Origin of the sequence: Cupriavidus pauculus, from assembly GCF_002858765.1 — a bacterium.
In the GTDB taxonomy this organism is placed as follows: Bacteria; Pseudomonadota; Gammaproteobacteria; order Burkholderiales; family Burkholderiaceae; genus Cupriavidus; species Cupriavidus pauculus_B.
The window spans coordinates 57,672-115,342 of the sequence record NZ_PJRP01000014.1; the positions used below are offsets into that span (position 1 = coordinate 57,672).

Annotated in this window: 44 protein-coding genes and 6 pseudogenes (2 of these 50 cut by a window edge); 15 read left to right on the forward strand and 35 right to left on the reverse strand. The window is 61.8% G+C overall.

Annotated features, from left to right (window positions below; translation table 11 throughout):
• The 3 genes from CYJ10_RS24240 to CYJ10_RS24250 form a co-directional block, all read right to left on the reverse strand.
• A protein-coding gene (locus CYJ10_RS24240; protein WP_146002106.1) for a lasso peptide biosynthesis B2 protein crosses the window boundary here: on the reverse strand, positions 1-573 show its 5' portion. Its footprint begins 105 nt before the window's first position; 573 of the gene's 678 nt are visible here — the first part of the coding sequence; it begins with the start codon at positions 571-573; its stop codon lies off the left edge, out of view.
• Between the two features lie 72 nt (positions 574-645).
• Positions 646-801: an acinetodin/klebsidin/J25 family lasso peptide gene (locus CYJ10_RS24245; RefSeq protein ID WP_101684004.1), complete on the reverse strand. Its 156-nt coding sequence runs from the start codon at positions 799-801 to the stop codon at positions 646-648.
• 420 nt (positions 802-1,221) lie between these two features.
• Positions 1,222-1,572 (reverse strand): DUF2958 domain-containing protein, encoded by a 351-nt coding sequence (locus CYJ10_RS24250; RefSeq protein WP_101684005.1) that lies wholly within the window; start codon positions 1,570-1,572, stop codon positions 1,222-1,224.
• 191 nt (positions 1,573-1,763) lie between these two features.
• On the opposite strand from CYJ10_RS24250, the gene CYJ10_RS24255 reads away from it, so the two are divergent.
• Entirely contained in the window at positions 1,764-2,078 is a 315-nt protein-coding gene (locus CYJ10_RS24255) for a helix-turn-helix domain-containing protein (RefSeq protein WP_101684006.1), read from the forward strand.
• Positions 2,079-2,191: 113 nt separating this feature from the next.
• Here the strand turns inward: CYJ10_RS24255 and CYJ10_RS24260 are convergent, their stop codons facing one another.
• Positions 2,192-2,491: a DUF2958 domain-containing protein gene (locus CYJ10_RS24260; RefSeq protein WP_101684007.1), complete on the reverse strand. Its 300-nt coding sequence runs from the start codon at positions 2,489-2,491 to the stop codon at positions 2,192-2,194.
• A 90-nt stretch (positions 2,492-2,581) separates the two neighbouring features.
• Between CYJ10_RS24260 and CYJ10_RS24265 the strand changes: the two genes are divergently transcribed.
• Positions 2,582-2,896, forward strand: coding sequence for a helix-turn-helix domain-containing protein (locus tag CYJ10_RS24265; RefSeq protein WP_257993501.1), 315 nt, complete (start codon positions 2,582-2,584; stop codon positions 2,894-2,896).
• A 374-nt stretch (positions 2,897-3,270) separates the two neighbouring features.
• Complete coding sequence (locus tag CYJ10_RS35265) at positions 3,271-3,624, forward strand: MarR family winged helix-turn-helix transcriptional regulator (RefSeq protein ID WP_374703304.1); 354 nt, start codon at positions 3,271-3,273, stop codon at positions 3,622-3,624.
• 146 nt (positions 3,625-3,770) lie between these two features.
• Here the strand turns inward: CYJ10_RS35265 and CYJ10_RS24275 are convergent, their stop codons facing one another.
• Both CYJ10_RS24275 and CYJ10_RS24280 read right to left on the reverse strand, forming a co-directional pair.
• Positions 3,771-4,598, reverse strand: a complete 828-nt coding sequence (locus CYJ10_RS24275) for a DUF932 domain-containing protein (RefSeq protein ID WP_101684010.1) — start codon at positions 4,596-4,598, stop codon at positions 3,771-3,773.
• 575 nt (positions 4,599-5,173) lie between these two features.
• Positions 5,174-8,773, reverse strand: coding sequence for an autotransporter domain-containing protein (locus CYJ10_RS24280; protein WP_180863046.1), 3,600 nt, complete (start codon positions 8,771-8,773; stop codon positions 5,174-5,176).
• Positions 8,774-8,956: 183 nt separating this feature from the next.
• On the opposite strand from CYJ10_RS24280, the gene CYJ10_RS24285 reads away from it, so the two are divergent.
• The gene (locus CYJ10_RS24285; protein WP_101684012.1) at positions 8,957-9,793 is read left to right on the forward strand and encodes a helix-turn-helix transcriptional regulator; all 837 of its coding nucleotides are present in this window, start codon (positions 8,957-8,959) and stop codon (positions 9,791-9,793) included.
• An 85-nt stretch (positions 9,794-9,878) separates the two neighbouring features.
• Here CYJ10_RS24285 and trbB read toward each other — a convergent pair whose 3' ends face one another.
• Together trbB and CYJ10_RS24295 are read right to left on the reverse strand one after the other, a co-directional pair.
• Positions 9,879-11,069 (reverse strand): P-type conjugative transfer ATPase TrbB, encoded by a 1,191-nt coding sequence (gene trbB, locus CYJ10_RS24290; RefSeq protein WP_257993502.1) that lies wholly within the window; start codon positions 11,067-11,069, stop codon positions 9,879-9,881.
• A gap of 101 nt (positions 11,070-11,170) precedes the next feature.
• The gene (locus CYJ10_RS24295; protein WP_101684014.1) at positions 11,171-11,884 is read right to left on the reverse strand and encodes an autoinducer binding domain-containing protein; all 714 of its coding nucleotides are present in this window, start codon (positions 11,882-11,884) and stop codon (positions 11,171-11,173) included.
• 499 nt (positions 11,885-12,383) lie between these two features.
• Between CYJ10_RS24295 and CYJ10_RS34925 the strand changes: the two genes are divergently transcribed.
• Positions 12,384-12,887, forward strand: coding sequence for a toxin co-regulated pilus biosynthesis Q family protein (locus tag CYJ10_RS34925; protein ID WP_257993503.1), 504 nt, complete (start codon positions 12,384-12,386; stop codon positions 12,885-12,887).
• A gap of 184 nt (positions 12,888-13,071) precedes the next feature.
• On the opposite strand, the gene CYJ10_RS24305 is transcribed toward CYJ10_RS34925, so the two are convergent.
• The 8 genes from CYJ10_RS24305 to CYJ10_RS24335 form a co-directional block, all read right to left on the reverse strand.
• Positions 13,072-14,256 carry an aminodeoxychorismate synthase component I gene (locus CYJ10_RS24305; RefSeq protein WP_257993504.1) on the reverse strand — a complete coding sequence of 395 codons (1,185 nt, stop codon included), beginning with the start codon at positions 14,254-14,256 and terminating at the stop codon, positions 13,072-13,074.
• Positions 14,253-15,122: a DUF7011 domain-containing protein gene (locus CYJ10_RS24310; RefSeq protein ID WP_101684016.1), complete on the reverse strand. Its 870-nt coding sequence runs from the start codon at positions 15,120-15,122 to the stop codon at positions 14,253-14,255. The genes CYJ10_RS24305 and CYJ10_RS24310 overlap by 4 nt, the downstream gene beginning before the upstream one ends.
• A 332-nt stretch (positions 15,123-15,454) precedes the next feature.
• A complete protein-coding gene (locus CYJ10_RS24315; protein WP_101684017.1) occupies positions 15,455-15,688 on the reverse strand; it encodes a hypothetical protein in 234 nt (77 codons plus the stop codon).
• Between the two features lie 104 nt (positions 15,689-15,792).
• Complete coding sequence (locus CYJ10_RS24320; RefSeq protein ID WP_101684018.1) at positions 15,793-16,464, reverse strand: acyl-homoserine-lactone synthase; 672 nt, start codon at positions 16,462-16,464, stop codon at positions 15,793-15,795.
• A gap of 189 nt (positions 16,465-16,653) precedes the next feature.
• Entirely contained in the window at positions 16,654-17,394 is a 741-nt protein-coding gene (locus CYJ10_RS24325; RefSeq protein WP_257993505.1) for a hypothetical protein, read from the reverse strand.
• Positions 17,395-17,540: 146 nt separating this feature from the next.
• Positions 17,541-17,750: a hypothetical protein gene (locus CYJ10_RS33895; RefSeq protein WP_146002107.1), complete on the reverse strand. Its 210-nt coding sequence runs from the start codon at positions 17,748-17,750 to the stop codon at positions 17,541-17,543.
• 984 nt (positions 17,751-18,734) lie between these two features.
• Entirely contained in the window at positions 18,735-19,241 is a 507-nt protein-coding gene (radC, locus tag CYJ10_RS24330; protein ID WP_101684020.1) for a RadC family protein, read from the reverse strand.
• A 392-nt stretch (positions 19,242-19,633) separates the two neighbouring features.
• Positions 19,634-21,022 (reverse strand): replication initiation protein, encoded by a 1,389-nt coding sequence (locus tag CYJ10_RS24335; RefSeq protein WP_101684099.1) that lies wholly within the window; start codon positions 21,020-21,022, stop codon positions 19,634-19,636.
• 1,516 nt (positions 21,023-22,538) lie between these two features.
• On the opposite strand from CYJ10_RS24335, the gene CYJ10_RS24340 reads away from it, so the two are divergent.
• The 4 genes and pseudogenes from CYJ10_RS24340 to CYJ10_RS34930 all read left to right on the forward strand — a co-directional run.
• Complete coding sequence (locus tag CYJ10_RS24340) at positions 22,539-23,747, forward strand: ParA family protein (RefSeq protein WP_101684021.1); 1,209 nt, start codon at positions 22,539-22,541, stop codon at positions 23,745-23,747.
• Positions 23,744-24,718: a ParB/RepB/Spo0J family partition protein gene (locus CYJ10_RS24345; protein WP_101684022.1), complete on the forward strand. Its 975-nt coding sequence runs from the start codon at positions 23,744-23,746 to the stop codon at positions 24,716-24,718. Before CYJ10_RS24340 ends, CYJ10_RS24345 begins: the two co-directional genes overlap by 4 nt.
• Before the next feature lie 295 nt (positions 24,719-25,013).
• A complete protein-coding gene (locus tag CYJ10_RS33900; RefSeq protein ID WP_146002108.1) occupies positions 25,014-26,000 on the forward strand; it encodes a hypothetical protein in 987 nt (328 codons plus the stop codon).
• 3,353 nt (positions 26,001-29,353) lie between these two features.
• Positions 29,354-29,890 (forward strand): annotated as a pseudogene (locus CYJ10_RS34930) (2-dehydro-3-deoxygalactonokinase); the annotation flags it as partial.
• Between the two features lie 54 nt (positions 29,891-29,944).
• Here the strand turns inward: CYJ10_RS34930 and CYJ10_RS34935 are convergent.
• From CYJ10_RS34935 to CYJ10_RS34270, 11 genes and pseudogenes are all read right to left on the reverse strand, one after another.
• Positions 29,945-30,202, reverse strand: a pseudogene (locus CYJ10_RS34935) (hypothetical protein); the annotation flags it as partial.
• Between the two features lie 447 nt (positions 30,203-30,649).
• Positions 30,650-30,770, reverse strand: a pseudogene (locus CYJ10_RS33905) (catalase); the annotation flags it as partial.
• 53 nt (positions 30,771-30,823) lie between these two features.
• Positions 30,824-31,633, reverse strand: a complete 810-nt coding sequence (locus tag CYJ10_RS24370; RefSeq protein WP_101684026.1) for a hypothetical protein — start codon at positions 31,631-31,633, stop codon at positions 30,824-30,826.
• 2 nt (positions 31,634-31,635) lie between these two features.
• Entirely contained in the window at positions 31,636-32,481 is an 846-nt protein-coding gene (locus tag CYJ10_RS24375; RefSeq protein ID WP_101684027.1) for a YaiO family outer membrane beta-barrel protein, read from the reverse strand.
• Between the two features lie 152 nt (positions 32,482-32,633).
• A complete protein-coding gene (locus CYJ10_RS24380; RefSeq protein ID WP_257993506.1) occupies positions 32,634-33,629 on the reverse strand; it encodes a hypothetical protein in 996 nt (331 codons plus the stop codon).
• On the reverse strand, positions 33,626-34,723 hold the full coding sequence (locus CYJ10_RS24385) for a hypothetical protein (protein ID WP_257993507.1): 1,098 nt from the start codon (positions 34,721-34,723) through the stop codon (positions 33,626-33,628). The genes CYJ10_RS24380 and CYJ10_RS24385 overlap by 4 nt, the downstream gene beginning before the upstream one ends.
• 2 nt (positions 34,724-34,725) lie before the next feature.
• Positions 34,726-36,252, reverse strand: coding sequence for a glycosyltransferase family 2 protein (locus CYJ10_RS24390; RefSeq protein ID WP_257993508.1), 1,527 nt, complete (start codon positions 36,250-36,252; stop codon positions 34,726-34,728).
• A 121-nt stretch (positions 36,253-36,373) separates the two neighbouring features.
• Positions 36,374-38,146 carry a hypothetical protein gene (locus tag CYJ10_RS24395; protein WP_257993516.1) on the reverse strand — a complete coding sequence of 591 codons (1,773 nt, stop codon included), beginning with the start codon at positions 38,144-38,146 and terminating at the stop codon, positions 36,374-36,376.
• A gap of 158 nt (positions 38,147-38,304) precedes the next feature.
• Complete coding sequence (locus CYJ10_RS24400) at positions 38,305-38,640, reverse strand: hypothetical protein (RefSeq protein WP_101684030.1); 336 nt, start codon at positions 38,638-38,640, stop codon at positions 38,305-38,307.
• A 73-nt stretch (positions 38,641-38,713) separates the two neighbouring features.
• Positions 38,714-39,897: pseudogene (gene wecB / locus CYJ10_RS24405) on the reverse strand (non-hydrolyzing UDP-N-acetylglucosamine 2-epimerase).
• A gap of 494 nt (positions 39,898-40,391) precedes the next feature.
• Positions 40,392-40,733 (reverse strand): hypothetical protein, encoded by a 342-nt coding sequence (locus CYJ10_RS34270; protein ID WP_180863048.1) that lies wholly within the window; start codon positions 40,731-40,733, stop codon positions 40,392-40,394.
• 27 nt (positions 40,734-40,760) lie between these two features.
• On the opposite strand from CYJ10_RS34270, the gene glmS reads away from it, so the two are divergent.
• On the forward strand, positions 40,761-42,593 hold the full coding sequence (gene glmS, locus CYJ10_RS24415; protein ID WP_101684032.1) for a glutamine--fructose-6-phosphate transaminase (isomerizing): 1,833 nt from the start codon (positions 40,761-40,763) through the stop codon (positions 42,591-42,593).
• A gap of 432 nt (positions 42,594-43,025) precedes the next feature.
• On the forward strand, positions 43,026-43,499 hold the full coding sequence (locus CYJ10_RS24420) for a hypothetical protein (RefSeq protein WP_101684033.1): 474 nt from the start codon (positions 43,026-43,028) through the stop codon (positions 43,497-43,499).
• Between the two features lie 833 nt (positions 43,500-44,332).
• Here the strand turns inward: CYJ10_RS24420 and CYJ10_RS24430 are convergent.
• The 4 genes and pseudogenes from CYJ10_RS24430 to CYJ10_RS24450 form a co-directional block, all read right to left on the reverse strand.
• Positions 44,333-45,298, reverse strand: a complete 966-nt coding sequence (locus tag CYJ10_RS24430; protein ID WP_101684034.1) for a class I SAM-dependent methyltransferase — start codon at positions 45,296-45,298, stop codon at positions 44,333-44,335.
• A 1,135-nt stretch (positions 45,299-46,433) separates the two neighbouring features.
• Positions 46,434-47,674, reverse strand: a pseudogene (locus CYJ10_RS24440) (phospholipase D-like domain-containing protein).
• A gap of 78 nt (positions 47,675-47,752) precedes the next feature.
• Positions 47,753-48,868 carry an extracellular catalytic domain type 1 short-chain-length polyhydroxyalkanoate depolymerase gene (locus CYJ10_RS24445; RefSeq protein ID WP_101684036.1) on the reverse strand — a complete coding sequence of 372 codons (1,116 nt, stop codon included), beginning with the start codon at positions 48,866-48,868 and terminating at the stop codon, positions 47,753-47,755.
• A 51-nt stretch (positions 48,869-48,919) separates the two neighbouring features.
• Complete coding sequence (locus tag CYJ10_RS24450; RefSeq protein WP_101684037.1) at positions 48,920-49,351, reverse strand: CopG family transcriptional regulator; 432 nt, start codon at positions 49,349-49,351, stop codon at positions 48,920-48,922.
• A 1,108-nt stretch (positions 49,352-50,459) separates the two neighbouring features.
• Here CYJ10_RS24450 and CYJ10_RS24460 point away from each other — a divergent pair.
• From CYJ10_RS24460 to CYJ10_RS24475, 4 genes and pseudogenes are all read left to right on the forward strand, one after another.
• Positions 50,460-52,706, forward strand: coding sequence for a catalase (locus CYJ10_RS24460; RefSeq protein WP_101684038.1), 2,247 nt, complete (start codon positions 50,460-50,462; stop codon positions 52,704-52,706).
• A gap of 152 nt (positions 52,707-52,858) precedes the next feature.
• Positions 52,859-53,455, forward strand: a pseudogene (locus tag CYJ10_RS24465) (TonB-dependent receptor domain-containing protein); the annotation flags it as partial.
• A gap of 226 nt (positions 53,456-53,681) precedes the next feature.
• On the forward strand, positions 53,682-53,990 hold the full coding sequence (locus tag CYJ10_RS24470) for a DUF2199 domain-containing protein (protein WP_101684102.1): 309 nt from the start codon (positions 53,682-53,684) through the stop codon (positions 53,988-53,990).
• Positions 53,939-55,308, forward strand: a protein-coding gene (locus CYJ10_RS24475; RefSeq protein WP_374703210.1) for an IS3 family transposase whose coding sequence is annotated in 2 segments (ribosomal slippage) — positions 53,939-54,407 and positions 54,407-55,308 — 1,371 coding nt in all. Because the reading frame shifts where the segments join, the coding sequence is not laid out codon by codon here. The genes CYJ10_RS24470 and CYJ10_RS24475 overlap by 52 nt, the downstream gene beginning before the upstream one ends.
• A gap of 211 nt (positions 55,309-55,519) precedes the next feature.
• Here CYJ10_RS24475 and CYJ10_RS24480 read toward each other — a convergent pair.
• The 4 genes from CYJ10_RS24480 to CYJ10_RS24500 all read right to left on the reverse strand — a co-directional run.
• Positions 55,520-55,747 carry an ATP-dependent DNA ligase gene (locus CYJ10_RS24480; RefSeq protein ID WP_101684103.1) on the reverse strand — a complete coding sequence of 76 codons (228 nt, stop codon included), beginning with the start codon at positions 55,745-55,747 and terminating at the stop codon, positions 55,520-55,522.
• Between the two features lie 50 nt (positions 55,748-55,797).
• Positions 55,798-56,019 carry a DUF2188 domain-containing protein gene (locus tag CYJ10_RS24485; RefSeq protein WP_101684039.1) on the reverse strand — a complete coding sequence of 74 codons (222 nt, stop codon included), beginning with the start codon at positions 56,017-56,019 and terminating at the stop codon, positions 55,798-55,800.
• A gap of 1,004 nt (positions 56,020-57,023) precedes the next feature.
• The gene (locus CYJ10_RS24495) at positions 57,024-57,566 is read right to left on the reverse strand and encodes an SOS response-associated peptidase family protein (RefSeq protein WP_101684041.1); all 543 of its coding nucleotides are present in this window, start codon (positions 57,564-57,566) and stop codon (positions 57,024-57,026) included.
• A gap of 10 nt (positions 57,567-57,576) precedes the next feature.
• Positions 57,577-57,671, reverse strand: partial view of a sensor histidine kinase gene (locus CYJ10_RS24500; RefSeq protein ID WP_101684104.1) — the end only. Its footprint extends 1,021 nt past the window's final position; 95 of the gene's 1,116 nt are visible here — the last part of the coding sequence; the start codon falls outside the window, past its right edge; it ends in the stop codon at positions 57,577-57,579.

The following is a 57,671-nucleotide window of genomic DNA, read 5'->3' on the forward strand; positions in this document are numbered from 1 at the left end:
CACGCCTACGACCAGCTTCGCCGGGATGCCCAGTCGCCGGGCCAGCCTGACGAGCGCATACGAGTAGGTCAGGCACTTGTTTCCGCTGAGATCCCACACGAAGGCCCGGTTCAACGACCGCATGAGCCCGGCCATTTGTTGGAACTGGATCTGTCTTTCCACCCCCGTAACCAGTATTGCGTCGCGCGGAGACAGACACCCGGCGATCCGGCCAAGCGTCGTCCGCTTCATCGTCCATCCCGCCCGCAGCACCTCGATGAGACTCCCGAGACGGCAGATGCCTTCGACAGCCTCATCTACAGCCGGAAACATCCAGCGCTGTTCACAGAAACCACTGAGCGTGACCGGTACAACCTGGTCGTAGGTCGACACCGACTCCTGGACCGCACCGATCTCCCGCAAAACTCGCAGAATCGGCGTGTCTTCCGCGTTCCATGAAGCGCCCAGCGAGGCATTGAGCGTGTCGGGCTCGACGTCCATCACGACCTGGTAGGTATCTGTCTGAAGATTCAGGATGACAAGGTCGCGCTCGCAAGACGCAACCCGGATATGGGGTCTGAAATGAAAAGGCATGGCGCAGATCCGATGAGAGCCCCCGGAGAACCGCAAATCCGGTTCTCCGGAGGCATTACCCGAATACTCGGATCAGCTATATGAGCCGTGCCCGCCCGGCCAGTACTCGACGATCTTTCCGGAGCCGCCCTGCGTCGCTTTTGTCGCGCTCTGGCCGAGCGTGACAACCTGCGGCGGCGCCGTCGGTTTGACAGCCGGCGTCGCCAGCATGGGAAACACCTTGTTCATTTGAGGCCTCCTTGAAGGGTTGATGGCATGCAGTCACAGCGTCAGTGACAGGTGAGTCATGACGGCATAACTGTAGTGGCGGCCTCGCCAATGAACAGGGTCGTTTTGATGCACACCGAAAACGACCGGGGGTCTACGCTCGCGTGCTGAGACGCGTCCGGCCGCCTCTTCGCCACGGAAGATCGCCCGGCGTCAGGACTGACTCAACGCCGCGATGGGTCCCTTCGGAGCGCTACAGCGAAGTCAGGCGTAGCAGAAAGACAAAATGAAAGCGCGAACCTGTCGCGCATGACTGGCCCGACACCAGCACATGCTGGCGTCATCTCCCGGAGCGGACACCCGCTCCGGGTTTCACTTGACGTTACAACGCTGTTGATCCGCGAGAGCCGCTAACCCGCCCTGCGCGCTCAGTGGAACAGGTCATTCGACTATGGAACCGTTTGCCTGCGAGAGGCTCGTGTACTCCCCGAGCGTGCGCGTCGGTCGGAAGTACCGGTCGTTAAGTACCCGCCGCCCGCAGGGACCGGCCAAAGCTTCGAGTACCGAGACCTTGATGCGGTCCAACGAAGGCATACCGATACCTATGTCGCACAAACCGTAGACCAGGTCCTCGTCATTCGGGTCGATCGCGGCCAGCAGCCACGTCGCCCTCGCATCAGGGGTATACAACCGGACCACAGGGTGGAAATCGTGGACCATCCTATTCCGCGCTTCCCGGCCGTTCGCGATAAGTTGCGCACGCTGAGCTGCGGTGATCAAAGATTGCTCCATTACTGCTACTCCTATAAACCACGCGCCACCAGCGGAGCGTGGGTACTTCCCTCGCCCGAGCATGACTGTTGGTCATGCCGGACGTCGCAATGCTGCCCCGTTGGATCGCGCGGAACAATCGCGTATACACATCAATGACTGACGTGTTTATTGCGTGGTGACTCCCGCGCCAGACAGGCAGACTTTTGCCTATGAAGCAACAGGGTCGGCACAAACGGAATCCGGTCGCAACTTGCCTCGGGCAACACCTCAAACGGTGCCGGATCACGGCAGCGAAATCGAAGGAGGCCCTGGCCTTCGAAGCTCTTGTCGACCGCACGTACATCTCCGCAATGGAGCGAGGTGTAGCCAATCCTTCCGTCGAGACGCTGGCGAACGTCTGCTACTGCCTCGGCATTACCCTGGCGGAGCTGTTCGAACCGCTCACCATTTCCCTCAAACCCTCGGGGAACCGTCGCGCAAACACCGCTGAACCGGAGGAGATCAGGCGCCAGCGACTGCGATAAGCACGCGTCGCCAGACAAAGACCTCCCAGGCTCAGTACGCCCAGACGGTGGCTGTCTCACCGTCAGTCCGGAATGGAGCCGTCCAGGTACGCGTAGTACGCGTAATCCCAGAGCTACCGGGTTGGCCGGAAATACAGGTCGCGCATCACCGGCAGCCTCGCCGGCCCCGCAATTGCGGCAAGGTCCGACAGCCTGATCTGCCCGAGCCAAGGCCTGCCAAGACCCAGGTCGCACAGGCCGTAGGCCGTATCCCCATCCGTCGCATCGAGCGTGGCAAGTAACCAGGTTGCATGGGCGTTCGGTGTAAGCAGACGCACAACCGGTTCAATCTCCTCGATCTCGCCAGACCAGAACGCCCGGGCGTTCGCCTGCAGTTTTGAGCGTTGCTCCGCAGTGACCAAAGACTGAAACATGCTTCCTGCCTCCTAAAGACACCACTACACAAAGCCGTTGTAGGGTCCGGCGCCCCACTCCTCGTCTTCCCATCGTCGAATTAGTCGATTTTGGACTATTCCAAAACAGACTTCAAGGTGCTTGGCGTATCGATACCACGCCTTGAAATGGAAAAGACCATTCACTCAGAGCAATACGCGCACTTGCTCGCCCTTCTGCGATCCGCCCGAGAAGCCGCCGAACTGACTCAAATCCAGCTTGCCTCCAGACTGGGTGAAACGCAGTCGTTCGTGAGCAAGTGCGAGCGCGGAGAGCGGCGCCTCGACCTGATTGAGTTGCGACTCTGGTGCGCCGCAATTGGCGTCCCGCTGATCGAGTTTGTCACCAGGCTTGAACAGGCTGTGGGGCGATCAAGCCGAAGGTGACCATCACGTGTCCCGGTAACTGGTCAACGAGACTGGATACGGAATCCGTAGTTGCTAATCTCCAATAAGGCGTGAACACAACCCAGCGAACTCTCGCCGCCCGGCAATCTATGTCGCGTCCGGATCCACCAGGCATCAAGCGCGTTCGTACCTGACATCTATGACCAGTCGTGGCAATGCGGTCTGCTGCAAAGACGACACACTATAAGAAAGCTTATGGTCAGTATCCATCAGCCAACTTATGGTGTCAAGAAATCTGTTCGATCGCCTCTATGCCCCGAGTTCTCTCTGCCGATCGCGAAGGTGTTGACGGCTCCCTGAGCCACGCCGTCATTCGGCTAGCGCATGTCATGCAACGCCGGCATGATGAGGAAATGCGGTCGTCAGTCGGAGTCTCTACCTCGCAATTCAACGCCCTGTTCCGCATTCGTTTAGAGCCTGGCATCGGTTCGGCAGCCTTGGGTCGCGCCCTTCTAATTACGCCACAAAGTGCGGGGAAGCTTGTCGATGGGCTCCTTCGACTGGAGTATGTCCAACGGGATGACGCAAAGCCGGGCACCTTGATGGGTCTGGCTCTCACGCAACGCGGAAGGGACATACTTAGGCGAGCATCCGCAGTCGATGAAAGGCTTCGGGCGGAAGACGAAACTAGCCTGTCGGCCGACGAAGCTGAGACCGCCACTCTCATCCTGAGTAGGTGGCTGGCTCGCTTGACGCGCTCCAGCTGACGTGCTTTGGCCCATGCTCGTAGTCGTGGATGAACGCCCGACTGGCGGGTTTGTCTTGGCAACCCAGCCAGTCGCTAATCCCGAAGCCTTCCGAAAAGAAAAGGGCCAGCTAAGGCCAGCCCCGTCAAACCCCGATCAGCCCTTGATCAGCCCTTGAGCTGACGCATCCCGTCGGCCAGAAGCCACAGCGCCCGATTCAGACGCACATCCTGGCCGATACCCTGGACGGGACGGGTACGCTGTCGACGTCCGTCATCACGACGCGCCAACAAGCCGCCACGCAGCAGGTTCTCCTGCGTGCGATTGAACACGCTCCAGAGGTCCGACCGATCGTCGTCCCGTCGGCGTGGCGCCAGCACCTGGGCGGCCGTGATCGGTGCGGGCTTGTCCGAGACGTCGTATCTGATGGCCAGCGCCGCACGGGCGAGCACCTCAGCCTCCTCGCGATCAAGGTTCACGGCGCGCATGGCCTCGCGGGAGGCCTCGGCGCGATCGAAACCGCGCATCACCTCGTATGCGGCATCGATGACCTCTACGGCCACATCGCCCTTATGCGGCACGCGGACGTCGCCGACAGTATCGCCGCAGACCAGCCCGTTCTTGCACACGAAGCGGAACATCCCGGCCAGCATCTGGTAGCTTGACGTCCCGTCGTGGCTGTTGAGCAGGATGACCTCGTTGGCCTCGTCGCCATTGATCTGGCTGGCGTGACGCAGGCGAATCATGTGCTTGGTGAAGTCACGGCGGTCTTCCCGGCGCACGCGGGTCTGGCAGACCATGAACGGCTCGAAGCCTTCACGGCGCAAGGCCTGGAGTACCGTAGCCGTCGGGATGTAGCAGTATCGTTGCGAGCGGCTTTCGTGCGGCGCAGGCGCATAGATGGAGGGCGCCACACTGCGGATCTGGTCGTCGGACAGGGGTGCGTCCGAGCGAAGCATGGGGGACTGGGGTGCAAAGCGAGAGGCGAGTTGCATGGTCGTTTCCTGACAAAGGTTGGCGATCGGCGCCACCACGGGTGACATTCCGGGCGACGCTTCGAAGCGATGTCAGGTGTGGGCGCCGGCCCCGAGGGACCTCGTTTGCCGCCGTCTTTCCTGAAAGCATCGCTCGCGACGGTCAGGAGCGCGCGGCACAGGTGCGGTCAAGGACAAAAGCGCCGGAGTGGTGCGGCCCGCAGGCGCAACCGAGGACACGGCCGGCGCGCCTTGATGGCACAGGGTCGTGCGCTAGAGTCGCGCAGCAAGGTGATGCGAGAAGGAAGACGGCGCAGCGGCGGGTGCCAGTGTGCCGGTGTCAAGCTGCCACGGGAAACGAAAAGCCGAGACTGTCGTGGGGAAACCCGGGAGCACCCCACTGTCAGTACGACAGACTCCCCGCGCTGGAGATCGCCCCAGGGCCTGTTAGCGACGGAGGCTCGCTTACCGGAACAATCGAATCAAACGCGGGAGCCTGCCCGCCAGGCCCGCAGCCGCCGGTGGGCCAAGCCTTCGCATTCGCGAACCCAAAGGCGACTCCCAATGCGGCTAGCGACTAGCTGCGCCGGATGAAGCTAGAACAGATGGTTGACCCGTACATACGCCGACTGCGCCGACACGTGCCCGGTATTGAGCACGGCGTCCACGCCCAGCGCCACTGTGGTGGCCTTCGAGGCCAGCAGGCTCACGCTGGCACCGGTGGTCAGGAACGAGCGCGGCAGGTCCGTGCCCGGCGCGGCAAATACGGTGCCGTCCTGGCTTTGCACCAGCGCGACACGCCCGCCGCTCAGTACCTCGTGCGCATAGCCCACGCGCAGCTGCACGTTGACCGGGCGGACGGCATCGCCAAACGCCTTGTCGAGCGTCATGCCGACGTACGGCTGGAGGCTGCGCGCGCTGTCGGCATCCACGTGCAGGTTCTGGCCGTTGGCGCCACTCTCGCCAAAGCCGTTGGCCCGCACATAGGCATAGCGCAGGCCGGCCTGCGGCGTGAGCACGAATCCGCCCGCCTGCATCGGCAGGCTCGCCTGCGTGGCTGCGGTGAACTCGTGACCGATATGATCGCCCTCTGCCGTGCCGAAACTGCCAAATGAGCGTTTCTGCGACAGGAAGTCCAGCCCGTAACCCAGGGTGGCCGACAGGTTGACGGCACCCACTGACTGATTGCCATACAGCGCGAGGCGCAGCGTGTCGATATCGCCGGACGAGCCCGTGCCATTTTCGCCGACCGACGTGTGGGTATAGCCGCCCGCCGCGCCCACCGTCGCAGTGCCGATCTGGCCGTCCGCACCGGCGAGGAAGCCATAGGCGTGGGTCTGGAACCCCGGTGCGCTGTCCGTGCCGCCGACCCTGTTCCGGGTGCCATTGACCTTGATCCAGACGTCCTTCGACGTTTCCAGACCCTGCTGGACGTTCGCGAGCCGCTCCAGCAACGTCGCGTTCGCCCCCTGCGCCTGCAGCAGCGCTGTGGTGCCGAGCGCCGTGTAAATCGAGGTATTGACCGGCGCCACCACCACGGCCTGTGTCGGCGAGGCTGCCGACAAGGTCAGCGCCACGTCGCCAGCACCGTAGGTGACGGACGACTGCAGCGTACCGAGGTTCGCACCCGCCGCCGTTGTAGTGGTCGTGACGTTGGCAAAGCGCCCCGTGACCCCATTGGCTGCACTCAGGACCGTGTACTGCCTGGCCGAATAGGTGCCCGGTGTGAACGCCACAGCGAGCGTGCCGCCCAGCGCTGCGGCGCCGCCCGCACGCAGCTGCGACGCGTCGGTCGGGCTGACTTCGATCCAAAGCGTGCCACTGGCTGCCTGTGCATAGTTGCCACCGACCGTCAGCGTGCCGATGGAGCCGCCGGGTGCCACCATCCCGCTGTTGGTCACATTGCCGGAAACGGTGCCGTGGCCCATCAGCGTGCCCGGCGCGTTGACCAGCACGTTGCCACCCAGCACCGCACTGGCGTTGGCGGCGTCGCCCACCGCCAGCGTGCCACCCGCCACCGTGGTCGTGCCAGCAAAACCACTGCTGAGGCCATTGAGCGTGAGCGTGCCTGTCCCCTGCTTGACCAGACCGCCCGTACCGGTGAGGCTGCCGCTGAACGTCTGCGACGTGTTGTCGGTCAGCGTAAGCGTGTTGGCTCCCAGCGCAACCAGGCTTCCGGCGACACCCGACAGGTGTCCCACGGACTGGCTGGCACCGGCCGAGAGATCCAGCGTCGCACCGGTGGCCGCCAGCGTGACACCGGTGTCAGCCCCAAGGCGCCCTGCCCCGGCGAGGGCGAGCGTGCCGGCTTGGATGGTTGTGGCGCCTGTGTAAGTGTTCACCCCCGACAGCGTCAACTTGCCCCCGTTCAGCGCCAGGCCGCCGCTTCCGCCAATTACCCCGCTGAATATCCCACTGAACGCGCCCCCGGCGTTGCTGACCGTCAGGGTCTGACCGCCCAGCGCCACGGTGCCGGTCCCGGTCAGGGTCCGGACCGTTGCGCCACCCGTCGTGCCGGCAATGTCCAAGGTACCGTTGTTGATGAGTCCGCTGGAACTGGCAATACTGCCCGCACCCGTCAGCGACAGGGTACCGGCGTTGATCGTCGTCGCCCCGGCGTACGTATTGACGCCGGATAGCGTCTGCACGCCACCACCAAGTGCGATTCCCCCAACGCCACTGATCGTGCCGCTGAACGTCCCGCCCGACGCCCCCCCGCCACTGGCAATGGTCAGGGTCTGGCTGCCCAGCGTCACGACACCAGCGCCTGACAACGCCCGGATCGTTGCACCGCTGGCCATCCCTGCAATATCTAAGACACCGTTGTTGACGAGTCCACTGGAGCCGGCAATGCTGCCCGCGCCGGTCAGCGCCAGCACGCCGCCGCTGATCGTGGTGACGCCCGTATAGCTGTTCGCATTCGCAAGGCTCAGCGTGCCGGCACCAATCTTCGTGAGGCCCCCCGCCCCGGACAGGGCGCTCGCCATCGTCACGTTATTGCCATTCGTGTCGAAGGTGCCGCCGTTCGCACCCAGCGCATTCAGGCGCCCCGAGATATCTGTGGTGTCGCCTGCTGCCCATTGCAACCCGCCCCCGTTCAGGGTGATGCTGCCCGTGCCGAGGTTGCCGCCATTGCTGAAGCTGAGCAGCCCAGCGTTGATGGTGGTGCCGCCCGAATAGGTATTGGTGCCAGTCAGGTAGGTGATGCCACTGCCGTTCTGTGTCACCGTGCCGGTGCCGGCGATCCCCGTCGAGAACGTATAGGCGGCGTCTGACTGGTTGAAGTTGATCGTGCCCGCGTTGTTGATGGGGCCGGCCAGCCCGAGAATCGTGCCGGCGATGGTGCCATTGGCCGTGGCGTTCCCGATGTTGAGCGTCCCGTTGCCGTTGATGGTGAAGCCGGCGCCAACGAGGATCAGCGTGCTGAGATCTCCCAGGTTGAGCACGCCCGCGCCGCCCGCCCCGCCATTGCCGGAGCAGCCGCAATTGCCACCTATGCCACCCAGTCCACCCAGATACAGCTGCGAGCCGACCGTAATGACGGCACCTGTGGAAGCCGTGAGCGTGCCGCTCCCGCCTGCGCCACCATTGCCGCCGCGCGTATTGCCCGCCCCGCCCGAGCCACCACCGCCACCGGCACCGCCGATCAGCAGGGTGTTGCCGACGTTAAGCCCGCCCCAGGTGAGGGTCAGTGCGCCCGCGCCGCCCGTGCCGCCATGAATCCCCCCCAGGTTGCCACCATCCCCACCGCCTGCGCCGCCGCCGATCCCGACATAATCGTACGTCGGCAGGAGGCCGCTGCCATTGGATGACGTCGCGATTGTCTGCGTAGGGGCTGGCACACCGCCGGCACCGCCTACCCCCGGCAGGAAAAAGTCGGCCCCGCCGCTGCCGCCGCTGATGCTGCCATTGCCGCCATCCCCGCCCCCAGCCCCGCCGGTACCGATCAGCAGCACATCGGCCGCATGCGTCAGCGGCGATGCGATCCCCAGCGACAGGCCCAGCGTCATCGCGGCGCTCGCCACGGCATGACGCCGGTGCGAACGCCCAAGCGCTGGGACGCTCTCCGCCCCAACGTTCGCGCCACCATTGGCACTGCCAACGGCACCCCGCTTCGTATATGAAGCCGCCAGTTCCGACACGGCCTGCCAGACGCCCGACGCCCCGTTCCACACGACCCTGTAAGTGCGATTCATCCCGCCAACCCCTCGTTTTTCGTTCTTATACGTTCTCGGGCTTTTGTGCCCGTCGCCCGCGCCTGCCGCGCCTGCCTGCACCAGATGCATGCATGCTCCGCGCACCGTGGGCGCGGCCAGCACATCAGGGCGCGCTAATGTAAGATTTGCCGCAGAAAAATTCCATTACCCGAACGAGTAGTCATGCACACCGACCCCATCCTGCTGCAGGAAATCGTGCGCCTGTATGAATCCGAGCCTGACCTGCTGACACTGCCCGCCGTCTTGTTCGATGGGGTCACCCGGCTGACCGACGCCGATGTCGTTGCCTGGACGGAGATTCATCATCTGAGCGGGGAGCTGCGCGCGCTGCTGTCGGTCGAAGACGCACCGGGCCGGCGCGAACAGGCGTTCGAAGCGTATGCACGTCACGCAGGCAGCCATCCGTTCTGGCAGAAGGACCCGGCCTTCTACGGCGAGCGGGCCATCCGCGAATCGGATATCTTCAGCGACGAGGAATTCATGGCCCTGCCGATGGCGCGCGAGGTGTTTCTGCCATCGGGCGCGCACCGCATCATGGCCGTCTTGATCCGGCACGGCGAGTATTCGCTGGACTTAAGCGCACACCGGATCGTCGGCCGTCCTGCGTTCAGCGATGCCGAGCGCGACCGGATGCAGACCTACCGCACCCACGTACTACGTGTCTATCGCCAGGCGCAGCAGCGCACGGTCGAGAAGCTCTCGCCTGCCGACCGCCTGCACTACGCCTTCCCGGGCCTGACCCAACGCCAGGTTGAAGCTGCGGTATGGCTGGCACAGGGCAAATCCAACGAGGCCATCGCCGTCGCGATGAATATAGGTCTCGATACGGTCAAGGCGCACCTGAAGGCTATTTTCAGCAAGATTGGCACCGACAGCCGTCTGGCGCTGGCGAAGATTGTCCACACCGTCCCGCCGTTTTCGCAGATGCCGCCGCTGTGGAAGCTGCCGGTGCAGACATGGCAGACGCAGGCCTCTCCAGTCGCTACCGCGACGAAATGAAGAGGCGCCCCGCCAGTTGATGTAAAGCGGTGCAGGGTGCTTGCACGCGTTTCACTTCGCGGGCTGATGCCCGCTTCACCGACGCCTAGTTGCCCGATTCGGGGTCCGGATCGCCGGGGTCCGCATCTGTTTCGGCATCTGCTGCGCCGCCTTTCGCCGCGCCGTCCGCCCCGTCACCTGTCGTGCCCCCTGCCGCGTCCACCACCACTGCATCGACCAATCGAAAACCGTTGCGGTCATAGCCCGCCAGTTTCTGCAGACTTTCAACCCGTCGGGAGTTGTTTCGTCCCGCCAGATAGACCACCAGGTGAATCGTGTCCGCGATGATCATCCGCGACGTGTCGTCCGAGTCCGGCCCGAGCATCTGCTGGAGCCTTAACAACGCACCCTGTGCGGAACCGGCGTGGATCGTGGTGAAGCCACCGGGGCGGCTCCGGTTCCAGAGCTTCAGAATCTCCAGCGCCTCGTCACCGCGCACCTCCCCCAGCACAACCCGGTCTGGACGCAGCCTCACGGCCGCACACACGAGTTCGCTCATGCTGGCAAGCCCCGGGTTCGTGCGCAGCGACACGTGATGGTTCACCGTGCACTGCAGCTCCGAGCGGTCCTCCAGCACGAGCACGCCTTCCTGCAAAGGCGCCATTTCAATGAGCAGGGCGTTGGCAAGCGTCGTCTTTCCTGCACCACTGCCTCCGGCGATCAGAATGTTCTGCCGCTCCCGAAGCGCACGGCGCAGGCATTCGGCCTGTGCCGCAGTCATGATGCCGCCGTCCACATACGCGTCCAGGGGGATCACGCCTACGACACGCTTGCGCAGCGCGAAGGCAGGTCCTGAGGCCACCGGCGGCAGAGCGCCATCGAAGCGGTCGCCCGTGCCCGGCAGTACGGCCGAGAGCAGTGGCTGACCAGGATGGACTTCCACCCCCAGCTCGCTCGCCACCGCACGGATAATCCGTTCGCCCTCCTTCGCATTGAGCGTCACATCGAGTTGCGCCCGCCCGGTCCAGACGCGCTCGATCCAGAGCCTGCCGTCGACGTTCAGCATGACCTCGACCACATCGGGATCATCCAGCACTGCACATACCAGCGGCCCCAACGCCTGACGCATTGCGCTGACCGCCGGGTCCAGCGCAATGACGCCGGGAGGATTCACGCTGGATGACTGCGAACCATTGAACACCTTGCCTACCTCCATCTGCATCTCCGTGTCTGCCGCCACCCTGTTGCGGATGGCGATGCGGCTAGAACGGTTTGCGTGGCGGATGGCAACCGTCACGCAAAACCCCTTGCATTGGATGATGGCGAGGCATGCCACGACAACCGGCAGAATTGACAGGTTAGCATTCGTCAGGAACGCCGCTTCATGCCTGCGACCCGTTAGCCCAGCAAACCGTTCATCGCCGCATAAACAGCTGCAGCCGTCTTGTTCGCCACGTTGAGCTTGGTGATCACATTGCGGATGTGAAAACGCACGGTGCATTCTGAGAGGCCCAGCAGATCGCCGATCTCAAGGGTCGTCTTCCCATCGGCAGTCCACTGCAGCACCTCGACTTCCCGCGTGGTCAGCTTTGCCCCGCGCCGTGCAGGTTGAGTGGGCAACATCAGTTGCGACAACCGCTGGTGGGCAACCGTGGTGAGAACCCGCAGATGCCTTTCCTTGCTGACACGCTCGGTCGGCCATAGGGGCGTCGCAGACCGCGCGACAGTGAGCATGCCGCGCTGGGAGGCGTCTCCAAATGAAGATTGCGCCCAGCCCACACGCAGCCCTGCACTCCGCGCTTCTTCCCAGAATGCAGGCGCAGAGGCTACCAGCCTGGCCGTCCAGACAAAGGGCTTGTCCGACTGCATCCCCAGCCGCACGGTCGGATCGATCTCGACATAACGCTGCTGCACGTATCGCTCCTGCCAGTGCGCGGGGTAGTTGCTGATCATCAGGGCCTCAGGTCTGGAGACTGGCCAGGGTGTGCGTACGCCATAGGCGCAGTACTCAAATTCAAGCTTCTGGGCTGCCTTCAGAACCTCCGCATAGACGGCCCGCTCCGAGGAGGCGCACTCCACGGCGGTCAACAGATCGATCAGCCACGTGTTCATGGTCTTGCCTCAGGGACCAGGCTATTTATTCTCGTTCTCATCACTACCACTTCTCCTGCAACGTCACGTGTTTGCCCGGGATGGCCTCATTTCGCCGAAGCTTCCCCCTGGATTCGAGACATGCCGTCGGCCCAAAGTTCGCGGGATTTATTTTCATAGATGCATGAATAAGTTAAATACCGCGGTCAGTGTCGGTGAGGGCTCCAGCCAATCTGAGGCAAAGCCGGCGCGGTTCATGCCGGCTAATACCTTGCCGGTTAGTACCGGTTGATGCCATCTGAATTGACAGGTGTTCACTGGCGGGGTCGCCCGCTAACGTGTCGGTGCCGGCACGACACCCTGTCGTGACCACAGGCAGCGGTCACCAACGTCGGCTCATGCTCAGGCGCGGTGTCCGCATGCGCTGAAGCGCTTCACAGCGCGCGCCACGGTGCTTCATTTCGCGAGGCAATGCCGTGACGTGCTCCTGCTCCGCCGAACTACTCTGAGGCCACCACTGATGACAAGATCCCATTCGCCACGCGGGACCCTCCGCACCATCTGGATCCGCCGGATCCGCTGCAACCGTTCCACCTGCCCGCGCAGTCTGTCGCCCTTAACCCGCCGGGTCGCCGGCACGGTGATCGCCGCCTCCGCACTGACCGCACTGACCGCACTGAGCGCGATACCAGCTGATGCCTTCGCGTACAGCCTGGCGGCGGTGCAGCGCTCTTCGACCATCAATGTTCTGCGTCAGTGGGCCGCAACCCGCCACTACGAGGTTGTCTGGGAGCCGCATACGTCCAGCGGTGTCGTGAATTTTCCGGCGGGCCCCAAGGCAATGGGGGACGACTTTCATGCCGCCGTCGAGGCGCTCGTGAGCGGCAAAGCCTACGGGCGTCGCAATGTCTATTGCGTGCGACCCTCGGAATACGAGCCGTATCCGGTCTTCGACGACGAGAAACGCGTGATCTTTGTCATCGCCCGCCCGACAGGCAACCGCTGCCTGTTCACCTACCCATAGGAAGGGCGACCGAACCGTTATCGGGCCCGCTCCCGGTTGGGGCGGGCCCGATAACGGTCCGGTGCCTCCGGCTTGGAGCCTGGCGTCAGGCAGCCTGCATCTGACTCTACCCTTCCCCTGCCCTTCCGCTACCCTTCCTCTAACCCTCCTCTACCCGCTCCCCGCGCCTGCCGAGCCCAGCCGCTTAAGCTGCAGCCGCGCGCCAGCCGCTGTTCCACACGCCGGCGTCGCTGGTACGCAGAATCCGGGACTTCCACTGGCATTCGAGCCATTCAAGCTCGGGGTGCGAGTCCGCCACGATGCCGCCTCCCACGCCATAGACGCCCAGGCCACTGTCCTCGACGACAAGGGTGCGGATCGCGACATTCAGCGAGAAATCCCCGTTGGGCGCCATCCATCCGATGGAGCCACAGTAGAGTCCTCGGTTCCATGTCTCCAGGGCCCGGATATAGCGCATGGCCGCAATTTTTGGCGCGCCGGTCACGGACCCACACGGAAACAGGGCGCGCAGGATTTCGAGCAACGTCGCCTGTCCCACGTCGGCATGAATCGTGGAGGTCATCGTCCAGACCGACGGATAGCGCTCCAGCTCGAATAGATCGCTGACCGACACCGATCCCACACGAGCGATCCTGCCCATGTCATTGCGCATGAGGTCCACGATCATGGCGTTCTCTGCGCGGTCCTTCACACTGGTACGCAGCATTCTCCCGGCCTGCTCGTCCCGGACCGGGTCGGCGTGCCGGGGCGCCGTGCCCTTCATCGGACGACTGATCAGACGCCCCCCTTCCCGGCGCAGGAAAAGCTCCGGGGAGAACGAGAGGACATGCCGGCCCTCGTCGCAGATGTACGCCGCATGCGCCGCGGGGTGACGATCGATCAGTTCCCGATAGAGCGCAGCGGGACATCCGGTGATGGCAACATCCATCGGAAACGTAAAGTTGACCTGGTACACATCGCCCGCTTCGATCCACTCCCTGATGCGGGCAAGGCTCTGTTTATAGCGCTCCAGATGCATACGGGGGCGCGCCGACAGGATTTCGGCAAAGCCGTGAAATGCGGGCGGCCGCCATAGAGCCTCCGTTTGCGCACGATCGAAAACCAGCGCGACGAGCCGCGGCGCCCCACCATATCGGGGAAACGCCGGCCCGGCAGGCTGTAAGAACGATGGTTCCAGCCACTCGCCCAGCGAGTAGGACAGAAGGAGCGCTGTCCAGTAGCCCTGGCGACGGCTCGTCTCGATCGCATCCATCGCCCGGGGCAGATCCGCAGGCGTGCGCACAACGATGCGCTGACGCAGTCCGTACAGTGCGAGCGCTTCCCCGTCGATCGCATTCTCGAACCGGCACGTACTCATGGATGGGTTCATGCCGCTTTGCCGACGGCGGCGGGCGCGGTCGCCCCGAGGCGCACCGAGACACCGGGTTCGGCCAGCTCCAGCTGTGCAAGCTCACGGTATCCGCCGCTCATCAGCCATTCGCCGCGCCTGACCAGACGACGCATGCGCGAACGCAGCGCACAATCGGCATGCCATTGCCGTGCGACAGCGGTACTGCCCTGCATGGCTTCGGCGATATCCCGACTGGAGGCACCGGCCAGCGCTCCGTCGAGCGCCTGAAGCGTGCGCATGTGAACGAGCATGGCACGGGCGGGGCGCGCGTGTACGACTGCGGCCTGACTGAGCACGGCCCGGCCCGCGACACACCGCGCGGCCCACCCGGCAGCGCATAACGATGTCGCCATCTTCACGCCGCAACAGCACGCCCTGGCATGGCGACCCTGACGACAACCCGGGCAGGGCCGACACTTACTGGCCAGCACGTACGGCATGCCAGGTCTCAACGCGCGTCCAAGGACCACCCGCATCTGGCCAAGCGGCAAGCGCACCTGCAACAGCAGACGACGACCATCGTGAACGAGGTGCTTTTCGCCGGGCAGCCGCCAGAAGTCGAAAGCGCACGCGTCCGGCGCCGGGTCCTCGTCGGGGTAGACGTGCAGGACGCTCTCGTGGTCGGGAAACCATCCGGGGATGGCGTCCCGGGCATCCCGGTGCGGATCTTCGAGCATCCGTACGCCCCAGCGGTGTATCGCCCCGCTACCCTCGTGGCGATACCACCAGTCACAGCGGTACTCGGGATGACGCCGCATATATTCCCACGCGAGCGCAGGCGGATCGAGGTGCAGCACATAAAGATAGGCGGCCGTGGGAACCTGCAGTGACTGTCTGGTTATCATAAAACTTGAGCCTCCGTGTGAGAACTGCCGCTCGCTTGTGGACCAGCCATGCTGGCGGCGCCCACCATTCGTTGATCGCCTGTGCGCGGGGCCGTTGTGGACGGTAAGGGCGGACCGTAAGGCGGACTCAGCGCCCGCGCTTAAGGTCGGCGCTTAAGGTCGGCGCTTGAGGCCGTCACTTAGAGCCAGGGCTGCATGACCAGTCGGTCATCGTGTAAAAGCTGGAAGGCGTGTGCGGCGCAGGAGACGAGATACGCCGACAGCGTGGGCGCGGAGCGGCTGCCCCCCGCAGCGCAACGCCTGCACCCAAGCCTGGCGCCTTCCAGAGAAAACTACGGCTTGCGTCCGTCGCCGGGCGCGGACCCAAAGGTGATCACCGGGTAGCAAAGCCTTGAGCGGATCGTGCGACCTTCATCGAGGCAGGGCCGGGTGACCGGCACGATCCCCTGCGCCTCTTCAGTTTGCCAGGCGATATCCGCACCGGGATGCGTGGCAGGCGCGACGGCGTCCGAAGACCCGCAGGTCATCGCCAGGCTTGCCAGCATCGGCAGCACAATGTTCTGCATATGTCATCTCCTTCATATGATGAAAGGCGCTGTGCGCAAGCGAAGACCATTGGCAGACCCGGCCATCCCAAGTCACGCCGACCGTTCACCGCCGGGCACAGGGATCAGCAGATTGCGCCGGGGATTGCACGGGGGACTGCACCGGGATTGCACTGGGGATTCACCGGGAATGGCACGACCTCTATACGGCAGGCAAACAGATCACTGGTATCGCTAATGTCACTGATATCGCTTACGGCGCAGGTTGCGCGAGGCTTGGTGCCCGTCGCGCGGGGTGCCCGCCCGAGATGGACGACGCCCGCACGTCTGAGCAGCCGCTGCACGCTGACCGGCGACACCGCCACAAGCTCGCGCGCACCCAGTTCTGCCGCGCACATCAGAGTCGCGCGCAACAGTGCCGTGGCCGTACACGAAGAAAACTGCCCGTTTCGGATCGTCGCCGGTGCCTCAAGATCCACCACGGCAAACCGTGACAGTTCCCAGACGTCGGCAGACTCCGGCGCCGGCATGTCGTCCAGTAACGCAGGAAAGACTTCACGCAGCAGGTAGGGTCGCGTTGTCGGCAGCAGGCGTGCGGTGCCACGAATCGCACCGGTACGCTTGTTGAGTACGACGACGTAGACCGTGTCCTCGCGATCGAACTGATCGACTTCACAGCCATCCGCACAAGAAAGCTGCCAGCCCAGACGGTGCACGAACACCTCGTGCCGGTAGCGGGCAAGCCGCGCCATCATCGCCGGCTGCAGGTAAGTGGAATTTCCCGAAACAATACGCATGCTTTCTCCCAACGCCTTGCTGTGCCGGAATTAGATCCTCTATCCCGACCTGTGAGCAACCGTCAAAACTGAGAGGTACGCACGTATATCGAAGTGTTCGATCGACTCGCCGGGATGCCCGGCGCGAGGCAAACGGTATCGAATGGCGCCGCTATCGGGACCGCGGGCAACGGACTCTCCCGTGCGCAGTCATGGCAGAAATGCAGGCGACAGCAGACGCAGCCCGATCGTGATGAATCGCTCGCCTGTCCGGCGACCGAACACATTTCCGTAGGTCGTATCAAGCTGCACCCGATCGCGCACGATCCAGAATCGCAGACCTGCCTGATAGGAAGGTCTTCCGTGGTGTTGGCCGAAAGTCTCCGCGACCAGAAACACGCGCGGATGCAGCTGCGTCTCCGTTCCTAAACCCCAGGTCATCCGCGTCAGATGGCGTTCCGTATCGCGGCTCGCACCGACATTCAAATGCGTCACAAAGCGGTCGTCAGCGAAGGACAACGACAGTGGCACATTGACATAGAGATTGCCCAGAACCTTCCTTTGTTCTGCAGTCGGATGATGCACCGCGCCGATCGCGATCGCGGCGCCGTAGCGATTGGTTTCAAGGGGCTTCAGCAACGTTTTCGCCTGGAACTGCACGTTGGCGAGATCCGATGCACCGTTGAAACGCTGAAGGGAGCCACCCAGCGTGAGTTCCAGATTGCCGGTGGGATTGCACCCGGGCAGGGCCCAGAGTTCATTGCCTGTAGTCTGGAATTGCATCCATGACTCCAGCTGGCAGGATTTGGCATCCACGATCCGGGCGTCGTCGGTGATCAGCGGGCGTGCAGCCATCGCCGATGGAACAGGGGCGGAGAGGCATGTGATGGCTGTCAGGAACGAACGCACTGGCCGCGCGATGGAACGGCGTGGGAGGGATTTACGAATCATAGGGCGCTTCTGTTTGATGGCATGGGAGACACGGGCCACCCGCCGGGCGGCTGGGCGGGTTCCGGAACACTGCGATGCTCAGTGGATGTCATGGCGCACCGGGTGGCCGCCAGGAGGTCATCAGCACGTCGTCTGGAGGTCGCGGACTACCAGTAGGTCCGGGACAAACGCACAGCTGCCTCGGCACTTTCGCGCGGCGAAAGCAGCTTGCAGTTGTTTTGTCCGGCGCACCGGAGATCGACGGCGGGCACTGCTGGTGCGCCGGGGTTGACCGACTCCGGATGGTGGACGCGATGCGAAAATTTCAACAGCACCGACACATGGTGCCGGAGTCGGGATACGAAGCGTGCACGCATGCTGCGCTCCTTGATGATGGCCGCGCGAAACGGCGAGGATCATGCAAGAGGCGGGCCGCGCATCCCGTTCTGCCGGAGACGCGGCCACTGCCTCGCCAGGGCGACGAGGCAGCAGGTCGGCTGGCTACCTCGTCAGCAAATAGCGGGAAGATCGACTACAAGCGCTGTCCATAGAGCTTCTCCTGGGTATGGATACGGGTACGCGTACGGGTTCGCGTATGGGTAGGGGTGCGGATAAAAATGTAAGCGCGCGTGATACGGACCAGGAAGAGTGCGCAATCGCGAAGCGTCGTACCTGTCGGGTGTGGTGCCTGCCCTAAACATGTTGATGATCGTGCGCGCCTGGACGCACTGACCGGTCGCGTCGTACGCTCTGCTGGGCGGCATTCAGCATCGAGGCGCCGGCACGGGCGCGTTCAGGACAGATGCGCATTCGGTTTATGCCTGAGCGAGCCAGGCTGCGCAACTAGCTGATCTGACGGGTACAGATGTCCTGCCGACCAGATTGAAGTCATCAGCATCAGGTCAGAGCTCCCGGTCGGACAGTGCGAACGCCACTGTCACGGGCACATTATCCGCACCGTTCTGCCAAGGTGAAAATCCATCTCGCGACGCGCAGGCGATATCCAATGACATGGCTCTCGTGCCAAGTGTCAGCAGCCAAAAAAAAATGGCATCCAGGTTCACCGGGCGCCAACGGGTAGGTCAAAGCAGGGGTCAATCTGCTTGATAGGAAGGGATTTTAGTCATCCGGCGGCAGGCAACAATCCCGCCTTCGTTGGGCTTAAGAATGGAACAAGTCCGCCGATGGTTGCCGTGGCGGGGTAACGGGACATCTGGTTGCGGTTCAGCCCGAACGTCCGGCTGCCCGCCGCCACCTTCCGGAAGTATCTCAGGCCAGGAACTACCCGATCTGGCTAAACTGGCTAAGTTGGCTGAAGGGGGCGTCGGCGGTTCCCTTTCAGGGGCCGGAGCCCCCTGCGCTTACAGCAGCCCGCGCTCGGCGAAAGATGTGGTCTTGCACCCGCCCACGATGATGTGATCAAGCACGCGGACGTCGACCAGCGTCAGCACTTCCTTGAGTCGCTGCGTGACGACCTGATCTGCATGGCTGGGGTCGTGTGCGCCACTCGGATGGTTATGCGCGAGAATAACGGCCGCCGCGTTGTGTTGCATTGCCGCTTTCAGGATCTCGCGGGGATGGACCGTTGCATTGTGGATCGTCCCGCGGAACATCTCGACATACTCGATCAGCCGATGCTGTGCGTCGAGGAAGATGACGGCAAAGACCTCGTGCTCGAGGCCTGCAAGCTTGGTGCGCAGATAGTCTTTGACCTGTGTCGCCGTCACGAACACTTGTCCATGCGGGATCATTTCGTCAATCACCTGCCGGGCTGCGGCGAGGATCTGCTCAGGCGTTGCCGGTTGGTAGTTCCCATGTTCATCACGTGCCAGGAGCGTGGATGCGAACGGGGAAAAGTACTGGGACATGAGGGTACTCCGGTTGCTCGGGCGGGATTGCCCGGAACCGACGCCTCATGGCGACAAGCACAGCCGTCAGGGGGAGTTATCCGGCCGCAGGACGCAAGCGCGATTGCACGATCGCGCGCAGCCCTTGACGGCGAGCACGCCATGGTAAGGTGGGACGAACAGCAAGCCCCCCTAACCACTCACCTTCGTCTCTTTTTCTCCGGCGAACCGACACCCAGCCCTCAGCTGCCCGGCACTCCATTCAGCACTCCATTCAGCACTCCATTCAGCACTCCATTCGGCACACTCTGGCTAAATGACAAAGGGACTGCCATTAGCAGTCCCTCTCCTCTCGGCAACTCAGCGTCTCAACGACCTCCCGGCTGGGCGGCCGGTTGCGCAGCGGTGGCGATTCAGGCCGCCACTTGACCGGTCAGAACAAACGACAGCACATCGTCGGCAGTGGGCACGCCCCAGGTCTGGTCGGCAAGCCATTGGTAGAAGCGCGTCTGGGCGACCTTGGTCGGCCGCTTGTGGGTGACGAGTTTCTGGTCCGCGCTCGCACACTGTTCGTTGTATTGCTCGATCAGCGGCATCTGCTCTTCGGCTGCCAGGCCGACAAAATACCCCTGTGCGCTGGGCAGTCGCGCGGCGATGTAGCGCTCCATTGCTTCTTGCGCGGACTTCGCCGGCGGAGGCGGTGCGACGGCGGCCTCCCCGATCTCTGCCGCCCCCCTTCCCTTCCCCGTACTAGCCGTGCCGCCATCGGTACCACTATTGGTCCCACTGTTGGTGCCGCGCGCCACCATGTCAGCCAACGTCTTTCGGAAGTGCGCGCTCACGTTATCGATCGCCGGGGCGTTGCTTGCAGATACACGTGCACGGACGTGTGCGATCGCTTCGGTCAGGATCACAGGGGGTTGCGCTTCGATCAGCCTGCGGGCCTCGCTTGCCGGCAGGCCCAGCCCGACGATTGCCTGGATCAGGTCGTCGATGTCGGCCTCACCGTTACCGGCGGCGTCGTTGCCGGCGACATCGTCGCTGGCCGCATTTTTACGCATGATCCTGAACTGCAGCTCAGTGACCGAGCGACCCACCTTGTGCTCAATAAGTTCCAGGTCGTGATCCGACACGTCGCAGATCTCCGCGATGCAGGGGTTGAGCACCGCGCGCTTGAAGATCTTGTATTCCTTGTACTTGGTCTCGCTCTCCTCGCGCCCGAGGATCAGATTGCGAAATACCGTCAGAGGAATGCGCGCCGTGATCCCTGCCCGTTCGTAGCGCACTGTGTTTTCCCAGAGCGCGAGCGAATGCGCCCGACGGAACAGCTTGGCGATCCGCATGTCGATCATCGCGTAGCGTTCAGGATTCAGGAGTTCTTCGCGGATCTGGGGGGCGAAGGAATACGACAGGAGGGAGCCCGAGATCCGCGCCCCGGCCAGCAAGGTCGACCCCGTCCAGGTCGCTGTTCCGTCGCTGTTGAGCTGGTCCCAGTCTACGACCGTACGCATCAGGGACTTGGCCGTCTCCTTGATATAGGTCGTGTCCTTGGTAGTGAGTGCAAGGTTTGCCATCATTTCAGGGATCGAGATCTGGAAGGTCTCGACCGTCCCGGCCTCCCCGAGGCGATGCTCGATCGCGTTCTTGATGAGCGCGTTGAACAGGCGTCTCTGCTGCAGCGTGAGCGACCCGCCTACCGGTGAAACGTGGATGGCCTGGACCGCCTTCTTGAAGGGCTCCGCCGCCTCGGGCTGCTGAAACAGGGTAATCTGGCTGCCCTTCGGTGCCTTCGCGCGTGCCATCGGTTGTCCCTGCGATTTTTGGATGGGTGAAATGTTAGACGGGTCGCGTTCACCTATCAAGGTGAAGCGCATCCCATCCCACTTGCCAGGTGAAACCTGCCGGAGAGGGTTGCAACATGCCCCAACTCAACCCCTACGCCCCAACCAGCTTCACCTTTGCGGCGCCAGGCGCCTCAAATCTTTTCACCTTTGACGCCTTGTCGCGCAATCACGAATGGGAGCCGGGCAGGGGAAAGGGGAACGGCGTTGGGGTAAACGCGAGGCTATAGGTGAACGATTTTGGGGATGAACCTTCCCGAAGTGCACGTTATCCGACCTGCCCTCCCGAAGTTCTGGCGCTAAGCCATTTGGCACCCCAAATCTGTTCACCTTAAATAGGAACTGTGAACGAAGAATGCGCTTTCTCATAAAAAGTGGGTACCCGCTCTCGTCATTTGGCTTGGCGGTTCTACGGTCGTACGCCAGTCTGCGCCGCCCGGCGATGACATCTCCCCTAATCCGTTCACCTTTTGCTTCCCCAAACAGCTTCACCTTAAGGCGCATTTAGCTGGCGCGCGTTAGTGACGCTCGCCACTGCGTCATGGCTTCGTCCCACTTCACTCCTCCCCAATTCCCTTCACCTAATCTCTGCATTTGGAAATGCCCCAATAGTGTTCACCTTTTTGGGAAATCATTTGCGATCGTTTCCCTATTCGTGTTCACCCATCGGCGAATATCGCGACAAATTCTCCCCAATGTCATTCACCTTTTGTCTCAAGTGCCTTTCCCCCGCTCTTCGAAAATCGTGCGCCATCAATCCTGACAGGTATTTTTGGCTCCAAATCTCGCTCACAGCTTTACAGAAGCACCTCGACTGATCTGCGCAGCCAGCATTGGGGAAATAGGTGAACAATATTGGGGATGCAATACCTGGCGCGTTAGAGATGCGGAGCCTGCCGGCATTGCGGTAGCGGTCCAGTCTGTCTGCTGTCAACGCTCAAGATGTAAGCAGCCACTTTCGTTGAATCTGCTTGTACAAGCCATGCTGCTCGCCGTACCCGCGTTAGTTTCTCCGCAGCTCGAAGCAACGCTTGTCCTGATCGCGGGGGGTCGTTTTCACTGCCAGAAATACGTCCCTGCTTGTTCCGAATGAATCTGCTGACACTGGGTTGGGACGAAATACAGGTGCGTCTGCGTAAGGTGCGGTTGCGATCCGGAACGGCCGGTCCACGTCGCGCTTTGGTGAAATGCAATGAACGATTGCGAAAGCACAGGCGCGAAATGTGGGCCGGCGCCAATGCGCCGAACAACGATGGTTTGAGGCTTTAAATCGGGGACTGCAACGGCGCCGCAATGAAAATCGATGCCGGCTGACACGGAAATGACGTGTATACGCATCGGTGTGACGTAAACTTCTTGCGGTTTACGTATACGGTCGCTATTCTACGGCCAACCATTTAATTGACGGAAAGCGTCTAAGTTTCTGGTTCGGCGCCTTTCGGCGCTTCGGGACCTTTCCAACGGATTCACAACTGTTATGGCACGCACGAGCTTACTCAAGGCAGAACTCCCGCGCCCAGACTTTTCAGACGACCACGGCCTGTCAATCGACGGGCTGGCGGCCGTTGCGGCGCAGGCCAACGACGTCTTTGGGCAGATTCGGGATGCCATGCTGGAACCTTACCCCCGTAAGATTCCGCCCACGTTCACGAGCAGCCTTATCGCCACGCTTTGCGGGGTCGATAAGGCGCGCTTCCATTATCTTGCCACCAAAGGCGGTTTGCCGGCGGGCACCTCACAAGGCAACGGCCGGGCGAAGGTATTCAGCCTGGTAGACGCCATCACGTGGGTCCAGCACGCCAACGGCCGGGCCAAGCGGCCGGAAGGCCAGCGCGGGCGGATCGTGACGGTGGGTAATTTTAAGGGCGGTGTGGCCAAGACCACGACCGCGGTCTGCCTGGCGCAGGCCCTTACCTTGCTCGGCCGACGGGTGCTGATCGTCGACTGCGATCCGCAGGGTACGACGACCCAGCTTTGCGGCTGGGCTCCGGATGCCGAGATTGCCGAAGAGCAGACGCTGCTGCCGCTGATCTATGGTGACCAGACGACGCTGGACTATGCCGTCCAGACGACCTATTGGCACAACCTGGATCTGATCCCGGCCTCGTCGGCCCTGTTCGATGCGGAATTCGAGATTCCGTCGAAGGTGCTGTCCGAGTCGGGCTTCGAGTTCTGGGACATTCTGCGCAAGGGTCTGGTACCGCTGTCCGAGCAGTACGACGTGATCGTCATCGATACGCCGCCGGCACTGAGCTACATCACCATCAATGCGCTGATTGCCTCGGATGGCATTCTGATGCCCTGCCCGCCTGACGGGCTGGACTTTGCCAGCTCGACACAGTTCTGGCACCTCTTCTCGGATATCGCGAAGAAGCTGCCCGGCGTGCTCGAGTCCAAGCGCTACGACTTCATCAACATCGTGCTCACCAAGGTGAAGCAGGATGCGGTGTCGCGCGTTGTGCGCGAGTGGATGGTGAAAGCCTACGGCAATCGTGTGCTGAGCATCGAGATTCCTGAGTCATCGGTTCCCAAAGGTGCTTCGGCGCAACTGGCGACCGTCTATGACCTCTCCAAGCCTGATGGCAGTGTCGAAGCGTATCAGCGTTTCCGCGATCCGCTCGACAAACTCGCCCTGCATGTGGACGACCAGTTCGTCAGGGCGTGGACAGAAAGGAAAGAAGCATGAAAATCGGTGACAAGTTGTTGGCGAAGACCGCCAACATCGCAGTCAAGAACAATACGCCGCAACCCCAAGCCAACGAGCCCAAGACATCGCCTGGCCGGATGCTAGCTGCGCAGTCAGCCGTCGCTGCGGCCGAGCGGCGGGTTGCCGAACTCGAAGCGGGCGTTGGCAAAGCCATTGAAGTCGCGCTTGACGAGATTGCCGAGGTCCCTGGACGTCGACGCAAGCTCACGCCTGAACAGTACGCGGAGCTGCGGGAGAACCTGCGCAATAACAAGCTGGTTCACCCGATCACGCTCGTCGTACGCGGGGATGGCAAGAAGGAACTCGTCGCCGGTCACAACCGGTTTTACGTCTTCAAGGAGCTCGGCCGGGCCGCGATCCCGGCGGTGTTCGCCGATCTGGCGGACGTCGAGCAGATCGAGGAAGCCGCGTTCTATTCGAACCTGCTCTCCCCGTCGCTGCCCGACTTCGAGAAGTACCTGGGGTTTCAGAAGCACGTCGACCGGACGGGGCAGTCGCAGCAGGACATTGCGGCAGCCGCAGGCATTTCGGCCGGGCACCTGAGCAAGCTGTTCTCGTATGCGCGTTTACCCGAATCCGCCATCGCAGCGCTGGAAGCAGCAAGCGATCGCGGTCGCTTGGGCGTTAACGCAGCCTACGAGATGGCATCGTTTTTGGGTGAGCACCCGGATCAGGAAGCCGCGGTCACGGAGGTCGTGGAGAAGCTGCTGAGCGATGAGAAGGTCACGCAAAAGCAAGCCATCGCCCTCCTCCATGCGCGCGTGCGGCAAAAAACTGCTGCACCGGCGGCTGCGGAAACGCATCGGATCAAGGTGGGAACGCGTGAACTGTGTGCGGTGACGACCCGCAATGGGACGGTCACGCTGAAGTTCAAGAAGGCCGAAGACGCACAAGCCTGGGAAAAGCTGGTGCGGGAGTTCATCGAGGCCAACGCAGAGACGGACAACTAAAGCGCAGAGATTCTGCCTTTAACAACACACGAGAGAGTGAAGCGCATGAACTAAAGCACGCTTTTGACACATCCCTCACCACAAAGACAAAGGCCTGGGCGGGAACCCAGGCCTCTGCTGAGATTCGGACGGGAATCCGAAACTCGATTTGGTGGAGTTTGAACAGATCAAAGCTCAACCTACACGTATCTACGGCGGGAACCGTGAACACGAGTCGCAACGAGTGTTCAGTGTAGCGAGAGATTTTGCCTAGTCAAGCTCCGGAGGGCGTTCGTCCTTAAAAATCGGAGTAAATATGACTATTGCGCAACGCTACGCGCCGGGCGAGGCTATTGCTCGCCCTTCTCCTCTACCACTCGCGCTCATCGAAGCCCGAGCTGCCGTATTCGATCCGCTTAATTGCCTGGACCTCGGGACTACCGCCCGTCGGGTCCTTTTTGGCATTCTGCGATTCTTCAATTTGTCTCGTCCCTCGTCGTCCATCTGGCCGCGTCGGGATCTGTTGCGCGCCGAGTCTTTGCTCAACAGTGAGTCTTCTCTCTATCGTGGACTGGCCGATTTGCAGCGGCATGGCTACGTCGTCCGTGAACAGATCCGCATTGCCCGCTCCGGGCGTTTTCACGTCTCTCCCGTTCGACTCACAGAGAAGGCACAAATTCTCCTCGGTCTCGTCGGGCGGTCATCAAAAGAAGATAAGCGTCGAAAAGTTATCCACAAGGAACCGTCTCTCACAGTGGAAGACGGCCAATATAAGGAACATACCAACGGACGGAAGTCTTTACAGAATTCATTCGCAAGCGAGCCGCCCGGAGATATTGACTCGGCTTCCAAGGTCCCGCTTCCGCTGATCTGGTTGCTCAAGCTCGGATTGACTGCGCGGGCAGTGTTCTCGCTCATGGGCATTGCCAAACGCCATGGCAAGCGACTGGAGGACATTGCCACGGCATTCCGCGAACGCCTGTCGACGCTTTCGAGTCGGGAGGCATATGCCTACATCCGATCGCTTGCCGCAAAGGACCTGGATTTCGCTGCGATTGTTTCGGGCAAGGAAGGCGCCATCCGCGCCGCGACTGAGGCGCAAAGTGCGAAGAACCTCCTGAGTTCGATCCTCGCTAAGTCGCACGGCCTGACGGTCGTGAAACGTGACGGGACCAGTTTGGGGCGGATTGACGCGCATGCCCAGGTGGTCATGGGGCAGGGCGGTTCGTTCCCAGTGAACCTGCGCTTCGCTATGGCCGTGCAGAAGGGCCAGGTAACCATTCGACGCGCATCGCTCGGCTAGCTTGCGCCACAGATACGACCACCATCGGTAGCCCAAACTTGACTCGGCGGCAGGTGTCGCGTCGGCGCTATCGCGGGATTCACTCGTGCGGTAATACCGACGACGTGGAGAAGAAAACTGCGGTCGTTTTCGCCCGTGTTTTTTGCATGCCGTTTCAGGCTACGTCGACGAGAAGTCTGTGGTGATGCTTTCCAGCGAAAGTTGGCGATTCCGGTTCGTCAACGAGGTGGCGACGAGGAGGTGGCTGTCGGATGACGGAAGCGGACAGGGCAGGACGACCCATTGAGGCGACGTGACCCGTCTGGGACTAGGTCGATGAGGCGTCGCGCCTCTATGGCAACAATCGGTGGAAACGGCGGCTCCAACGCCCCAATGACCGGTTTCTAGTAGAAACTCAATAAAATCAATGGGTTACGAAACCGTGGGGTGGTGGCGTCAGAAATGCGGTTTTAGAAAATTCGCGCTCGAAATTTATAACCCGCTGATTTTTAAGGCTTTCTATTAGAAAGTGGCTTGTTGTGGTGTCGCTCCGGGGTGTTCGCAAGTCGAAAGGGTCGTCGCAGGAATGATGGAGCTGGGATCTTCTCGCGGCAGTTTGTTGGCCCGGAATACGGATCTAAGGACGAGGTGCTGTGGAAGAGCTTTGTGGCGGCGTAAGTCCGAGTATTGCCATCTCTCCCGAACTGGGGGTCCCTTGCGTCCCCATTACTGGGTAGCGATGGGAGGCGGTGTTCGGGCGATCAAAGAGCTGACGCCGAATTCTGATCGCCTAGCAGGGCGGCAGAAGGTAAGAGGCGCGTCAGGGCGGATGGTCCCGTTTGGGACAGGCGAGGGCAAGGGTAAAGTACGTACGGGTTGAATCAACGCCTGGCTGCAGAACTTGGATATGTGCTTCACCTTTTGTGGCGGCGAGCAAACGACAGACGGTCAGGCGACGCGGAGGTGGAATCGATCCATTTCCATATCTATCCAGCCACTGCAGGCTCGTATGCCTGAGCGTGTGGAGTGCGGCTTGGTGTGGACGCCACAGAAGCGCCTGTTGCCCAGTCGGACTCCCGTTGTCTGCCATCCATCAGCGGGCGCTGATGCCTTCTGGGTCATGCGCACACTTAGCGCCGGGGAGGCGGCACACCAGCGCAGACGGTCGAGCCGATGGGTCTCGGTTTTGGGGGGGCGGAGCCTACACCAGCATTCTCGCGAATCCGATGGGTGCGCCACTCGGTAACCGGCGGGCGTAAAAGCTTGCTTGGCTGGCTCCTGGCGTCGGGTGCGTGTTCTGCGTGTTTGCGTGCGCGCCATCAACTGCCGCGCCGCCGGACGTCGAGAGCAACGGGGGTGATAGTTGTTGAGAAGGAAGAGCCAAGCCTACTTGGACCGAAGTTGCGGCGACCATCGAGCGAAGGACGCTCATTGCGAGCTAGCGCTGATTGGGGGGGGTCGATGCCTACCGGTCACCCTCGCAAAGGCTGAGGAACGCATTCTTGCAGAGCGAGGATAGTTGGTCGATTAGCGCGCGAAAAGCTGAGGCGCAGGATTGGGTGGGGAAGGGCGCGCCCTTGGGCAAGTGATGTGCGAGGCCGTGAACGCGCAGGACTCCTCCGCTACGCGAGCGGTTGCTCGCAGCGGGTGGTCTTCTGGACTTGCCCTGGTGGGTGTGGATGGCAGGTCGCGATGCTGGTGTCGACGCGAAGATACGTTGAAGGCATTACGCCCGCGACTCAACCAAGGTGGATCTGAACGCCACTGTGGCGTGGAACGTTGCGGGCGGTAATCCGGCCTCGCTGGAAGGTCAGAGTTGCCGGCAGCAAAGAGCCCGGTGGTGAGCTAGTAGGATTGATACATCGAAGCCGGATGGCGACATGACAAACCAACATCACGGCCCCAAGGCGTTGGGATGTCTTTGTCGCTTCCAGAGCGAGAACTCGCGTCCTCAGGTGTTTCTTCGCGAATAGCATCACCATTCTTTGGCACTTCAGTTCAGCCCCGGCGGGTGGGACCGGATAGATCCCCTGGGGCAGGAAGAACTGATGGCTACGCGGTCGCGCGAAAGCGAGAAGTGTCGCCATATAAAACCCCTCGCAATGCACGGCTGTGGGGCCTTCCCGGCGATCCGACTGCTGAGTGGGCATCGGGTACGTATTGAATGACGGGAAGCCACATGCCGCGAGCCGCAAGACAGCCGGGTGGTTCTACCCTTGGAGTGCAGGTCGCGACGCAGGCCAAATCGCCGCAATCACGTAGTCGTGCATAGAGGCAGATGAAGTCCGCATGTCCCGTCGCTGAGCAAGCTTTCGCAGAAAAGGCTCTGCCGCCGGCCACTTGGGTAGAACCATAGACGTTCCCGTCCTAGGCCCTCGCCGGACTGAGTCGTGTGGCGCGTAGGGGCGATCTGGAACCGAGCCGACGTGGGCGAACTTGTGCATATCCGGAAAGATGCACAGGTGGTGTGAGGCGCTGTCCGCTCTCGTCCAGCAGCGCATTGGGTCGCACTCCCTGCTCCGGATTTCCGAATCCTCGCGTCCGTTGACCGGTAAGTCCAAAGGGACGCCCGACCTATAAAATCAATGCGAAGTACCATGTGCACGTTGCACGTGGGTGAGCAGGAAACTCCACCGGCCGGGCCATGAAGCCTGACGATCAGCCCTGGGCGAGCGCTCGACGATGTTGATCATCGCGTCGTTTGCTGTCGTGCGTGGCGGCGTTGTGCTCTTGATACCGCGACCATGGGCGCATCCGGCCTATGCTCGCTGCATTCGTCTTCGTCGGTATTCTTCGGCAATGCGTCCACCGGGTATCGAGGTATAGGCTCAATGAGCATGGCAGCCGACGTACGTCTGTTCGACCAGCATACATGTAACAAAATGTAACTGGTAGGGGATGCTGCGTAGAGACGCACCAGCGGAGGGGTATCGGACCCATCGCTGTTGGACCCATTGCGCCAGTCTGCTAAAGAAGACAGCTGGAACAGGTTTCCGGCAATGCACATCGACCTGCTGTCGTTGGCTGTAGCATCCGTAGGCGTGGAAAAGCCCTCACGCTACCCAACGTGCTGGCACTTTCGCGACCAAGACAGTCGAAGCGGTAATGCAGAGAAGCACTTAGAAGATAAGTCGTACGCCATACATCAGGTAAACGACTTAAGTCATTGTTTTTATTAAGAAAAGATCTGTGCCCGGAATCTACAGGTCACTTTCGCGTACATAAATGCAATGTAAATTATTTTAGCGCACGGTCTCTGGGCGCCACACTTAGCTCTCCAACAACCAATGACCCAGCTGAGCGAAGCGAACTGCAGTGCCAAAGCTGATGCGCGCCTCATTGCGCTGGATTGGGGGACATCCTCGTTACGGGCGATGCTGCTTGGCGAGGATGCCGCCTTGCTCGACGCCAGAGTTGCGCCACTGGGGATCATGCAGATCGGCGAGGGTGGTTTTGAAGCAGCGTATCGCTCGGTGGTCGCCGACTGGCTGGCTGAAGCACAGCTTCCAGCCATAGCTGCCGGGATGGTGGGTAGTGCGCAAGGTTGGCTAGAGGCACCATATTGCCAAGGGGCGGCCGGCGCGCGCGAACTCGCGGGTCGGTTGGCCTACGTTGCGTTATCCGATGGCGGGGTATTGCATCTGGTGCCGGGTGTTTCGCAGACTGAGCCGCGGGCCGAAGTCATGCGTGGCGAGGAAACCCAGGTGGTGGGCGCGTTGACCCTTTTTCTCCAGATGCGCCGGGAAGCCGTGTTCGTCCTGCCAGGCACCCACAGCAAATGGATCCGCATCGAGGATGGATGCATCCTCGAATGCCAGACCTTCATGACCGGTGAGCTGTTTGCCGTGCTGCGGCAGCATTCCATTCTCGGTCGATTTGCTGATACCGGCGAGCCGGAGGGCGTGGCCGCCGAAGAGGCGGACAACGCCTTCGATACAGGGGTCGAAGTAGCTCGCCGCGCCGCCGTCGAGCAGATCGAGCCATTCGGGCCGCGCGCCAAGACGGGCGAGGGCGCGTGCATCCTCGTGCCGTCGACGCAGCACGGCTTGCAAAGCGTCGTCAAAGCCGGCGGCGCGGCCCCACTTCGGCGGCGCCGTGCCCGCCTCGGGGACGCCTGCGAACACCGTTACCACGACTGGGTCCATCGCTGCCGCGATGAGGCCGCCGCAACTGAAGACCGCATCGTCGAGATATGGAGAGATGACCGTGAGAGGAGCCTGGATCTGCGGCGTCGGCACGATGGCCCTTCGGATGGCGTGGTGTAGGCGATTTGCCCGCTGGCGCCTAGGTTGCTCGCGCATCGGCGGGAAGCGTGGCCAACATCGACAAGTATCCGGCGAAGCCGCCCGGTGCGCGTCCCTGGGTGCGCGCGCTGGTAATGACACGTGGACCGGCGCTCCAGGCGATCCGGGCTCCGATGGCCAGCAGGCGATGCACCAGCGCCACGTCCTCCGGGCGTCGAGGGCCAGCAGATGCTCGGCGCCAGCATGGCGGGCCTTGCCGACATTGCGTGGGCGATCGTCGGTGACCCATCGCTACGATCGTCGAGCACCACGACCAGCATCACCGGCTCCCGTTGCAGTCTCGGATGCAACGCTGCCACGCCGAGCGCCATCAGACATGCTTCGAGGCAGCCTTCCTCGTTGTGGACGGGTACCACGACGCCGATCATCGAAGCCGAATGCAGCATGTCCGCCTCGGCACGAACTGCACACCGAATTCGTACTCCGGAAACAGGCCCGATTCGATTGATGTCCACAGGTTGCGGCGATGGAAGTCCGGGTCCTCAATAGGCGATTTGAGACTGTCCTGGTAGGGACATCGAACCTAGGCAGCATCAACTTCTACAGCGTGCCGCGCTCACTCTTCTCCCAACTCATCGCCCACCCATACAACGCAATACACCCGAACACCAGCATCGTAGGGCCGAACACAAACGACAGCAGCGGCATCATCAGCAACGAGCAGGACACCATCAGATACAAGTGCGACGCCAGTTGCATCGGCACCGCGACGACCACGAATACAAGCGTGATCAGCGTCAGGAATATCTTCTTCGGCCACGAGAAGTCAAAGATGTAATAGACCAACGCATGCGCCCAGGGCAACAGGAACAGGAAGCTGGCACAGGTCTTGACGCCGTTGTCCACATACCTGCTGGCCGTATACGGAAAGCTCTGTGGCGCCACCGCGAAGAACAGCAATGCCGTGGCCTCGATGAACACGGCGAACAGCACGAAGTACCGCAGCGGCAGGTACAGGTCCCGTATCCGGAACGCCATCAGGCAGACGACGACCGTCGCGACCAGCGTCACGGACCAGGTCAGCACGTCTGGCACTGGCGCAACGACATCGGTGTAGGGCAGGTTGAAGTCGAACCATGCCACCCGCGTCAATTGCTCGATGACGACTCCATCGATGTCGAGCCTGTTGATCCAGAAGCGCAGGACCCCCGCCCACATCCCGCTGATATGGTCGCGCAGCATCCATTCGGCCATATTGAACGCGGCCGGCACCAGCAGTATTCCGATGATTGCGGGGGCGGACAGGGTCAGGTGATCCAGCGAACGATGCCGGGCAAGACACAGAATGGACAGGCCCAGCGCGTCGCTCTGGTCGCGTGTGGCTGCGGTGTGTCCGGTAGGGCGTGTCATGGCTAGAACTCCGCGAAGACCCCAATTTCTGCCTGCTTGCGCGTGTAGGACGGGTTGGTGTAGTAAATCGCGCGCAGGTTGATGCCGTAGCGCTTGGTAATCCATTTGCGCCAGGACAGCGAGACCTCATGGCTATGGAAGTCACTCAGCAGGGCCTGTTCGCCGGTGAGCTGGTAGGCTTCGCTGCCGCCATCGTATTTCAGGGTGATGTACTGATCCTTGTCGCGACCGTAGGTAACGGCGACGATGCCGCGATTGGAGCGGACGTTGCCAGGATCGCTGCGGTTCAGCCGCGCGTTGAGCTGAACGATCCATGGGGCGTCGAAATAGTACGTCAGGCCGAGCAGCAAGGTCTTGTCGGTATAGACCTCCTTGGCGCGGTAGTAGGTGAAGCCTACGCTCGCGACCAGGTTCTTCTTTTCGAGCAGTTTGCGGAACAGCAAGCCATCGGCTCGGAATTCGGGCAGGAAGAAGCCACCGGCGCTGGTGCCGGCGCTCAGGAAGCCGTACCAGTTCTCGTCGAAGTCGCGCTGGTAGCCCAGGCCGAAGAATGTGCCCTGGTCGCCAAAATGGCTCTGGTGGCTGATCTCGCCGGTCACGTAGTCCTTCGGGGTGAAGTGGACCCCGCCTCGCAGGTACTGGTCGTTCCAGTTGGAGTTGTCGCCGCTGAGGTTGGCGTGGCCAAGTCCGCCTTCGATAAAGCCCGTGACCAGGGGCGCGGGGACGTACGTCCTGGGCGCGGTGGCTTCCGCCTGGGCGCGGACATCGGTTGCGGCAAGCAGTGCCAGCATGCCTACAAGGGGCAGGGCACGGGCCCCGTGGGGGCTGGTATTCGAGAGCTTCGCCATGCGTATCCTGTCGATCATGTCGATGTCGCCCGGAGGATCCCGCCAGGAGCCTCCGCCCCGCAAGCTGCTGTAAAACCATACACTGCTACGCCATGCGCAGTCGATCATGGATAGAACCGAGATGGGCGCGTTATGCATGGACATGATGCAAATCAGCGACACCGCATGCCCGGCGTAGGCGGTGCCAGCGCCTGCTCGGGGGTCAGGCGCGCCTCGAATGCCAGGTACAGCGCTTCCTCCAGGACATTCCAGTGTTTGCCATGCCGGAACTGGATGGATCGCATGCGCCAGCACACAATCGCATCCTTGTCCCCCATCCTGTCGGCCACCAGGCCCCAGGGGAAATCGGTTTCGGACATCTGCAGCCACGCCATGCGGTACTCCTTCATCCAAAGGTAGTAGGCCGCCTTATGGGGCCGTCCGGCGGGCCGGATGTCGCCCAGGATGGGGAAGATCTGCGCCACGGTATCCGGGTAGAACGCCGACTCTTCGCGTGGCTGGGTGCTGACGAGGTAGCCCTTGCCGGGGCGCCAGAACACTCGCAGGATGTCCTTGTCGAGCTGTTCGGCGCGGCGCATCCAGCTGGCGGCGCCCGCGGCGTCTCCCTGGCGCTGGCGATAGTTGCTGACAGCCTTGAAGGCGCTCGAGACTTCCACGTTGTCCATCAGCAAGGCCACCGGGATCTTGGCCGATATCAGGTAGACGCCAGAGGTTGGGTCGCGCAGGGTGTCCAGTACCCGGCTGGCCTTGTCGAAGCTGGCCTGCCACGCCGGGGGCATGGCCTTGGGCGGTGCGGAGCGGACCAGCAGCTCCATCCAGGCCGCCATCAGCGCGTCGTCAGCGTCAGCCTCCTGGCAGGAGACGAAGCCCTGGCCCTTCATGCAGTAGCGGTCGAAGCGGCCGTCGGCGTGCTGGCGCGCGAGCAGCCATGCAATCCAGCTGGTGGCGGCGGCTTTCGTGGTCATGCCCGCGTCCTGCGCAGCCAGCAGTGCCTTCGTTGCAAAGTAGGGATCGATCGAGTCGCCGTTGAAGTAGGTGGTGATGCCCCCGTCGGGGCGCTGGTAGTCGGTCAGCACAAGCTCGGCTGCGCGCGCCGGCTGGGAGACGCAGGTGGCCATCACGAAGAGCAGCGTGAGCAGGATTTTCATGGTATGCAAGGGAATTGTGCGTGGGCCACATGGCCGTCGGAGACGACCCGTCCTTCCTCCGGGGCGCACACCGCGCCATACACCACCGTGCCGGCGCAAACGTAGAGCACCGGCGCCACCAGTGTGGTGCGTTTGTTTGTCGCGCCGATCGTACAGCGCGCCCCGACATCGATCTCGCGCTCGGCAGCCACCGGCCCTGCGATCACGCACTCGCGGGCCACGAAGATGGCGCCCGTGGCAATCAGCGCCCCGTCGATGCGCACCCGTGCGCCCACCCAGATACTGCCGCTTGCCTTGACGCTGCCGATAATGCGTGCCCCCGTGCCGATCCACAGGTCGCCATGCACGACAAGGTCGCCGCGGTACAGGGTGTGGGCGGGATATGTCAGATCCTCCGTGACCAGCCAGCGACCGTCAGCAGTTTCGCTCGGAGCGATGACCGCATGGGCCCAGTCTCCTCCGGACGGCGCGGTGGCGTCCATGTCGGGTGGCGCGCCAAGGTGACGCGGCCCGAATCGGATCTCCGGGGCGCTGACCGACGTGAACTCGCACTCGTCTTCCAGGCGGATGGCGTACAGGGCCGAAGCCGGTCCGCGCAGGCGGCCCTGCGGCTCGACGTGGATCGTGCGCGCGTGCGCCCACCGCTGCAGTTCGCTGCCGCTGCGCATCAGGATTTCGCCTTCGGACAGCAGCACCTGCATGCGATTGCCCTGCCCCGTGGAGATACCGCGCCGGCCGTAGATGGCCCCGGAAAACGTGTGGTTGTCCGGAAGCACCAGCGAACCGCTGGTGATGATGGTGCGCGCGCAGACGCCCATGAACGCCTCTGCCGCGCGCGGCATGAACGTGCCCGTCACGTGAACGACGCGCCCGAGGTTGCTGACCAGGTGCGCCAGGCCACGCTGGCCGGTGCCATCGTCCCGACGCTCGACCATCGCCCGGAAGCTCGCGGCCACGGCCCTGACGTCCAGCGTGTGCACGCCATCGATCGCCAGCGGGCGGATGTCGCGCCGCCGCCGCCACTCAAGCGCCGACGGCAGCAGCGGCAGCGCGAAGACCAGCATGGTGAGAGTGCCTAGCAGCAAGGGCCACACGTTTATCTCTCCTGTCGATAACGCGCTGTCTTGTCCCACCGCAGTTCGCGGCGGAGCAGATGATCGAAGACGACCTGGCTGAAGATGGCGCGCGACACGGCCAGCATGCTGACAAGGAAGCCGAAGTAGTTCAGCGGCAGCAGGCGGATGCGTTCGCGGGTGCCGTCCAGATGTACGGCGGCCGCGATCTCGAAGAACGCGGCGAAGTTACCGAGCGTCCCGTAAGACATCAACGCGAACAGGATCACGGCTTCACCAAACAGCGGCAGGCCGCCGGCATAGAACAGCAGGATCGCCAGCATCCAGCCGAACAGCATCAGCGGCGCCATCATGTAGATGCCGAGCAGCGCTACGCCGTCAATCTTCTCCAGCAGCCCGTGGTGCCGGCACACTGCCATCTTCCAGCCGTGACGATTGAGAGCCTGGTTATGGCCCTTGGTCCAGCGCATGATCTGTCGCACCCGCACGGGCCACGTCTCGGGCACCTCCTCATAGCATTCCGACCAGTTCTGGTAAATCGTCTTCCAGTCGGCCAGCAGTAGCCGATAGGTCAGGTCGGTGTCTTCGGCCAGCACATCGTCGTGCCAGCCGCCGGCGCTGCGCAGCGCCCGCACCCGGATGCCGCCGACGGTGCCGCCATATTGCGGCACCAGGTTCAGGTTCATGCGAGCCTGCTGGTCCACCTGGTAGCCGCCGGAGCGTTCGAGGTCGAGCAGGCGCGTCAGCAGATTGCTGCCCAGGTTCAGCGGCACCACGCGGCCCATGGTCGCGCCGACTTCGGGATCGAAGAACGGGGCCACCAGTTGCTTGAGCAGGCCCACCGACGGGAGGTAGTCGGCATCGAACACGACAATGATCTCGCTGGAGAGCGAGTCGCTCGCATCCTTGAGCGCGGCGGCCTTGCCGGGCTTGCCGCCGGTGCGGTGGAACGGGGTGATGCGCCCTGGGTACCGCTCGACGAAATCGTCGATGATCTCGCGCGTGCGATCGCTGGAGCGGTCATTGACGGGCATGATGGTGAGGCGGTCGGCGGGATAGTCCGCCTGCAGCAGACACGTCAGCGAACCGGCGATCACCGCCTCTTCGTTGTGTGCCGCGACCAGGACAGTCAAGGTAGGCCAGTCGGCGATGTCGATGTCCAGGTACGGGTGGCGTTGCCTACCAAACAGCCGGTTCAGTGTGAACAGATAGTGGCGAATGGCATAGAAGATCACCAGGCCGACAATCAGCAACAACATGAACGTCATCGGCGGCACGATCCCCTTCACCTCCTCGTTCAGGGGCGTTGTCAGCGGCGCAGGCCTGGTCCAGGGGCGCGGACGCAGCGCCGGCTCGGGCCGGCCATCGCCTTCCAGCGTGCGTGGCGTTGCCATTGCAACTTCCACCGCGGTGCTGCTGCCGGGCTCGGCGGCAGCAAGCTTCACGGATGTCGATAGCGGTTTGGAGGCGGCTTCCGGGGCCAGGGCGCCGCGGGCGAAGGCCTCTCCCCTCACAGGAGTGTCCGCGGCCTTCGATTCGGGAGCGGACATGCTGAAGACCAACAGCCCGCTCAGCGAGAGGAATAGGCGATAAGCCACGTGCATGCTCGATGATCTCCTTTGACTTTTCATCCTGGAGGCAAGTCATGCTCCCCCAGCCAGTCCCTGCGCATCAAATCTTGCCGGCTGAAAACGCCAGCGAGGTGCCGCCTTGCGATGTCACGATCCAGTTGGCGGAATCCCATGTCACCGTGGCGGAGCCCTGTGTGACGACTGGCTGGGCATAACCGGTGCGCGGCAGTACCCAGGCCATGTCGGTCAGGTCGGTCGGATGACTGGCCTGGAATGACCATGCGTTGCCCGTATCGGTGGCCTGCCAGCTGGTTTGATCCCGACGCTGGCTGAACTGCGCCAGCGTATCCATCGTGTACCAGTCGAACTGCCCGCTTGCCTTCACGTTTGCGGCCTTGTTGAACAGCGCGTTCAGCACCGTCGGGTAGTCAACGGCGCCGAGTGGATGCATGTAGATCAGCCGGCCGGTGCGGTTTTTCACCACGAAGTCGATCAGTTGCCGGTACCAGGTGATGATGTTGGCTGCGGGTACGTTGAATTCCTCGAATTCTTCGAACGTCGCATACTGGCCGAACGGCATCACCGGGAAGGCGCGGATGGTGTTGTTCGACAGCGCGCCATTGCGATAGCTGCGCGTCGGCGCCATCCCGGTATGGCCGAGGAAGTAGTAACCGCTGTGGCCGTTGCTTTCCAGCCAGTTGACCGACCATTGCGGGGTATTGCCTTCCGGCGCCGCGTATTCGACGACCGGCTTCGCAGTGACGCCTTCCACGCTCTGCTTGTTCAGCGTCAGGTACTGCTCAAAGATGGACTGGTTGGACTCGCTGGCATTGGCCCCCCAGTAGTCGTGGATCCACCCACCGTGACTGCCGACCCTGTGCCCCTTGGATAGCAGGTACTGCACGAGTTGCTGGGCCGTTGCATTCCCCGACAGGTTGATGCCCTTGCCGTCTCCGAAGGAGATCTGGTCCGGTCCAGCGGTGATGGAAATGGTGAACGGGCCGTTGTTGAAGGTCCCCCAACCCTTGAGCGTGTTCGCGGGCGCAATCTGGTCGCCGGCGCAGAAGTGCCAGTTCAGCACCAGCCCGCCACGCGCCTTCGGCTGTGCGGAGAGTCGCGCCATCTTCATCAGGTTGCCGCCGAAGTAGCGCAGAAGGCCATGCATCGGCATGCCGTCCGTCTGGCCCTTCAGGTACGACAGCGGCAGGTTGACAAACAACACCCGGCCGGAGCCGAAATTGCGCAGCCCCGCCACCAACCCGAAGTTCGGTGAGGTGATCAGGGCAGTACCCGCATAGGTTCCCTGGGTCACGAAGCTTGGATACATCAGGAAGCCATACACATAGCCGGAGATGCCTTCCACGGGATCAGCGGCCGACGCGTCCCACACCATGGACTTGCCCGGTGGCACCTGAATGGTCCTCAGCGTGGAGCCCAGCGCGGTGACCGGTCCTACGCCGATCATGTTACCGCCCAGTTGGTCATAGAGCACGTAGTCGACGCCGGCAAGGTTGCTGAGCCGGCTCTTGGGCGACGCATAGAACCCTGTGGGGGTCAGCGCGCCGAAGTCGTACACCAGCATCAGTTGCCCGCCTTGATTCGCATATGTTTCGAGCGCCGCGATCAGCGCATCGCTGGCTTTCGTATGGACCTGGTCTGGCAGAATCACGCCGGAAAACTGGGCCGGAGTCGTTCCTTGCTGGAACTGCGTGTCGTTGATGATGGTGATCTTCAGGCCTTCTTCCTGAGCGGCATCCAGCCAGGCCGAGACGCGCGGATCGGGAAGAGTAACGCCGTCGGGCAACAGCAGCGCGATCTGATTGGTGGCTGCGTGCGTCATGGCCGGCAAAGTGATGGCCAGCGCGAAGAGCATAACGAGCGCCTGTACGGCCAACAGGCTCGTTCGCCGAAGGAATGATTGGAGCTTGTTGAACATGATCTTCTCCCAGCACCATGAATGTCAGATTGCCTCGCGGGACAAACCGCCGCGACTCGTCAATGTCCGTAGACGTACCGTGCCTTTAAGGCGCGTCAGTTCGGTTCGGCCGCCGGTGCCGGTGCGAGCGTGTACGTACCCGCCTTCACCTTGGGTCCGGCCTTGAGCTTCTTAGGCTGCTTGGCTTTGATCTTGTCCTTTTTCACCTTGTTCTTGCCCTTGTCGCTGGCCTCGTACACAAAGTCGAGCTGGACGCTATGGTCATAGCCTGCCAACCCCCCGGGGTCCGCGGGACTCGCGGGGAGATAGAGCGGGGCACCTGCCACGGCAGCCGCCGCTTGCTCGGTCAATGCGGCCCAGATGGGCGCCGATGCCAGCGCGCCCGCGGCAGCAACCGCTGTTGCCACTGCTGCAATACGTGAGAGCTTCATTGCCTTTGCTCCTGCTTGAAAAATTGCCAGGCGGACGAGTAGTTGCGCTCTGAACCACTTGTCCGGTCCTGCGCTATAGACTGACGACGCCGGCATCGGCCGACTCATCGCCGCACTCCTCATACGTGCCCGGGGGGGCGCCCTGCAGGGCAATGACAATGCGTTCGCTCGCGTGGCCGTCGCCAAACGGGTTGTGGGCGCACGACATGCGGGCGTACTCCTCGGGGTCGTTCAGTAGTTGCTCCGCGGCCACGATGAGGCGTTCCGGGTCGGTGCCAACCAGTCGCGCGGTGCCGGCTGCCACGGCTTCCGGCCGTTCGGTGGTTTCCCGCGTCACCAGGACTGGTTTGCCCAAGGCCGGAGCCTCCTCCTGGATGCCGCCGGAATCGGTGACGATCAGATAGGCGCGCGACATCAGGAACACGAAGGGCAGGTAGTCCTGGGGCTCGATCAGGTGGATGTTCGGATGTCCGCTCAGGATGGCCCGCACAGGCTCTTGTACATGCGGGTTGAGATGCACCGGGTACACGATCTGGATGTCCGAATTGCGGTCCGCCAGTGCGCGTAGCGCGGGAACAGGCGCTCGAAGGGAGTACCGAAATTCTCGCGCCGGTGGCCGGTGACCAGCACCAGCCTGCGCGACTCGTCAAGAAAGGGATACTGGGCGCTCAGTTGGCTCCGCATCCGCACATCGGCGTCCAGCCGGTTCTTGATCCGCAGCAGGGCATCAATGCCGGTGTTGCCGGTCAGGCTGATGCCGACGGGATCGACGCCTTCGCGCAGCAGTGCGTCGTGCGCCTGCCGCGTTGGCGCGAAGTGCCAGGAGGCCATGATGTCGGTCACGCGTCGGTTCATCTCTTCGGGCCAGGGAGCGCTGAGATTGCCGGTTCGCAGCCCCGCTTCGACGTGGCCGACGGCGACATTTCGATAGAACGCAGCGAGCGTGGCGGCCAGCGTGGTAGTGGTGTCACCGTGCACGAGCATGGCATCCGGCAGGAAGCGGTCCAGCACTGACTGGACGCCTGAAAGTACGCGCGTAGTAATGTCCGACAGGCTCTGCCCGTGACTGATGACATTCAGGTCGAAATCTGGAGCGATTGAGAAGAGCCGCAGCACCTGGTCGAGCATCTGCCGGTGCTGGCCGGTGACGCAGACCCGCAGGTCGAAATCCGCCGATTCCCCGAGCCGATGGATCAGCGGAGCCATCTTGATGGCCTCAGGGCGGGTTCCGAATACAGCCAGTACTTTCTTGCGCATATCGGCGCCCCTCTCCAGTTGCAAATGGAAAGCCTTGCCGGTGCGTTTGCTGGCGGTTGTGCGATCGCCTTTTCTATGCTTCCCCCTGGAAGAGCGCCGCAATTCATGTTCATTCGAGCTTAGCTTGCATTCGGTCGGAAATAATCCGTTTGCCAATGACCGGCGGCGCGGGATAGTCGGGCGATTAGGAAGTATGTCATTGAATAATTTGATATTTTGCGATTTCAGGAGTGTCCGAAATGGATGCGATATGAGCCGTAATTTCTGTGGTCTGACACCAACGCATTACAGAGGCGCCGCTTTTCTATTAATGCGCCGTTAACCTTCTCGGCGCGTCCGTGAGAATTAATCATTTACTGAATCATTGGTGGCGCTTGCACGGCCCACGGCGAGCCGCTGGAGTTCATCGCTCGCGCGCTTAGGGGCTACGGGAGCGCGCCGTTTTTTCGGACAAAGACTGATACCAGCGGCCTCGAGAACCACCTATCACAAACTCATGGCGCCAATTGCATAGAGGGCAAATCATGCAAGCTCGATCGGTTACGCGGGACACCGAGGAAGATCTCGATGAACTGGATGAAACGGATCGAGCTATAGAACGCCTCGAAAAACGCATTCAAGCGCAGGAACAACGAGTGGCACAACTCAAACGGGAAGGCATTGTCGGCCAGAGTGCCGAGCAGATTCGTGTCAACCTTTGCGAGAGTCTTGAAGAGCTTGTCAGACACCGCGCGCTCATTCTGCATGACCTTGCCAATGGGGAGTGAAGTGAGCGGCGTGCAGAGCGGCGTCGTTGAGGGTGCGTGGCGGCGGGCACCCGACGGCATCGAATCCATGTCTCGCGCACCAAAGGGGGAATAGCGATGTGTGGCATCGTAGGCGCAGTCTCTTCGCGCGACATCGTCCCGGTCCTGGTAGAGGGCCTGCGTCGGCTGGAATACCGCGGCTACGACTCCTGCGGTCTGGCGGTGGTTCGCGAAGGCGCGCTTGAGTGCATCCGTACCGTGTCACGCGTGGCCGAGCTCGATGCGCGGAGCCAGGGCATGGCCGGGAAAGTAGGCGTGGCGCATACCCGCTGGGCCACCCATGGCAAGCCCGACACCGTCAACGCTCACCCGCACATCTCGGGTGAGACCATCGCGCTGGTGCACAACGGCATCATCGAGAACTACGAGACCTTGCGTGAGGAGTTGCGCGCAGTTGGTTACAGCTTCGTATCACAGACCGACACCGAAGTGGTGGTCCACTTGATCCACCAGGCCTACACGAGCCCGGACAGTACCACCCGCGGGGATCTGTTTGCTTCGGTGCAGGTGATCACCAGGCGCCTGGATGGCGCCTACGCCATCGCGGTTTTCTCGAAAGACCAGCCCGACCGCTTGGTCGGCGCGCGATCGGGCTCGCCACTGGTGGTGGTGCTGGGACAGAACGAGGCCTTCCTGGCGTCCGACGCGCTGGCCGTCGCCGGTACCGCCAACCGCACGATCTACCTGGAAGATGGCGATGTCATAGAACTCACGCTCAATAGCGTGAAGATCCATGACGCTTGCGACCGCGCCGTCGAACGCGAGGTGCGGGAAGTCAAGGCAGGTGCCGTCGCGGTGGAACTGGGATCGTATCGTCATTTCATGCAGAAGGAGATCTTCGAGCAGCCGCGCGCGCTGAGCGATACGATCAATGGCATCGATGTCGTCACCTCGGAAATGTTCGGGGAACGCGCAGTAGAGATCTTCGCGCGCATCGACAGCGTGCTTATCCTGGCCTGCGGCACCAGTTACTACTCGGGCTGCACCGCCAAGTACTGGCTTGAATCGATCGCGAAAATCCCTACCCAAGCGGAAGTGGCCAGCGAGTATCGCTATCGCGAGACTGTTCCCAATCCGAGCGCGCTGGTGATCGTCATCTCCCAATCTGGCGAGACCGCCGACACGCTAGCCGCGCTGCGCCACGCAAGGGAATTGGGCCACGAGTACACGCTGGCCGTCTGCAACGTCGCGACGAGCGCAATGGTGCGCGAAACCGAAATGCGCATTCTGACGCGCGCCGGCATCGAGATAGGCGTGGCGTCGACCAAGGCCTTCACGACGCAGCTCGCCGCGCTTTACATGCTGACGCTGGCGCTCGCCAAGGCGCGGGGGCTGCTCTGCGAGACAGCGGAGGCAATCGCATTGGCCAATTTGCGCCGCCTGCCGGTCGCGCTAGGTGGTGTGCTAGCACTCGAGCCGCAGATTATCGCCTGGGCCGAGGACTTCGCTAAACGCGAGAACGCACTGTTCCTAGGCCGCGGCCTGCACTACCCGATTGCGCTGGAAGGCGCGCTCAAACTAAAGGAGATCTCCTACATCCATGCTGAGGCCTATCCGGCCGGAGAGTTGAAGCACGGCCCGCTCGCGTTGGTCACCGAGGTGATGCCGGTGGTCACCGTAGCACCGAACAATGCGTTACTGGAGAAGCTGAAGTCGAACATGCAGGAGGTGCGCGCGCGCGGCGGCCGCCTCTACGTGTTCGCGGACAACGACGCGGGCATCGGTTCCAGTGACGGTACACATGTGATCCGTCTGCCTGAGCATGGTGGAGCGCTATCACCGATCCTTCACGCGGTGCCAATGCAGCTTCTGGCTTATCACACCGCCTGTATCCGCGGCACGGATGTCGATAAGCCGCGCAACCTGGCGAAATCGGTGACGGTTGAGTGAGAGGGGAGCCCACGGAACAAGGGGAGAGGTGACATCGCGATGAGCACAGGAAACACGCTCGCCCATTGGCAATGCAAAGGATATGCCGGACCCAAATTGCAGCCCCAGCGTTACGCGTAACCACCGAGCAGAAAGCCGATCCATGGTTTGGTTCTGCCGCAGCATTGCGACGGCATACCATGAGGTACCACGACTGGTGTGTGGGCTTGGAAAATCGATGCCGGGCCCATGAAAGCAATCCCGACACCAAAAAATTCCCGAATTTGTAATCTGGCAAAGATGCGAGCCGTCGCGCGCGTCTTGACGCTCGTTTGGCGTCGCCCGACTTGAAACATCAGGCCATGCCGGGCATGAAAGCTGCACCATTTCTCGTCAGCGCGTAAGGATTGGCCTTCGCGCAGGGCATCTAGTCACTTTGCACGGAGGCGGATCATGGAACCGGTAGAAACGGAAAGCGCGCTTAACAGGGGCTGGGGAACAAGCCCCCAAAGGGAGCCCTCGGCGAGCGATGGGGAGTACGCTTCCAAGTTGCCAACCAGTGGCAGCGGGGATAGCACCTCCGCTTCAAGGGAGAAACCCACATCGCAGGCCCTTTCCGAGGCGCTTGACAAGCTGCTGGAGCGCCTTCCCACCCTGTTTGGCGACGAACGGACCAAGGCGAAGAAAGAGTTCCTTGAGCTCGCCGCCAAGTCCCACAGTCCCTCCATGGAACTCGTCACCAAGTCGACGGAAGTTGCCAAGCGCGTCACCGGCAGCGTCAAGCAGGAGTGGGAAGCGAGGCGAGAGCGCGCAGATTCATACGTTCATGCCTATCCATTCCGCGCGATGGGCATCTCCGTGATGATCGGCGTGTTGCTAGGTGCAATAGGGGTCGGCAGCTTGCATCGGCATGAGTCGACGGGCTAATCGTCGGGAAGATTGAGTAGCCTCTCGTAGCGCTCCTCGCGAGCACGCGCTCCAAATCGATGCGCACGGCCGTCGAAAATTGAGCGGGGTGCTGCTCGTTCTGCCCGCCGCATGACCGCCGTCTCGGAGGCCATTTGCTGTAGAGGCGCCCTTGCCATGGCCAGGCCGACGCTCAGATGAGAGATGTGGGATTAAATGCAGCTTGGCACCGGTGGTCAGGAATATCCTACGGTCGAATCAGTTCTGCGTGATGCGCAGTGTTGCTACTTACCGAATGCATTGATGCTGCTCCGCGTCTAGCCTTGAAGTTAAGAAGGTGCCGATGCAGGAGGCGGCACCCTGCATCGGAAGGAGGCAATGATGCGAAATACCAGGAGTTCCCTGCGCGGTCTAGTAGACAAGTGGTTATCGCCCAGCGACGCCAGCCCCGTGCGCGTCACCCGCTTCCGGACTTTGCCGACCGAAAGGGTGGCGCAGTGTTCGTCGAAGTGACTTCCGCCCGAGGCTTGTCCATCGCCTTCTTTCGTCATGGCGACGGTGAGTGGTACGTTTTTCCGCCAAGTGCCGGCTAGCAGCAACCATGCGCGGTGAAGCTGCGCCGGCGTGGCTTGCTACCTGCGGTCGGCGAAGATCTGCAACTCCCCCGACGAAAGTAGCGACGGCACCTCACCACCGAACCGTGCTGCGCAACGTATCCGTATCGATTGACCAGCACCTTTCGGGCGCACCGATGTCGACGAGTTGATGGGCATCGCGACGGGCAAGAAGATGCGCTGCCGAAGTCCTGTCCCCGTTAGGCGGGGCGCATGCCCGCTCGCACGAGAGCGGCAACGTCATAAAGCTTTCACGTGCACGATCGCAGGAAGATGCTCCTTGGCACGTGGATAGAGACGGAATGCTTCCTCAGCGACTCTTGGCCAGCCGCGCGGGGCGCGATATTCCAGCACGTGCACCGAGGCAATTCGTGGCGTCCAGGCGCGCAGTTGCGTTTCTATCTCGTCGCTATCGATGCCCCACGGCATCGGCGGTAGCCGATAGCGCGGCGTCTGCATGACGCCCCAAAGAGTCAGTCGGGAAAACCAACGTGGAATGATGTCGAAGACAATTTCAACGCCAGGGATACACTCGACAATCTGAAGAACGATGCGTCTTACCGCCTCGGCTTTAAGGTACATAAAGAGCCCTTGGGCAATGACATAGACCGTAGCACCAGGCTCGATTTCGTCAGTCCAGGATGGCTCGACGACACTCGACGCGAGCTGACGAAAGCGGTGACATGCAGGAATCAACTGCCTGCGCAATGCTATCGCGGGTGCAAGTTCGACCGTGAGCCACCGCATGCGCCCGTTATCGACGCGGCGGGCTTGCGTTTCCAGACCTTCTCCAAGGGACACAACAAGACCTTCAGGATGCCGATGGAGCCAGCACCTTACCAAACGGTCGATCGTGGCGGCGCGAGCGGAAAAGACCCCGGTGGGTATTCCGAATCGGCCGGCAAAGTCGTAGTCGAGGACATCGCAGATGCGCACACTGTCCGGGTCGCACAACACGCTGTCTGGGCAGCGTGCCTCGTAGGCACGATCGTAGAGCGTCCACAGCATTGTCTCCGAGACGCCGCTCAGCCGAGGGGCGATCTTAGGGTGAGTAGCCGTGTTGGACTCCTTCCTCAATCGGAGTAGCGGTAGCGTCATTACCAAATTTCCGCATTTGCTGGACGGCATGCAGTTCTTTTCCACCGCTGCCACGGTGGCGATCTCTCCGGGCTTCTTGGCAGGTCCCATGCCAAAGTCGCGGGACACTCAACCGTTCTCTTCGCGGCACCTCTCCTCATCGAGAAGGGGGCAGGCTTCGTCCAGAACCTCTTTTGCCATTGTGCGGCTTTCCTCGGTTAGCCCAGCGCTCAGAATTAAAGAAAGGACTGCATAAAGCATGTGTGCGCAGTCTAGGATCTGCTCCGTGCGAGTCTTCATGTCGGTCAAGATTGGCTCAGCTTCCGATACCCCGAATGACTTAAGCTTGGTGCAAAAAGCTCATTGTTTCGATGTTGCCTTCTTTACTACTACCCAACATACAAAACGGTGGCTGCCAGTGCGTGTGTCCGAAATTTGCGCGATTCGGACGGGGCGTGGAGCGGAGCGCGCAACGATCGCTGTGTATTTGTGACAGACCCGATTACAACCTTTACATGGAATCCGGGGCCCTATCGCAGTGGTTGCCGTACCTTCTGACCGTGAGCTGCGCTTCGCTAGTATGAGCGGTGGACCGAAAAATGCATGGCGCCGTTATTCACGGAAACGTTAGAAGCCGCAGCTACGTTGGCACAGACCCCGGCTTGTCATCACGAAGACCTCGAACAAAATTGGTCCTGCAACCGCCGAGGCACTGCAGGTATAGGTATGTCCATCTGGTACCAGCGGCCCGCAGGAATGAGCGCTTAAGACCGCAGTTCGGGCCTTTTGCGAGAGAGGGGCCCGAGATCGTGGCAGCCGTCGTACGGAAGATGGCGCGCGGCGCAGCGTGGCCCGAGACCGCGGTATGAAGTAGTGGCGCGCGCAACGCTTGCAACCGGCCTGTTGCTTTAGCGACGCGCATGACTCGATACGAGCAACATGATGCTAGCGCACGCCGCTGTGGTGGGGCTGTATGCCGAGGGAATTATCGATCTGGCCGATGCGGTGCAGCAGGGCGCCCAGTCGCCGCGTTCGCCGGATCGGAGATCGACAAGGCCATCATCCACATCATCCATTTTGGGACGCTGGATGGCGGACATTCAACAGTCTCGTTGTTGCTCCAGTTGGTTGCTGCGCTCCGCGAAGGGGCGAACAAGCGCGCGAAGGACGGAGCCGCGCGCCGAGCATTGCACCTCGCCATAATCTATGCTGCTCAGGCAGCGCAAGGCTATGCAGGGAAAGCTTAGCGAGCGGGCTAGCGCTATCAAAGCTGCGATCCCAGCAAGGAAGGCAGCCGGTCCTTCGGTTTCTCTCGCCACGGTCGACCCAACCAAGCGGCGAAGGATACCGGTCTCGACAGGGCCAAGTCTTCTCCGAAAATTCGTTCTTTCTCGGCCGCAAAATCGCGATCCAGAATGTTGAGCGTGGATTCATCGTTAAGCCGGAAAGACCGGTTGTCAAAGCTCGTTGACCCCACCGATACGAGTAAGTCGTCCACGATCATCACCTTGCAGTGATACATTGTGGGCGAGTACTCGGCGATGGTGGCGCCCGCAGCCAATGGCTCGCCCCATCCGGCGCGTGATGCCCAACGCGTCACGTCCGAGTCGACGTACTCGCCTGGCACGATGACGCGAATCCGGACGCCGCGCTTCAGTGCCGCCACCAGCGCCTTGGTCGTCAATTCATCCGGCACAAAGTACGCCGCCGACAGATCGATGGAGTGGCTGGCCGCGGTGATCGCCAGCAAATACATCAGCGCCATGTTCTCGCTGCCTGCAGTGGGTGAACTGCTGAAGATCTGCGCTTTGCCGTGGCCGACCTTCCTCACTGCAGGGAAATAGCTTTCGCCGTGTGGACCTCGCCGGTCACCTTGACCCAGTTGTCCAAAAAGACCGACTGCATTTGCGCCACCACCGGGCCTTCAACGCGGAAATGGGTGTCTCTCCAGTGCTGGGGGTCCTGCGCGTGGCCCGTCCATTCCGGCGCGGTGCCCACGCCACCCGTGAAGCCGACGGTTCCATCGACAATCAGCAGCTTCCGGTGTGTGCGATTGTTCAGTTTGCCGAGCGTGTACCAGTGCACAGCGTGGTATCGTTGCAGCGCCACGCCGGCGGCGGTCATGGTTGCCAGCAGGGAGTCGTCAATCTTCTGGCTACCCACCCAATCGAGCAGCACGTGCACCTTCACGCCGGCCTTTGCGCGTTCTGCCAGCGCTTCGGCAAACTCGCGGCCGATGTCGCCGGACCAGTAGATATAAGACTCGAACGTGATCGTCGTGCGCGCCCCGCGGATAGCCGAAAGCATCGCCGGGAATATCTCATCGCCGTTCCTCAGCACGCGAAACACGTTTCCATCGACAATTGGCGGTCCAAGCAGCACGCTTAGCTCGCGCGAAAACTGGTCATCGTGAACCGAACAAAGGCGCTCCAGTCGATGCTCGATACGCTTTTCCGGGCCAATGAAGTTGTAGACGATCAAACCACAGACCGTCGTCAGCACGATCGCGAGAAAGGCCGTCCATGCCCCTCGCCCGCGTTCCAGGAGTTGTCGCACGGTATTCTTGGTGCGAGATGTTGGACGTCAGGAACGCCTGGGATGGGCGAGGAAAAATCGCAGCATTTCCGCGCTGGCATCTGGCCCTTTGGCGTCGGTGTACGAACCGCCGCCACCACCGGCCCAGGCATGCCCGGCGCCGTGAATCAGCCAGTATTCCGCATCTACGCCGCCGGGCGGCGAGATCCGGTGTCGCGTGAAGGTATGGCCCGCACGGGCAGTGTCGCGCTCGGTGTGCTTGTGCTCGTGGCCTTGCTCATACGGCTCGATCAGTCGCGCCCCGTTTGAAATATGTACGGTGTGATCCGCGTCGCCGTGAAACACGATCAGGGGACGCACCGGTGGCACGGGTGACGTGGCCCCTCGCTTCGAAGCGCCCAACCCCTTGCCGCCCTTCATGGCCGCCAGCGCCGAAGGCAAGTCGTGGGCGCACCCCATCGGCAGCCCCGAATGGACGCCGGCCGCAGCAAAAATACTCGGATACTGCTGGAGCATCACCGCCGCCATCGCACCACCGGCAGACAGCCCCGCAACATAGACGCGATCAGGGTCAATGCTTTGGTTGGCCATGACCTCTCGGGTGATTCCGGCGATGATTGACGGCTCGCCCCGGTCGGCTTGCTGGTCGCCAGGACGAAACCAGTTCCAGCACTTCGAGGCGTTGGCATCGGCCGACTGTATCGGGTACACAACCGCAAAGCCCAGTCTTTCCGCGAGCGTGTTCATGCGCGTACCGGCGGCAAAATCGTCGGCATCCTGTGTGCAACCGTGCAGCATGACCACCAATGGCATCGGCTCCTGCAAACACCCACCCGGGACGTAAAGCTTGTAGGCCCGTTGCCCGGTCTGACTGGCAAAGGTGTGCCGGCTGAAGTGGCCCGGCATTGCGGTCACTGTCGCGCGGCGCGGCGCGGCAGGTGCTACCGATTGCTCTGTATCGGTCTGGACCTGTGGCGTGGCGTTCGGTAACAAGGATTGCACCACTTGCGCGGGCATCGGCGCACTCGCTGCGGCTGTCCCACCGTGCGGCGATTGGCCGCGAAGTGCGCGCTGGATGACGGCGGTCGCCTCCATCGGGCCTGCGGTCTGCAGCAGATGCATGGCCTCATGCATCGAGGCAAGGAACGCGTCGTTCATTTTCATCTTGAAGTCCCTGCAAGCCTGGCGAGCCAGGTGCGGCGAAATTGCCGCTTACTACCGTATGCGGCCTGCCAGCGCCTCCTTCACGGGGGCAGGCGCATGAAATGCACCTAACACCACGACCGACTCGATCGTGGCCGCAGCCAGTTCCGGGCTGACATCCGATGCAATGCTCGCCAAACCGAGCACATGAATGGCCAGTTTTTCGTTGGCCTTCAATGCCGACTCGAGGTCTTGTTTCGAGAAATGCTGAAGGCCAAGGACAAGAGCTCGCCGCGTAGCCGTTTCCTGGATGGCTTGCGCGTGCACAGCAAGCTGGTTGCGGATAGCGGTGCGAATCAGATCGGTCCGGTTGGAGTAGAAACCTTCCTCCACCAACAGATCGATTTGGCCTAGATCGACCGGCCCGAGGTTGATGGTGATCTTCTCTGTCTCGCCGCCCTTCGGCCGAAATGTGGCGATTTGTGCTGTATTAGAAACGTCCATCTTTTCCTCAGTGACTCTTATAGGCATCCATCTAGCGGCCATCCTTCGACCATCCTCTAGCCATCCTGCTGGATGGTATAGGCCAGATAGAGCAGCGGGTCAAGCGTAACCGACTGAGGCAAGGCTTTCGGCGGGCGATTCTCTCGCGTACACCTGCAAAGGGCCACGCCGACGGGGGCACCACGCGCACGGCTTCCGACGATGGCATCTCTCGCCCTTGCTACGGTCAGTGAAAGAAGTTCGATCCCAGAAAAGAAAAAGCCGCCACGCAAAGGTGGCGGCAAACGCTTGAGATTTAAGCTAAGTTTCCCATCAGCGCGATACTCTCAATGTCCTCGCCAACAATGCCGCGCCTTCGTGTCATGCCGTGGGCGAAACAGCCTCTTCCCTGGGGATTGGGCTATGCGTCTTACGCATTGCGTCGGCGCGTGCTGGCCCGACTCCTAACTAGGCCGGCCCAGGACTGTTGTGCGTGACGGCAGGTAGCGGTGCCTGGCTGTATTCAGCTGCCTGACCAGCCATGGCGGTCTGCTGTCGGACATTGCGCTGGTTTTCGTCTTTGTGAACCTCGGATCGGTGTGTACTCTCGGATCGGTGTGTACGCATTGCCTGTACACCGGAGCGGTGGGTTGGGGGCGCATTGCGGGAAAGAAGAAGCGGACTATGACGGTCCTGCTCGGGCTATTCGGCGGTTTTCTGGCCGCGGCTGGCGTATGGAGCCTGTTCCTGGACTGGCTGAACCTGCTCGGCATGCTGGTGCCACCCATTGGTGCGCGCACCTGGGCAGGAGAAAAGGCCCATCGAGGAGCGAGCGGAACGCCAAGTGCGCCGCTCGAGCGATCCGCCGCACACCGAGCGCAGCAGATCGCCCACCAAGCTTCGTCACGGTCCGCTCGGCGGCGCGACGATCGTGCCGGGCGCCGACAGCAACTTGCTGGCTGGTCGAGGCGGCGGACACCGGCCTGTATTAGGCCAAGCGCAGCGGAACCGCAACCAGATGTTGATGGTCTAGCGAGGCCGCGCCGAACGGGCCACGTGCCGACATGGCATGCATTCTGCGGGTACGAACGGCTCCGCATACGGAGCCGTACGCACAAGGAGGTCGCGCATGCCGAAGCATTCACTACCAAAGTCGAGCCCCGCCAAATCCGGCACTGGCGGCCAGAGTACGCCCCAGCACTCTGGCGACAACCCCAGCCAGGACCGCGCATCGGGCAACAATCAGGACGGTTCCTATGAAAAGGCCGTGGCCGACCGCCTGAGCGGCCGCGCGGAGCAGCTTGGATCGCCCAGCGTCGGCAATGTGGTGTCGAATGCCGGCAAGACGCTGACCACCAACCAGGGCCTGCAGATTCCCGAGGACGACGACTCGCTGAAGCTCGGCTTGCGGGGTCCGACGCTGCTGGAAGATTTCCATCTGCGTGAAAAGATTACGCACTTCGATCACGAACGGATTCCCGAACGGGTCGTCCACGCGCGCGGTGCCGCGGCACACGGCTATTTCGAGCTGACCGAGTCGATCCAGGATTACACGACCACCGAACTGTTCACGCGCGTCGGCGAGAAAACACCGGTCTTCGTGCGATTTTCCACGGTGGCAGGCTCACGGGGCTCGGCCGACCTGGCGCGCGACGTGCGCGGTTTTGCCACGAAGTTCTACACGCGCCAGGGCAACTTCGACCTGGTGGGCAACAACATGCCCGTGTTCTTCATCCAGGACGGCATCAAGTTTCCGGACTTCGTGCATTCGGTGAAGCCGGAGCCGCATAACGAGATCCCGCAGGCCGCGTCGGCCCACGACACGTTCTGGGATTTTGTCTCGCTGCAGCCCGAATCGATGCATATGGTGCTGTGGACGATGTCGGGCCGCGCCATCCCGCGCAGCTTCCGCACCATGGAGGGCTTCGGCGTTCACACGTTCCGGCTGCTCAACGCCAGGGGCGAGGCCACGCTGGTCAAATACCATTGGAAGCCCGTAGGTGGTGCCCATTCGCTGATCTGGGACGAGGCGCTCAAGATCAACGGCAAGGACCCCGACTTCCACCGGCGCGACCTCTGGGAATCGATCGAGATGGGCCAGTTCCCCGAATACGAATTTGGCGTGCAGCTGGTACCCGAGACCGAGATGCTCAAGCTCGGCTTCGACCTGCAGGATCCGACCAAGCTCATCCCCGAGGAACTGGTGCCCGTGAAGCGCATCGGGCGAATGGTGCTGGATCGCAATCCCGACAACTTCTTTGCCGAGACCGAACAGGTGGCGTTCCATCCGGGACATCTGCTACCGGGGATGGACTTCACCAACGATCCGCTGCTGCAGGCGCGGCTGTTCTCGTACATCGACACGCAGATCACGCGGCTGGGCGGACCGAATTTCCATGAACTGCCGATCAACCGCCCGCTATGCCCGGTACACAACAACCAGCGCGACGGATTCATGCGGCAGACCGTCGTGCAGGGCAAAGAGAGCTACCAGCCCAACTCGGTCAGCGGCGGCTGCCCGTTCCTGGCCGGCGACAAGGACGCCTACCGGCACTATCCGGCCCCGGCTGAGGACGGCGCGGTCAAGGCGCGCGTACGCAGCAACACGTTTGCCGATCATTTCTCGCAGGCCAATCTGTTCTGGCGCAGTCAGTCGGACGTGGAAAAGCAGCAGATCATCGACGCCTACAGCTTCGAGCTGTCGAAGGTGCAGGACCCGGCCATACGCGCGCGCGTGGTGGGACAGATCGTGCATATCGCGCAGGAGCTGGCTGACGGCGTCGCCCAACAGCTCGGCATCGCAGTGGAGCCGGTGGGCCCGGCGGTGCAGATCAACGGCTACGGCGTGCAGACCTCGCCTGCGCTGAGCCTGGACGCCCAGCCGAAGGGCGATATCACGGGCCGCAAGATCGCGGTGCTGGTCAACGATGGCGTGGACGACGCGGCGATCCAGTCGCTGCAATCGCTTGCCGAAGGGATGGGTGCGAGCGCCAAAATCATTGGTCCGCGCGCCAGCAGCGTGACCACAGCAGGCGGCAATGTGCTGCCGGTGGACTTTGCGCTGGCGTCCGTGGGCTCGGTGCTGTTCGATGCGGTCTACGTGCCGGACGGCCAGAATCCGCCCGCCGACCCGGATCACAGAGCGCTGCTGTTTGTCAGCGAGGCCTACAAGCACTTCAAGGCGGTGGGCGCCGGCGGCAGCGGCGCGATGCTGGTGGCCGAAGCCGCACGGCGGGCAGGCATCCAGGGCGGTTTCGCAGGGCCTGGTTTGGTCATCTCCAAAGGAGAGGATGCAAAGACCCATCAGGCATTTCTCGATGCAATGGGCCAGCACCGGTGGTGGAAACGGTCGGACGCAATGGCGATTCCAGTGTAGGCGGTACCGCTGACTGGGCAAGCTTTCGTCCGGTCAGCTCAGGTTCAGCATGCGATCCGACCACTCCGGCAGAGGGCTGTTGTCGAGCTGGTCGTGCTGACGGTCAGGGTAAGGCCGTCTCCCGGTCGCGAGGTGGTCAGATGGGTGGTCCCCGGCGAACGCAGTTGTCGGCATCGTTGTGGCAGCTCGATATCGGTTCCGAGCTCGTGTACTCCGGCGATGCCGGCACCACGGAGCCAAGCCGTCCGAGCCGGCGCCGCGGTGTGGAGCTGGCCGCGTACTACGCGCCGCCCGCGGGTCCGCTGGCCGGCCTGATCGTCGATGCCGACGCTGCCTTCTCGCGCGCGCGCTTCCGCGATCGTGAGGATATCGGCGACTACATTCCCGAGTCGATCCAGACCACGGCTTCCATGGGCGTCTCGTACAACTGGGGGCGCTGGTCGATGGGCGCGCGCGGCCGCTACTTCGGGCCGCGGCCGCTGATCGAGGACAACAGCGTGCGTTCCGCGTCGTCGTTCCTCGTCAACATGAAGCTCGGCTATCGCGTGCTCAAGGATGTGCGCGTGTTCGCCGAAGTGCTGAACGTGTTCGGCAAGCGCGTGAACGATATGGACTACTACTACGCGTCGCTATTGAAGGGCGAAACCTCGCCGCTCAATGCGGATGGCGTGGCCACCGGCATCAACGACCACCATATCCATCCGGCCGAGCCGCGTACGGTGCGGGTTGGTGTGCTGTGGAATTTCTGAGATATTGATCCACGGGCTCACGGCTGACGCAAAGTTCGCGCATAGCGGTCATTCGCATTCACAGCGCTGATGACCGCTGTTGGCCGATCTGGGGCGCCCGACATTCTCCTTCGCCTTGAGCGAATGAGGAATAATGTGCGCTTCGCAGTGCCCCTCCATGCTACGGTGGTGAATCGCACGGTTCCGTGCGACAGTGCTCGTATCACCAAAGCTCCCCGGCGACGCGATGACATTCTCTTTCCTGTGCGCAACCTGCAACGAACTTCACCATGGCATGCCGAGTTTCGGTGCCGAGGCGCCGTTCAGCTACGACCAGATGCCGGCGGAGGATCGGGAGCGCCGTTGTTCGTTGGGTAGCGACGACTGCGTCATCGACGAGCGTCAGTTCTTTGTTCGGGGGTGCCTCGAGATGTGCCGTCATGCAGGGGGCCGCCAAAGTGAACTGCACCCCAAAAGTTGGACACCAACTTTTGGGGTGTTTTCATGTATAGGTACACCGAGCAGTTCAGACTGTCGGTCATCAAGGAGTATCTGACCGGGCACGCAGGGGCCGGCGCGCTCGCCAAGCGCTATGGGATTGACGAGGGGACGGTGCGGCGGTGGGTTGCAGCCTATCGGCTGCATGGCCAAGCCAGTCTCAAGCGCAGGTACAAGACCTACAGCGCAGAGTTCAAGCTCTCCGTGCTTGAGCGGATGCGCCGCCAAGGCTTGTCGCATCGGGAAGTGGCGGCGCTGTTCGACATCCGCGGTAGCGGCGCCATTGGCGTGTGGGAACGCCAGTATGATGCTGGGGGTTTAGAAGCTCTGACGCCTCGCCCCAGGGGACGACGGCCCAGCAAGATGCCACAACGGACTCCCAAGACAAAGCCATCGCGGTCATCAGGCGACCTGACGCGCACGCGCGAAGAACTCCTTGAAGAGTTGGACTACCTGCGCATGGAGAACGCGTACCTAAAAAAGCTCGACGCCTTGGTTCAAGCGAGCAAGACATCTGCGCAACCCAAAAAGCGCAAATAGTGCTTGAGCTGAGGCAGCAGTACCCGTTGGCCGGCTTGCTGAGGGTGGCAGGACTGGCGCGCAGCACGTTCTACTACCAGCAGGCCGTGCTGCAGGCCCACGACAAATATACGGAGCTGAAAGCGCGCATTCGCGAACTCTTTGCCCGGCACATGGGCCGTTATGGCTACCGCCGCATCACGGCGGTAATCCGGCAAACCGGCACGATCGTCAACCACAAGACGGTTCAGCGCCTCATGAGAGAGATGGGACTGAAGTCGTTGGTCCGGCCGAAGAAATACCGCTCCTACAAGGGCACGGTAGGCCGTGTCGCACCCAATGTTCTGCAACGGCAATTCCAGGCCAGGCGTCCGAATCGGAAGTGGGTAACCGACGTGACCGAATTCAACGTGGCCGGCGAGAAGCTGTACCTCTCCCCGGTGCTGGACCTGTACAACGGCGAGATCATCGCCTACGAGACTGCCCGTAGGCCCACCTTCGAGATGGTGAGCAATATGCTGAAGAAGGCGTTCCGCCGCCTCAGCCCGAAGGACCGACCGCTGCTGCATTCCGATCAGGGTTGGCAGTACCAGATGCCGGCCTATCAGCGGATGCTCAAACAGCGCAGAATCCGTCCCAGCATGTCCCGCAAGGGCAATTGCCTCGACAACGCCACCATGGAAAGCTTCTTCGGCACCCTGAAGTCCGAGTTCTTCTACCTGAACAAGTTCGCCAGCGTCGAGGAGCTACAGCAAGGCCTGCGCCAATACATTCACTATTACAATCACGACCGCATCAAGCTCAAACTTAAAGGGCTGAGTCCCGTGAAGTACAGGACTCAGCCCTCTCTAGCCTAGCAAATCAACTGTCCAACTTTCTGGGGTCAGTTCAAAGCTTCACGGCCCTTTTATTTAAGGCTAGGACTGTCAGTTCGGTAGTCGTGGGAGGTCGTCGCGCGCATCGATCCACCGCCGTCGAGAGAATTCCGGGTTGTCTGCAGCAGCTATCCCCAAGCTCTCTCCGCTATTTTCCGCCTGAGGCCTGACGATATCAGAGAGAGAAGTAAACTCACAAACTACACCCAACAGAACAGACCTCGCCATCAAGCACGCACCCGTCGGGCATATCCGCTACGGCAGCGGTCACCTCAGGAAACCACCGCGTCGCGTCAACGCCGCCTCGGCTCTTCAGCCGGGCCATGGACCCGGTACTGGCCAAGACGCGGTACCCGTCGAACTTGATCTCGTAGAGCCAGTCGCCTTCGCGCGGGATGGCCTTGCGCTCTACCAGCAGCATGGGGGACAGCTGGTCCAATGCCGCTGGCGCCGAAGCGCGCGGCATGGCCTTTAGCCCTTAATGTTGCGCTGGTCATGGCCGAAGGAGTTTCTCTCGCGGATCTGTCCGTCCCGACCGTGGATCAGGAGCTCGACCTTGTCGGCCTGTGCGCGCTGGGTGCCCGCTTCGATGGCCTCTTCCTGGGTGGCGAACATGGTGCGCTTGCCGTCTCTGGGGGCTTCTACCGCCCAGCCTTCACCGGCCGGTACCACGTGGATGTGTATGTTGGCCATGATTGGCTCCCTACAGGGGCTAGAGACAGTCTGCTCGCGCCTGGTCGCACGCCGCTATCGGAAGACGTCCGACATGAGCTGGGCAAAAAAAAATGCCGCGGCGCAGGGACGCCGCGGCAAACGATTTAGGATTAAAGGTGCTGTTTCCAGCAGCGCGATGGTCCTCGATTTCGACTAGGCCCGGGAGTACCCTTTCGAGGTAGGTGCGCGTCCTACATTGAAAGGTTTAGAGGTGGATGCGCCTTCCTTACGTCTGTCATGAAATGATGGAATTGCGACTCTCCAGGCGCTATTCATCATGCGTATTGCGTCGACATATTGATCACGCTGCGCGCGCAATGCCGCCAACGCTTTTCGCATGCTTATTAGATCAGTGCGCGCACGGGAGACGTCTCCGCCCTGGGATTCTTGCTTCGCAATAAAGCGCTCCAGGCGTTCTACGTCTCGTGAGACATCCACGCCTCACTTGTGCTGGGCGTAGCAAAGCAAACGCCTCCCCGGAGCGAGTGATAGTTCTAGTAGGTAATAACCCTAATGCGCGGACCCGCATGCCTAGACTATTTTGAAAAAATCCATGCTCTTTGGAGGAGTTGTATGGACGCGAAAATTCCTTTTCGGTCACTTGTGATCGCTGATCGATACATTCGTGAGGTCTCGGCCAAGATCGATCTTCAGCGCCAACTCGTCGCCCAATTGGAAGAGGAAGGCGGGGACGCGGCGCTGGCGCGACGCAGCTTGAAGTCTATGATTAGCGCGTTGGAGGCGTTGAAAGCTCGCCGGGACGATTTGCGTTTGTCCCTTGCGTTTGGGGATCGAAAGGGCGAATCGGACAATCGCCTTGACTCAGGCTCTCGATCGCTGGGGGTCGCAAATCAGACGGACACTGACGTCTCATATTCCGTGCAGCGACTAGGGTAGAAAGACACCAGTCTCCATCAGATCCCCGATGGAAATTCTTCGGCCCGCCTTCCCAGCGGGCCTTTTTGTGGCAGGTGACCTTTGCGCTACAGGAGGGCTGGCGGCACATCTTTAGCCGGTTCGATTTTCGGCGCAGCTTTGGCTCGCGGTAGGACAGGAGCGGGCTCGGCTACCAATTGCTCCGCGGGAAGAAGTCGAAGCATGGTGCGCGCTACCTCGGGATCCCGGCAATGAAGCCAATCCTCCCAGTCTTCGCGGGGCAAAAGGACTACGCCGCGCTTCTCGTCGCCAGGTTTGTGGAATCGCTTCATGAGCGGATGACTATCCGCGTTGAGGGTCGGCATGGTGAAAGATACGGCGCCGTCCGGCCACGCCCGCCACAGCCCCGCGATCGCGAATGGCTCACCGCCTGGCAGGCCGATCTTCCAACGAACGGCCTTGCCTGTTTCCCAATTCGGCTCGTAGAACGCTGTCGCCGGTAACGGCAAGATGACGGGTATGGACGCGTACAGCTGAACGGTCACAGCATGGACATCGAGGGTGGATGGCGGTGTGACAGGCAGATACCGACGGCATCCAGCGGAACCGGACGATCGTACCGTAGACTGGCAGCGATCTGCGCGTACCATGCAATGCACGCTATTTACCACGAGGCAGATTTACAGAGAACACCGTTTCTGCTGCATCGGATCGCGCTTCAATTTCGCCCCCATGTGCCTTGGCAATCTCCCGCG

What these genes read in the sequence shown, in the direction of transcription:
- CYJ10_RS24245 (WP_101684004.1), bottom strand. Translation starts at nt 801, where the DNA reads ATGAACAAGGTGTTTCCCATGCTGGCGACGCCGGCTGTCAAACCGACG.
- CYJ10_RS24250 (WP_101684005.1), bottom strand. Translation starts at nt 1,572, where the DNA reads ATGGAGCAATCTTTGATCACCGCAGCTCAGCGTGCGCAACTTATCGCG.
- CYJ10_RS24255 (WP_101684006.1), top strand. Translation starts at nt 1,764, where the DNA reads ATGAAGCAACAGGGTCGGCACAAACGGAATCCGGTCGCAACTTGCCTC.
- CYJ10_RS24260 (WP_101684007.1), bottom strand. Translation starts at nt 2,491, where the DNA reads ATGTTTCAGTCTTTGGTCACTGCGGAGCAACGCTCAAAACTGCAGGCG.
- CYJ10_RS35265 (WP_374703304.1), top strand. Translation starts at nt 3,271, where the DNA reads ATGCGGTCGTCAGTCGGAGTCTCTACCTCGCAATTCAACGCCCTGTTC.
- CYJ10_RS24275 (WP_101684010.1), bottom strand. Translation starts at nt 4,598, where the DNA reads ATGCAACTCGCCTCTCGCTTTGCACCCCAGTCCCCCATGCTTCGCTCG.
- CYJ10_RS24280 (WP_180863046.1), bottom strand. Translation starts at nt 8,773, where the DNA reads ATGAATCGCACTTACAGGGTCGTGTGGAACGGGGCGTCGGGCGTCTGG.
- CYJ10_RS24285 (WP_101684012.1), top strand. Translation starts at nt 8,957, where the DNA reads ATGCACACCGACCCCATCCTGCTGCAGGAAATCGTGCGCCTGTATGAA.
- CYJ10_RS24295 (WP_101684014.1), bottom strand. Translation starts at nt 11,884, where the DNA reads ATGAACACGTGGCTGATCGATCTGTTGACCGCCGTGGAGTGCGCCTCC.
- CYJ10_RS34925 (WP_257993503.1), top strand. Translation starts at nt 12,384, where the DNA reads ATGACAAGATCCCATTCGCCACGCGGGACCCTCCGCACCATCTGGATC.
- CYJ10_RS24305 (WP_257993504.1), bottom strand. Translation starts at nt 14,256, where the DNA reads ATGAACCCATCCATGAGTACGTGCCGGTTCGAGAATGCGATCGACGGG.
- CYJ10_RS24310 (WP_101684016.1), bottom strand. Translation starts at nt 15,122, where the DNA reads ATGATAACCAGACAGTCACTGCAGGTTCCCACGGCCGCCTATCTTTAT.
- CYJ10_RS24315 (WP_101684017.1), bottom strand. Translation starts at nt 15,688, where the DNA reads ATGCAGAACATTGTGCTGCCGATGCTGGCAAGCCTGGCGATGACCTGC.
- CYJ10_RS24320 (WP_101684018.1), bottom strand. Translation starts at nt 16,464, where the DNA reads ATGCGTATTGTTTCGGGAAATTCCACTTACCTGCAGCCGGCGATGATG.
- CYJ10_RS24325 (WP_257993505.1), bottom strand. Translation starts at nt 17,394, where the DNA reads ATGATTCGTAAATCCCTCCCACGCCGTTCCATCGCGCGGCCAGTGCGT.
- CYJ10_RS33895 (WP_146002107.1), bottom strand. Translation starts at nt 17,750, where the DNA reads ATGCGTGCACGCTTCGTATCCCGACTCCGGCACCATGTGTCGGTGCTG.
- radC (WP_101684020.1), bottom strand. Translation starts at nt 19,241, where the DNA reads ATGTCCCAGTACTTTTCCCCGTTCGCATCCACGCTCCTGGCACGTGAT.
- CYJ10_RS24335 (WP_101684099.1), bottom strand. Translation starts at nt 21,022, where the DNA reads ATGGCACGCGCGAAGGCACCGAAGGGCAGCCAGATTACCCTGTTTCAG.
- CYJ10_RS24340 (WP_101684021.1), top strand. Translation starts at nt 22,539, where the DNA reads ATGGCACGCACGAGCTTACTCAAGGCAGAACTCCCGCGCCCAGACTTT.
- CYJ10_RS24345 (WP_101684022.1), top strand. Translation starts at nt 23,744, where the DNA reads ATGAAAATCGGTGACAAGTTGTTGGCGAAGACCGCCAACATCGCAGTC.
- CYJ10_RS33900 (WP_146002108.1), top strand. Translation starts at nt 25,014, where the DNA reads ATGACTATTGCGCAACGCTACGCGCCGGGCGAGGCTATTGCTCGCCCT.
- CYJ10_RS24370 (WP_101684026.1), bottom strand. Translation starts at nt 31,633, where the DNA reads ATGACACGCCCTACCGGACACACCGCAGCCACACGCGACCAGAGCGAC.
- CYJ10_RS24375 (WP_101684027.1), bottom strand. Translation starts at nt 32,481, where the DNA reads ATGGCGAAGCTCTCGAATACCAGCCCCCACGGGGCCCGTGCCCTGCCC.
- CYJ10_RS24380 (WP_257993506.1), bottom strand. Translation starts at nt 33,629, where the DNA reads ATGAAAATCCTGCTCACGCTGCTCTTCGTGATGGCCACCTGCGTCTCC.
- CYJ10_RS24390 (WP_257993508.1), bottom strand. Translation starts at nt 36,252, where the DNA reads ATGTCCGCTCCCGAATCGAAGGCCGCGGACACTCCTGTGAGGGGAGAG.
- CYJ10_RS24395 (WP_257993516.1), bottom strand. Translation starts at nt 38,146, where the DNA reads ATGCTCTTCGCGCTGGCCATCACTTTGCCGGCCATGACGCACGCAGCC.
- CYJ10_RS24400 (WP_101684030.1), bottom strand. Translation starts at nt 38,640, where the DNA reads ATGAAGCTCTCACGTATTGCAGCAGTGGCAACAGCGGTTGCTGCCGCG.
- CYJ10_RS34270 (WP_180863048.1), bottom strand. Translation starts at nt 40,733, where the DNA reads ATGGATTCGATGCCGTCGGGTGCCCGCCGCCACGCACCCTCAACGACG.
- glmS (WP_101684032.1), top strand. Translation starts at nt 40,761, where the DNA reads ATGTGTGGCATCGTAGGCGCAGTCTCTTCGCGCGACATCGTCCCGGTC.
- CYJ10_RS24420 (WP_101684033.1), top strand. Translation starts at nt 43,026, where the DNA reads ATGGAACCGGTAGAAACGGAAAGCGCGCTTAACAGGGGCTGGGGAACA.
- CYJ10_RS24445 (WP_101684036.1), bottom strand. Translation starts at nt 48,868, where the DNA reads ATGAAAATGAACGACGCGTTCCTTGCCTCGATGCATGAGGCCATGCAT.
- CYJ10_RS24450 (WP_101684037.1), bottom strand. Translation starts at nt 49,351, where the DNA reads ATGGACGTTTCTAATACAGCACAAATCGCCACATTTCGGCCGAAGGGC.
- CYJ10_RS24460 (WP_101684038.1), top strand. Translation starts at nt 50,460, where the DNA reads ATGCCGAAGCATTCACTACCAAAGTCGAGCCCCGCCAAATCCGGCACT.
- CYJ10_RS24470 (WP_101684102.1), top strand. Translation starts at nt 53,682, where the DNA reads ATGACATTCTCTTTCCTGTGCGCAACCTGCAACGAACTTCACCATGGC.
- CYJ10_RS24480 (WP_101684103.1), bottom strand. Translation starts at nt 55,747, where the DNA reads ATGCTGCTGGTAGAGCGCAAGGCCATCCCGCGCGAAGGCGACTGGCTC.
- CYJ10_RS24485 (WP_101684039.1), bottom strand. Translation starts at nt 56,019, where the DNA reads ATGGCCAACATACACATCCACGTGGTACCGGCCGGTGAAGGCTGGGCG.
- CYJ10_RS24495 (WP_101684041.1), bottom strand. Translation starts at nt 57,566, where the DNA reads ATGGTACGCGCAGATCGCTGCCAGTCTACGGTACGATCGTCCGGTTCC.